Here is a 57671-nt window from a genome sequence, read left to right on the forward strand (position 1 = left end):
TGTGGAAACGCCGCCTGTGGAGACAAAACCGCCTGTTGCTGTCGCGCCGCCTGTGGAAACGCCGCCTGTGGAGACAAAACCGCCTGTTGCTGTCGCGCCGCCTGTGGAAACGCCGCCTGTGGAGACAACGCCACCTGTTGCTGTCGCGCCGCCTGTGGAAACGCCGCCTGTGGAGACAACGCCACCTGTGGAGACAAAACCACCTGTGGCTGTAGCGCCACCGATTGAGACAACGCCGCCTGTGGTAACGCTGCCTGTGGCAACGCCGCCTGTTGCGACAACGCCACCTGTAGCAACGCTGCCGATCGCCCCTCCAACACCACCCGTGCAACCGCCTACGATCGCCCCGGAACCGCCTATAGTTGGACTTGAGCCGATCGATGATATGCCGCAGCCGATCGACCCCGAACCGCCTATTGAACCCGATTTACCGATTAGTTCGCCGCCAGAAAATCGCGCCTTTATCGGCATCATCGATACTGGGTTTGCGCCGAACAATCCCGATTTGGATTACTCTAAAGTGACTATGGGGCGCGATCGCATTGACAAAGACAGCAATCCTTTGTTTACTGCTGGCACTGGTAACGAACACGGCACATTTAGCTGGGGTTTAGTGAGTGCAATTCAAGGCAACGATAAAGGTATTGATGGCTACAACGATAAGGCGAATGTTTATCTAAGTCGGGCAATTGGTTCTGGGGAATGGGATTTAGCTTTAACTGATTTTGTGGGTGAGGCTAAGGCACAAAAGAAGAAGAATGCGATCGCACTTCTTCCCCTCGATTTAACTCAGAAAAATGCTGATGGCAGCATTACCACTCGTTACGAATTTACGAACCGAGAACGTGCGGCTTTGGAAAATGCGCGTCAGAGTGGAGTGCTGTTAGTTGTGGCGGCTGGAAATGATGGCGGCGTGATGTCTGTTTTGGGTCAATCTTCCCAGGAGTTTGAGAATATTCTGACGGTTGGTTCGTCTGATGGATTTGGGCGATCGGATTATTCCAGCTACGGCTACGGTTTGGATATTTTAGTGCCCGGAGGTGCGATCGACAATCCGACTTTATCGACTGTTGGCGATGATTTAGGCACGATGGCGGGGACTTCTGTTGCAGCGGCAATTGCTGCGGGGATGGCGTCTAAAGTTTGGGAGAGTAATCCCGATTTGAATCCTACCCAAGTGATTGATGTTTTGACTGGAAGTGCGATCGATTTGAAGGAGCCCGGATGGGATAAGGAAACGGGTTTTGGGGTGGTGAATTTGAATAAAGCTGTGGTAATGGCGAAGGAAACAGCGCCGGAAACTTACACGCCTACTCCTTTCTTGAATCCGACAACTTGGGGCAAGGAAGGGTTGGTGACGCCATTAGAAAGGGCCACGGCCGATCAGTTTAATGGCAAATACTATGATTGGGAGTCTTACACCATTCAGGATGGAGATAATTTAAGTACAATTGCGCTCAATAGAATGGGCGACGGTTCTCCAGATACTTACAACTTCATTGCTCAACACAACAATATTCCCAATCCCGATTTGATTCCTGTGGGGGGTGTAATTGACATTCCCAAAGAGGTATCTGCACCTCTCACCCCAGATCCCAACCAAGAAGGAGGGGGAACGCCTGTACAACAGCCAGTTACCAACGGCTACGAATGGGAACTTTACACTGTTCAGGATGGAGATAATCTTTCGACAATCGCGCAATCAAGGACAGGAAATGCCTCTGATTACCAACTAATCGTCAATTATTCAGGTAATAATATTTCCAATCCTGATTTAATTCATCCAGGGGAGCAAATTTGGGTTCCTAAAGGAGGATCTGCACCTGTCAATACAGATCCAAACCAAGGTGGGGGAACGACTATAGAGCCCCCTGTAACATCTAATCCCGATCCCAATCAAGGGGGAGTAACAACTGTACAATCGACAATTAGCTCAGTGGCCCAACAAAATAACTTGGGAAATGCGACTTCTGATGTTATCCAGTATTCGGGTGATGTTAGCTATCAGCTATTTGAGAATGGATCGGTTGTTAGCAGCCAGTATGGAACTTTTCCGCTTTACGGTGGTATTCGTCAGGAATTCTTGAATACAGGTGGATTAAATGGCAGGTTGGGCGCTCCAACGAGTGAGGAAAAAGGATTGGGAGATGGGAATATCATCCAATACTTTGAACACGGTCACATTTACTGGAATGGCAGTAAGGCGATCGCATATGACGCTGAATCTAAGGAGACACTAACAGTTCAAAAACCTAGTAACATACCTGTACAATTTTCCGGCTTTAATGAACTAGGTGCTCTTTCTGAAAAGTATGAAACAGGAGGTAGAGGAGCTGATGTAATTGGCTACGATCCAGTTGGCGGTTGGTCTTATGGAACTTATCAGCTAGCAACTAACCCTGGAACCTTGGGTAGTTTTGTAAAATCAGCAATAGCTAGCAAATGGAGACAGGAACTTGAACCCCTAACTCCTGGTACTCAAGCCTTTAATGATAAATGGAAGGAAATTGCCTCTAGAGATTCTCAAGAGTTTAGTACAGCTCAACATGAATACATCAAGAGCACTCATTACGATCTTCTAGCAAGTAAGCTAATGAATACTCTCAACTTAGATGTTAATCAACACTCTAAGGCACTGAGAGATGTTATTTGGTCTATTGCTGTCCAGCATGGGCCGAACAACAATGTCGTGAATAATGCTTTGGGAGGCAAAAATATTTCACAAATGTCTGAAAGTGAAATAATCAACTCTATTTATGCTGAGCGAGGAAGGAAAAATAGCGCTGGAAATTTAGTGTACTTTTCAGATAGCCCTCTCAAGATTCAACAGAGTGTAGCCAATAGGTTTGTTAATGAACAAGCGGATGCTTTAGCTATGTTATAAAAATAGATCGAGAAGCGATCGCCCTTTCTCACCCAAATTCAGAAGGGCGATCGCCCATCATTCATCAATCATGGCGATCGCCCTTCTTGCCTCTGCGTTAATCTGCGTCCATCTGCGGTTAAAAAAGAGTGAGATCCCTCTCTCACCCAGATTCACAAAAGCGATCGCTCTTTATTGGAAATGAATTTGCGATCACCTTTTATTGGATAATTAAAAGTGCGATCGCTTCTACTTGTAGCATGGAATAACCGCTTGCATCTGGCAATTTCCATGACCAACCCCATCCAGCAAGAAGCCCGCCAAATTCTTGATAATCTTGCCTTTACCCCCTTCGATCGGTGCCATCCCCTCAGCCACGACTTCGACACAATTCCTGCTAGAGTTGGTTTGTACGCCTTTCGACATCGCATTCAAGGATTACTCTACATCGGCAAAGCCAAGAACCTCCGCGATCGACTGCGAGGCGGTCACAAAGCTTTCCTTTGGGGCTGGCTCGTAGGCGTAGCCAGCCGCAGGCATCGCTACGATCCAGATGATGTAAGGATCGCCTTTATTACCCTCTATCAATGGCAAAAACCAGGGTTATTCTATGAATTAGAAACCCTCATCCTTCAAGCTACAAATCCTCCCTACAACGTTAAAATCCCCAGAGAACAATGACTGATACCCTCAAGATAAAACACTTACCACCAGAAGCTATTCATTCGCGGATGACCCATTTGCCTGACTATGTGAAAGTCGCCCTGATCGAAAAAGCAACGCAGCTAGAATTTTCTCTGGAAGCTGCGATCGAAATGGCAATTGCTAGTTTTCTAGACTCAGAAGCTTTCAGCTTTGAAGATTGCCTATTATCGCAACGTCTTAAGGAATCAGAATTGGTAGAATTTCCCCAAAAGAAATAGGGTGCGATCGCCCGTTTTACAATCAAAAGAGCGATCGCCCTTGTTGCATCCGCGTTAATCAGCGTCCATCTGGGGTAAAAAAGAGCGATCGCCCTTTCTAATAATTCAGAAGGGCGATCGCCCGTTTTATGCTCAATCATGGCGATCGCCCGTTTTATAATCAAAATGGCGATCGCTCAAAATCTTTCCCATTCACAACCAATGAATCCAGCCGCACAAAAACTTCCAGATTTGACAGGACAAACCTTATCAGAAGCGATCGCCATACTGGAAAGTTACGGCTTCCAATTTCAAACTAGCACAAAAGGTGGCTATCAAACCTTTGAACATCCAGACGGCAGTATCATTCATATTAGACCAAATGGTGAAATAGTCCGTACAGGGCCAAAGATACGCGGGACGGAGGGCAAAACTTACCGTCGTAGATACAATAGAGATGGAAATCAAATAAAATTTGAACCAGGGGCTAAGACACATAATACCGGAGAAAAAGTGATTCTATGACAACCGCGATCGCACTCAACCTCAAAATCTTTTTAGAAGACTTAAAAAGTGCCGATTTAGTAGGAGTTTCACTCCGCCCTCAAAATCTTGGCTTGCGTTTAGACTTCACCTTTGGGCCCGAAGTGGGAGATGTAGCGATCGAGTTCGATCGCATTCTTCACCTAGTGATTTCTCGCCCCAGCAATTCCGATGATGAAAATTACTGTTTTTGGGTAGGAGAAGTCGAACTCAGAAAGCTTGAAAAAAATGCTGAAACTTTCTTATCTTCCCTGTCCTATCCTTTCAATTTTCCGGCTAATTTAGATTTATCTACTTTGAGTCATTTTCGGTTGGAAGGGGATATTTTTATTGAAATCATTTGCGAACACTATAAGATTTTTCAGGAAGTTAAAAATTAATGTCTATTTTTTAAGCTTTATGAATAAAAAGAGCGAGATCCCTTATCTTGAAGCCTTCCCAATTTTTTGAATATCTGTTTTTTTTCAATTGTCGTAATAACAGGCTTAATCATAGAAGCTTTTAAAAGCCCAGCCGATCGCCAATCTGTTATGACAATATCACCGACTTTTGGGCTACTGCTAACTTGGCTAGTTATACCCATAAGAATGCGATTGGGATATTCTGCATTATAAACGTCAGAACTAATCACAACTGCTGGACGTTTTTTATTGGTAGTTCTATCTGTAAAAGGAAACGGAACTAAAACCACATCACCAAAATTATAACTCGTCATACTCCGCGTCCTCTGGGTTATCCCAAATTTTAGCAAAAGCTGCTTCTGAGAGTTTAGTTGCAGTATAAACGAGAAGACGATCTTCACTTCGCGTTAAAATAAAATCGATAAAATCTTCTAATACCGTAATTTTATCGGGCGGTAAACTACGGATTTTTTCCATCAGCTTTGTTTCTGGGTTTTGGGCGACACTCATGTTATCTCTCACTTGTTAATTTTAACTTAGCATACATTGTAAAAATACTAGGAAACTTCAGGAAGTTATTTGGCTCACAAATTGTTTTTAGTAAGCCACTATTTATATAATAACATACATTGGTAAAAAGTGCCCAAAAACTAGCAAGTTATTAATAACACCATATTCACCCCAAAACTATGAAAAAAATCATCATTGGCATCATGGGCCCCGGCGAAAGTGCCACATCAACAGACTTAGAAAACGCCTATCAACTCGGACAACTCATCGCCGAAGCAGGATGGATATTGCTAACTGGCGGCAGAAATGTCGGCGTCATGGATGCCGCCAACAAAGGAGCAAAATCAGCTAACGGTTTAACAGTCGGCATCCTTCCGGGAAATGACACTCGCAGCATTTCTGAAGCTGTAGATATTGCCATTTTCACCGATATGGGAAACGCCAGAAATAACATTAACGTTCTTTCTTCAGATGTAATAATTGCCTGCGGTATGGGAACCGGCACTGCTTCGGAAATCGCCCTCGCCCTCAAAGCTAACAAACAAGTTATATTGTTAAATCACAGCGCCGAAAGTCAAGTTTTTTTTAAAGGTTTAGCACAATTTAACATCTTTGTGGTAAACAATGCTGTAGAGGCTATCAATCAAGCTCGCGAAATCCTAGCAAATCCAAGATGAAATCCAAGATGAGAGTAAGCAAATTCAACTTTTGTGCGATCGGCATTTTCCTGACTTTGGGGATTTTCGTCACTACCAAAGCAGACGGAAGAATTGCACAGTTCAGTTTCAGCAACAAATCCACTCAAAAATTAGCACAAACCCTCCCTCCTCCTCCCCCTTTCGCACAGCCTGTTACCGAACAAGAAGCGCCACCTATTCACAGCGAATCCGTACCCGATCAAATCGCTTTAGCAACCCATTTGCAGACCATCAAAGCTAGAATGTACGGTGCTTACTGGTGTCCTCACTGTCACACCCAACAAGAACTTTTCGGCAAAGAAGCATTTACCGCAATTACTTACATAGAGTGCGACCCCAGAGGCAAAGATGCTCAACCGGATTTGTGCAAAGCTGCCAATATCAAAGCTTATCCCACCTGGGAAATTCGGGGGAAATATTACACGGGTAGGCAATCTTTGGAAAAACTGGCTATTTTATCTGGTTATAAAGGCAGCAGCAATTTTCTGTCACCAGTTCCCTCTCCTTAAAAAAATTTAACTGACAAAGCCAACATTCTTAGCGACAGTACCGAAACTCACCTAAATCAAATGATTTCGGATTTTAGTCGTTTTACCTCGCAAATCGACCTATGAAGCTCAACAAAAAACTCATCTGTAACTGGTAATTAAGATAAATTAGTCAGGATAAAAGCTTCCAGATTGAGCTGTTACAGTAATTTTAAATAGAGCGAGCGCATGATAATTCTGCGAGAACATCTCTCATAATTATCATGCACTCGCTAACTATTCATATCAAACAGCATCACAAAACGTGGCGCTCGATTTATTGCAAATTTTAATTATTTAGCATAAAATTAAGGAGGGGTAGAATCAACTATGAGATATCAACTTTTTTCTCCTAATAAACCAAAAAATATTGAGTGAGTTGCTAGCGCGATAACATACTCAAAAACTCCATTTGTGAGTACCTCCATCATCTTTAATAGCACAAGATAATAGGAGTATAGAACTTTTAACATGAAACAGAATTTACTTACCCTAGCTTTAACTGCGATCGCCCTCGTAGGGCTGCCCAGTTGCAGTACGACGACCAGCACTGCCACCACGACAACAGCGCCCACGACTGCCGCAACGCAAACCCAAAGCTCGATTAAAGTTGGGGCGTCAAGCAGCACGTTGGGTCTTATGAAGGTGCTGCAAACGAACTACGAAGCTACCACAAAAAACGTCAAAATTACCAACCTAGAACCAGGGCAGTCCGAAAATATAATTGATGGGGTTAAACAGACATTAGTCGATGTAGGTGCAATATCGAGAACATTAAAGCCAGAAGAAAATGATGGCACTTTAGAGTCTCGTGATGTTGCCCACGATGCCCTTATAGTGGCCACTCATTCTAGCGTCACAGGGGTGAAAAACCTTACTACTGAAGACCTCAAAGGCATTTATAGTGGCACTATTACCAACTGGAAGGAACTCGGAGGAGCCGATGCTAAAATTGTACTGCTCGATCGCCCAGAAGATGAATCTGCCAAGCGGCTATTGCGGAAATATTACCTAGGAGCAGATTTAAAAAATTCATTAGAAGCAGTAGTCTTTCGGAAAGAAGGGGAATTGATCGACGCAATTCAAAGCACTCCTTACAGCATCGGTACCTTTTCCCTGGCTCACGCCATTTCCGAAAAACTACCTGTCAACCGGCTCAGCCTCAACGGGGTTGAACCAACACGAGAAAATGTCAAAGCGGGCAAGTATCCGATGGTTCGGACCATTTCAATTCTGTGGCACAAAAAACCTTCAGAGGCTACCCAAGCGCTAATTAAATACATCTCTAGTCCGCCCGGAATCAACGCGATGGAGGAGTCTGGCTTTATTTCCGTGAGCCAATCCGCCAAGGATTAAGAGCTATGGCCATCCAGTCCAGATACGCGCGGTTACCCGTTTCCGCCAAGTTGTTATCACCTCTGTTGTTGGCATTTCTGAGTCTATGGACTGTCGGAACCTTGGGTTTTGGTTATTTTGCTAGAAACAACTTAGAGCAAATGGGGCGAAGGGAGATCGTGGATCTGGCTAGTATGCTGCAGGAAACTCTAAAGCAAAGGCAAGAATCACTCCGTGTGAAAGCCCGTTCGGTGAGTGAAAATAATGATGTCATTACAGCAGTAATAAAGGGCGATCGCCCTTTATTACTGCGGACAGTATTACCAATCCAAGCTGGTTTTAAACTGGATTTGATCAGAATAGTTGACGCTGATGGTCAAGTCTTAGTGTCTTCACAGTTGGGAGCAATAAGACAGGCGAGATTGCAGGATGGCTCTGTGAACCGTGCCGCCCGAACCGGACTAGAGTTACCGGGAGTTCTCCTGGCAGAAAACTGGGCTCCGGCTTCCATGATTGGGTTAATATCAATCAAATCATCTCAAAAGATCCTAGCTGGTTTGGTTGCGGGATTAGCCATGGACGACACAGCGCTCCAGTCGCTTCGCGGTGACACATCCATACATTTGGTGGCTTTTGACGGCGAGAAGGTAACGGCTGCTACTTTGCCACTTAACCGCGATCGGTCTTGGCAATTTCCCCAGCCAGACGGGTTGCCCACTAAGATCGGGATTGCTGGTGAAGCATACCTGATCAAAACAATCAAGCTACAAGGTTTCGATGGGGCAACTCTCAAAATTGCTGTACTGCATTCTGCCAAGGACATCGAGGAAGCACAACAGCGGTTGTGGTTTGTGGTGGGTAGCTTTGGGCTATTGGGAAGTGTCCTGATCGCAGTCGTTACGATCGGAGGTTTCCGTCTGACCCAAGCTCTAAGCCATCGCATTCAAAGACTGACTAAGGCAACCCAGGAATTAGCCAGAGGCAATTTAGCTATTGCTATTCCGGTTGATAGTCAGGATGAAGTGGGGCTTTTAGCTGAGGGATTTAAGAGTATGGCAGAGCAACTGATGGCTCGCGATCTGCAACTGAACCAACAGGTGCAACAACTAGAGAGTACCCTTGAAGAACTGCACCGCACCCAGAGTCAGATGGTGCATAACGAAAAAATGTCGGCACTGGGGCAAATGGTGGCGGGGATAGCGCACGAAATCAACAACCCGGTCAGCTTTATCTACGGCAACCTGTCTCATCTCAACGATCACATCCATGACTTGCTGCGATTACTAGATGCCTATCAAAAGCACTATCCCAACCCGTCCCCATCACTTCAATATGACCTAGACGATGTGGATCTAAACTTCCTACAAGAGGATCTCACTAAGATTCTTAAGTCGATGAAAATCGGCACCAGTCGCATTCGGGACATTGTGGTTTCGTTGCGTAGCTTTTCTCGTCTGGATCACTCCGAATTCAAGGCTGTCGATATCCATGAAGGCATTGACAACACCTTGATGATTTTAGAACATCGCCTTCAAGCCCAGCCAGAACGCCCAACCATTGAAGTAGTCAGACAATATGGCGAGTTACCGTTGGTAGAATGCTATGCAGGTCAACTTAATCAGGTGTTTATGAACTTGCTATCAAATGCGATCGATGCTTTGGAAGAGAGCAATGAAGGACGTAGTTTTCAGGATATTGTTGACCAACCGAATCGGATTTCGATTAAGACTACCAAAACAAAAAAACAGTGGGTGCAGATTGCGATCGCCGATAACGGTACGGGCATTCCAGAGAAAGCGCGATCGCGCCTATTCGATCCCTTCTTCACTACTAAACCCGTAGGCAAGGGGACAGGATTAGGCTTATCCATTAGCTATCAGGTGGTGAAGGAAAAGCACGGAGGAAAACTGTGGTATAATTCTACCCGGGGCAAAGGCACGAAGTTTGTGATTGAGATTCCCATAGAGCGGACTCAGCCAATAAATACTTGAGAATCGGTTTTCAGTTTTTCGACTTCTTGTCAACCGTCAATTGTCAACTGTTTTCTCACTAAAATACTCTTCAACAATTTTCAAAATCCGCGACGCTGCCAAACCGTCACCAAAGGGATTAATTGCCATTGCCATTGCGTTGTATGCTTCGGAATTCCTGAGCAATTCTGCCGCTGCTGTGAAAATTGTATCAGAATTCGTACCTACAAGTTTAGCTGTGCCTGCGGAAATTGCTTCTGGTCTTTCTGTGGTTTCTCGCAATACTAAAACTGGCTTGCCCAAACTCGGTGCTTCCTCTTGCAAGCCGCCGGAATCTGTGAGGATTAAATGACATCTCTGAATCGCTCCTACTAATTCTGCGTAATCTAAAGGTTCTGTTAAAAATACTCTTGGATGGTCGCCCAAAAGAGCTTGCAAAGGTTCTCTAACAGTGGGATTCCGGTGCAGGGGTAGCAGTAAAGCTGTGTCGGGAAATTTATCTAAGATTTGGAGAAAGGCGAGAGCAATTCCTTGTAAGGGTTCGCCCCAATTTTCGCGGCGGTGAACTGTTGCTAAGATAATTCGATATTTGCTCCAATCTAAATTGGGAATGTTGCATTCTGGTTCGCGTTTGGCGACAGAAAGCAAAGCATCGATTACTGTGTTGCCTGTACGGTGAATTTCTCCCAAAACGCCCGATCGCCCTAAATTCTCTTGGGCCAGCTCTGTCGGGGCAAAATGCAGCCGTGTGAGCTGAGATATCAACCGTCGGTTAGCCTCTTCGGGGTAAGGATTGAATACGTCATCTGTTCGCAATCCGGCTTCTACGTGACCTACGGGTATTTTCTGGTAAAATGCAGCCAAAGTAGCGGCAAATGCAGTCGTTGTATCCCCCTGAACTAAGACGATGTGGGGCTGCAATTCTTTAAACAATGCTTCCAAACCCTGCAAACTCCGGGAAGTAATATCCGTCAAGGTTTGCTGGTGCTGCATAATTGCTAAATCCCGATCGGCTTTTAGATCGAACATTTGCATTACTTGTTCGACCATTTCTCGGTGCTGACCGGTTAAAATTACTTGGGTGTCAAAGGTGGGAGAACTTTTGAACAGTTGAATTACTGGGGCTAGTTTAATCGCTTCCGGGCGAGTTCCTAAAACGATGCAAACGCGGTGAGTGGCTTCGGGCATGGTAAAATTGGGTAGTTGAGATTTGTGCCGCCTTTAAAGGCTGAAGATTTTATAGGTTTGAATCGTTGGTTAACAAAATTTATTTTTTTAGGAACCGCAGAGGGCGCATAGCGCGCCATGAAGAGAGATAGAAGGTGTTTTGTGTTGGGAGTTATATCGTTTCTGCTGGCACTGTTGGTACATTTTTATTGTTTAATTGTCATGCGTTATCGTTACATTCTATTTTACAAACCCTACGACGTTTTAACTCAATTCACTGACAACTCCAGCGAAACTAAACGCAGTACACTCAAAGACTATATTCCTATTCCTGACATTTATGCAGTAGGAAGGCTCGATCGCGATAGTGAAGGTTTGTTGCTGCTAACCGATGATGGACAAATGCAGCACCGCCTCAGTGACCCGAAATTCGCTCATCCCCGCACTTACTGGGTGCAAGTTGAACGAATTCCCGATGCAAGTGCGATCGCAGCTTTGCAGACAGGTGTCACAATTCAAGATTATCGGACTCGATCGGCAAAAGTGCAATTATTGTTAGAAGAACCGCTATTGCCGCCCCGCGAACCGCCGATTAGATTTCGCAAAAACGTGCCCACAGCTTGGCTGGAAATGACTCTCACAGAAGGCCGCAACCGCCAAGTGCGCCGGATGACCGCAGCAGTAGGGTTTCCGACGCTGCGGCTGGTCAGGTGCGCGATCGGGCATTTGCGTCTCGAAGGCCTCAAACCCGGTGAATGGCGCGAACTAACTCAAGCCGATTTTAGATTTTAGATTTTAGATTGGGGAATTACTTTGCGATCGCAGTCAACAGTCAACCGTCAACAGTCAACCGTCAACAGTTAACTACTTTCGAGGTGGCAAAACAAAACTCTCCTTTCCATCCTTATCTTTTTGCACCTGAGCTCCCAACTTTACAAGAGCTTGCTTCGCCCTTTGACGCACCACCTTATCAGTTGTTTGAGCATAAACCGTACTCCAAGCAGTAAACCGCACCGGCACGCTATCGGGATCTCGGCGCAAATACTCAGCAGTTGCTCGAAACATCTGCGCCAATTTTTTCCCTTCCGGCGTTTTTTCCACCCAATCAGCGGCCATTTCGTGAGAGTTAATTGACTCTGGAATATCCCCCAACAGCAGCAACTCATCAAGACCTTTAGTTCGCCACACTATCCACGATTGGGAATGAAGTTGCGGCGAAACGGCAAGAGCCCTAGTACCGCGCTCTATAAAGTTAACAGCGGTTTCAGGCTTTCCTTGATAAAAAGAAATAGCTGTGGAAAGAAACAGGTAGATGTCAGCCCACCGCGGGTCGCGCTGCGTAACTATGTCAAAATAATCTTGGCTCAGATTGTAGCCCGTCACATCTCGGGCTTCGTCGTCGCCAAAATACTGCAAAAATTTTAGAAATGTCCAATCTGCAATTAAATTGTCAAATCCAAAACTAGGGATAGTTTTGACCATTTTTAGCCGCAGGGCTTCTTGCTGTGCTTCTTGCTGTGCGGCTTGCTTGAAACTGGCAGCAGACACTGCAGAGAGCGGCTTTTGCCCCTGAACGCGAACTGGGGACATTCCGCCCAACTCCCCGCTCGACTGCATGGCGACGACCCCCGCCAGCGCTGCTAGACCGATAGCTCCATTAACGAGCAGGCTCAACCACTTACGTGAAAATTGTTCGATTTTAGCTTCCACGGCACTTTATAAATCCAAGTTTTAAATTAAGTTTATTGAAAGAGAGTAATAATTGGTTGGCGATCGACTATGAATCTCGTTAAACTGTCCAAAGGGATAGTGGAGCCTCCACACAATAGTTTAAGTAGTAGTGTGAGATTTTTTAGCAATATAAAATCTCAAATCAAAAATCTAAAATCGAATTGAGCCAAATTCAATGAATCAAGCCCGCAGACGCTTTTCTAAATTACAGGCAGCCCTGTTCAGTGGGGCGATGGCAACAACCGCTTCGATATCTTTACTCGTTCCCGGCCTGAGTCAATCAGTCCGCGCCGAGCTTCAAGATAGCCCCAAAGCTGTCTTAGATGAAGCTTGGCAAATTGTGAACCGAGACTATGTTGATGGCAGCTTTAACAAGACTGACTGGCAATTGACCCGCCAAGAACTGTTGAGCAAAAACTATACCTCTCGCGAAGCAGCCTATACCGCTCTCCGTAAAGCTCTAGAGAAATTAAACGACCAGTACACGCGCTTCATGGACCCGAAGCAGTACGAAGCGCTGACGAATCAAACCTCTGGGGAACTGACAGGGGTGGGGATGAGGCTCGAAGAAGACGAGAAAACGAAAGTGATTACTGTAGTCGAGCCGATGGAAAATTCCCCCGCCCTGAAGGCCGGGATTTTAGCGGGCGATAGGATTTTGGTGATAGACGGCAAAACTACCAAAGGCATGACTGTCTCGGATGCGGCTCAGATAATTCGAGGCGATGAAGGCACAAAAGTCACGCTGCGGATTGCTCGTGAGGGTAAAAGCGAATTTGATGTAACTCTGACTAGGGCGAGAATAGAGGTAGCAGCGGTTCGCTACAGCCTCAAGAAAGAAGGCGGTCAGAATGTCGGTTACATCCGTTTGCAAGAGTTTAGCTCTCATGCCGGGGAACAAATGCAGGCGGCAATTAAAAAGCTCTCGGATCAGAAAGCTGATGCTTTTGTTTTAGATTTGCGGGGAAATCCCGGCGGGTTGCTGCGAGTGAGCATTGATATCGCTCGGATGTGGATGGATACAGGGGCGATCGTCCGTACAGTCGATCGCACGGGAGATTCTCAGGAAATGCGGGCCAACCGCACTGCAATCACTGACAAGCCTTTGGTGGTGCTCGTGGATGATAACTCGGCCAGCGCTAGCGAGATTTTGGCCGGTGCTCTGAAGGATAACAAGCGCGCAACTGTGATGGGCGGCCAAACTTTTGGCAAAGCTTTGGTGCAGTCGGTACATTCTTTGGCTGACGGTTCGGGATTGGCAGTGACGATCGCTCACTACTATACTCCCAACGGTACGGATATCAGCCACAAGGGGGTTACTCCCGATGTGAAAGTTGAAGTAACCGACGAACAAAAGCTGAAATTAGCTAACAAACCGATGTTGGTTGCGACTAAGGAGGATCCTTGCTACGCGCAGGCGATCGCTCTTTTGAAAACTACTGCTTCCTCGGCCCGTCCCGTTGCCGCTCATGAGGTTGTCGTTCCTCATAAGTAGTTGAAACCGTCAGTCCTTAAACAATTAGCTTTAAGATAAAACCCGCTCCGGCGGGTTTTGTTGTTGTAGTTTGATTGAGCCTCAGATTGCTAGAAAATGGTTTGTAATAACAGCCAACTATTTAATCCTACTATAATACTAGCCACTAACCAAGCTAAGGCTTTCAGCCAAAATGGATTTACAAAATCTCCCATTAAGTTGCGGTTTGAGGTAAACATTACCAAGGGAATTACTGCAAAGGGTAATTGCAAACTGAGAATCACTTGACTGAAAATCAGTAAATTAGTTGTACTACCTTCCCCAAACAAGATAATTACGCTCAAAGCCGGCACAATTGCAATCAGTCGAGTTAGCAAGCGCCGCAACCAAGGTCGCAGTCGAAAATTTAGAAACCCTTCCATCACAATCTGTCCTGCTAAAGTTGCTGTCAAGGTTGAGTTCTGCCCCGAAGCCAATAAAGCAAAGGCAAAAATTGCACTGGCAGAACCCACGCCCAGTACCGGAGAAAGCAGTTTGTAAGCATCTTGAATTTCTGCTACTGCTTGATAGCCGGAAAAATGAAAGCTGGCTGCAGACAAAATCAGAATAGCTGAATTAATAAACAAAGCTATTGACAGCGCTACTGTAGAATCAATTGTGCCAAATTTAATTGCTTCCCATTTTTTATCAGCCGTTTCTTCCCAAGAGCGAGTTTGCACGATCGACGAATGCAAGTAAAGATTGTGCGGCATCACAGTTGCCCCTAAAATACCAACCGCAATATAAAGCATTGCCTGATTTTGCAAACTCTCTAGGTTGGGAACATAACCGAGTAAAACTCCTCCGCCATCTGGTTTGGCAAAAATTATTTCTGCGATAAAGCAACCGCCAATAATTGCAATAATTGTAATCACTAAAGCTTCGATATAACGAAAGCCTTTTCCTTGTATAAATAACACCATTATCGCATCTAGTGCAGTGAGGCACACTCCCCAAACTAAGGGAATGCCAAATAGCAATTGCAGTCCGATCGCACTACCAACAAGTTCAGCTAAATCGCAAGCAGAAATAGCAATTTCACAAAGTATCCACAGAAAAAAACTGACTCGCGGACTGAAATAATCTCGACAAGCTTGTGCCAAATCTCGTCCCGTTGCCACTCCCAAACGCACGCAGAGTGATTGCAGCAAAATTGCCATCAAATTAGATAGCAAAATCACACTTAATAGCGCATAGCCAAACTTTGCTCCCCCTGTTAAGTCAGTCGCCCAGTTTCCGGGGTCCATGTAACCCACTGAAACCAAATATCCAGGCCCTGCGTATGCCAGCATTTTACGCCAGAAACCTTTGCTGTTGGGAATGGGGATGCTGCGGTGGACTTCAGGAAGGCTGGGCCTATTGTCCGAGTCAGTCATTGGTTTTACCGTTCAATATTTTTCATATTTTTTTCATAATATGATAAATTCCGCTAAATTTGATCGGTCGTATAGCTCAAAATCCGCCGGAGTCACCGTATATATTAAGTTGTGTATATTTTGAGGTTGAACTGAGGTGCGCGCGATCGACTATGATGAGGTCGATCGGCAAAAATCACTCTTATCTGCGAATACTCTATTTCAAAACTCTAGTCGCATTGAAAATAGCTGCTAAAGCCACCCCAACATCGGCAAAAACTGCTTCCCACATTGTCGCTAACCCAAAAGCACCCAAAGCAATAAATATGCCTTTGACTAACATGGCAAAAATGATATTTTGCCAAACAATATTGTGAGTTTTTCGGGCAATTTTCATGGCTTCAGCCACCTTTGACGGTGCATCTGACATAATTACAACATCGGCAGTTTCGATCGCCGCATCGGAGCCCAAACCCCCCATCGCTATGCCCACATCAGCTCTAGCAAGCACGGGTGCATCATTAATTCCATCCCCGACAAAGACAATTTTATCGCCTTTTTTAGATTGACCGATCAATTTTTCGATTGCCTCGACTTTTCCTTCTGGTAATAACTCAGCTAAATAGGAATCTAAACCGAGATTTTTCGCAACACTATCGGCTACAGCTTGATTATCTCCTGTGAGCATCACGATTCGCTCAACACCAAGTTTCTTGAGGTCGCGAATAGCCTGTACTGCGTCTTCCTTCAGCTCGTCAGCAATCAAAATATACCCAGCATAGCGGTTGTCTACGGCTAAATGCACGATCGTACCTTCAGCATTGCAGACATCGTGAGCAATGTTTTTTCGGTGCAGCAAACGGTCATTTCCCGCCAGCACAATTTGATTATTTAATTTTGCTCGGATGCCATGTCCCGCTATTTCTTCGTAATCTTTCACATCCGATGAATCTACTTTTCTGCCGTAAGCTTCCAGAATAGATTTCGCGACTGGGTGATTGGATTGAAATTCTACTTGAGCCGCTATTTCCATTAACTCTGTTTGGGAAAAACCATTCTGAGGCACAATTTGTGCTACTTGAAAAACTCCTTTTGTCAGAGTTCCTGTTTTGTCCAAAACAACAGTCTTGACTGCTGTCAGGGTATCTAGAAAAGTCGAGCCTTTAACCAAAATACCGCGCTTGGCTGCACCGCCAATTCCCCCAAAGTATCCCAGAGGAATGCTAATTACCAATCCGCAAGGACAGGAAATAACTAACAAGACAAGGGCGCGGTAAACCCATAAAAAGCGATCGGCATTAGTTGCTCCTGAAATGAACAAAGGCGGAATTAAAGCCACTGCTAGCGATGCAAATACGACAAAAGGCGTGTAATAACTGGCAAATTTGGTGATAAATTTCTCAGTTTCAGCTTTTTTGCTTCTGGCATTTTCTACTAATTCCAGAATTCGGGAGATTGAAGATTCGCCGAAGAGTTTGGTAACTTTGACAGTGAGAACTCCTGTCTGGTTAATTGTTCCTGCTAAAACTGTTTCTCCAACTTTCACCGTTCGAGGTACTGATTCTCCCGTGAGTGCAGATGTGTCAATCTGAGAGTTGCCGTCTATAATTTCACCGTCTAAAGGAATTTTTTCTCCCGGTTTGACAAGGATGATATCGCCGACGGCTACGGTTTCTGGCGAAACTTTTTTGATGTCGCCATTTGCCTTGAGGTTGGCGCTGTCTGGGCGAATTTCTAAAAGCGATTTGATCGATTGACGCGATCGCCCGATCGCAAATTCTTGAAAAAGTTCTCCGATTTTGAAAAACAACATCACCCCGACTGCTTCAGGGAGTTTGTGAATAGCGACAGCGCCGAGTGTTGCTATAGTCATTAAAAAATTTTCATCAAAAAATCGACCTCGCAGAATATTGCGACCCGCACTGGTTAAAACATTCCATCCGCTTAAAAGATAGGCTGGGAGGAAAACCAGATATTCACCTATAGAATAGGGCGTGTTGTGGAGTTGTTCTTCAAAAATTAAACCGCCGACAAATAGTACAACAACCAATATCACAGGAATCAATTCTTGATTGAGGTTGAAATCTCCGTTCCCGTGGTCGTGGTTGTGGTCGTGGCCGTGGCCGTGGTCGTCGTGGTTATGATTCTCATGACTGTGTTCGTGGTGGTCGTCGTAACTACAGCAGCCGGAATCGCTCGACTTGGCTTTTTGCATGGTTTTTCGTGGGTTTTGCTTATGCCTGATCGTATGAATAGATATTCATATTATAGGGTAAAAAATAAAATCTACTAGATTTTGAGTTAAAAATCTAGTAGATTTTATAAAAATATTGTTAAGTTGGTAGGAAACGTTATGAGGGATTAAGAGTAATAACTATTCTCAGTTTCCGATTGAGAAAGACAATGATTATCCATAGTCGTTAGTAATTAACTAATTAAGCCGCCGGATAAATTCTAAAGGCAAACCATCAGTATCGGCAATAAAAGCTACTTCGTAAACATTTTGCCCGATCGCCTGTTGAGTCGGTTCTAATAAAACTTTCAAAGCTTGAAACTGGTTTGGTTGGTCTTTAGCAGCTTCCTCAAACCGTTCTTTCAGAGACTGCAACCAACTAGGTAAGTCAGTTGTCGCGTCAGTTAAATCGAAAGATAAATGATAATATCCAACATAATGCTCGTCTCCAAAAGCATCCGGTGCGGGTTTTGGTTCCGGGATTTGAATTAGTTCGATGCGTCCGTTGAGACCTTCCATCCAACAGGCTAGGGTGTAACCTGTGGTAAAGCGATCGCTCACAGTAAATCCCAAATGTTCGTAAAAGGCGATCGCCCGGTGAATGTTAGCAGTGCGAATCGAGGCGTGGTGCATTCGATTTTAGATTTTAGATTTTAGATTTTAGATTTTAGAAGGGAAGTAGGAATTCCGGCTTGGGATTTTAGATTTTAGAGGGTAAATTCGTAATTCGGAATTAAAAACGGTCGCATCTTTAGCGCGAAAGCAATAGAGCCTTCTGCCCTCTTCCCTCTGCCCTCTTCCCTCTTCCTTCTTCCTTCTTCCTTCACTTATTCAAACAACCGAAAATAGGGATATCTAATCGGAACTCCCGGCTCTTTTTCCAAATCAAAATTAATCACTTCCCAGCAAGGGTCCTCTTGAGGATCGGGGCTAAAATCCACAGGCAAACCGTACAGCCTCGGCCGGGGCGATTCCGACTGACCGCGCCAAGGCGTGCTGCGTTCCAAATAAGCGCTGATTAAGTCTCGATAGCGTTGGGCAACGATCACGCGAGTTGCTCGGTAGCCTTGAGTATAAAGTCGATCGAGCGCCTCGTGAATTTCAAACCGAATCCCGTCCGGGTGGGTGTGCTGGCGATACCATTCACCCTCCCAGCGGCGCCAGTGCCGCCCAGACTGAAGGTGAACCAGTTCCCCCGTTTTTGGATCTGCCTCAAATGCCCCGTGACGCGGACACAAATAGGTATCCGTTAGCGTTAGAGCCGGAATTGTTTGGCGACAGTGGGGACACTGAATTTCCGGGCCAAACATCGGGTATTGCAAGGCAACTTCAATCATTTATTTGCGTCCCAGCATATTTTCTCTGCAAAAGTGCCAAATACTCTTATTATATCCCGTATCAACAACCAGCTAATCTGCTAGAAGTATAACGATCGACCAACAAATGAGCAATCTCAACGAACCTCTACCTGCACTTCCTTCCTATTGGCCCAGGCCAGATCTGTCCCAAGCGGCTTTTGTCGCTGAAGGCGCTGTTGTCATCGGCAGGGTAGAGGTGGCAGCGGGCGCTAGTATCTGGTACGGGGCGGTGGTGCGGGCGGATGTAGAGCGAATTGCGATCGGCTCAAGTACCAATATCCAAGATGGAGCAATTCTGCACGGCGATCCGGGGACGCCGACTGTTTTGGAAGATTTCGTGACAGTGGGGCACCGAGCCGTGATTCACTCAGCTTACATTGAACGGGGCTGCCTGATCGGGATTGGGGCGATCGTCCTCGATGGAGTCAGGGTGGGAACAGGCTCTATCGTCGGTGCAGGGGCTGTTGTCACCAAAGACGTTCCCCCTCACACGCTAGTTGCGGGAGTGCCTGCCAAACGCCTGCGGGATGTCTCTGAGGAAGAAGCTGCGGAGTTGGTGGAACACGCTAAGCGTTACGAAAAGTTGGCTTTGGTACACGCCGGGAAAGGTTCTGAGTTGGGATTTGGTTAGTTGATAGAATAAGATTTTTAGCAAAAAACTATTAGTTTCCAATGGCTTACACCGCGCCAAAAATCTTAACTTTTGCAACATTCCTCGATCGATATTGTGACAACTTCCGCTACGAACTCGCTGACGGAGAATTAGTTGACAGGGAACCCACAGGCCCGCACGAAACCGTCAGCGGTAAACTGGCAACTCAAATCGGCATCGCCATCGCAGCCGAAAAACTACCTTGGTTCATTCCGCGCGCTTGTTTTATCCGTCCATTTTCAGATGCAGCTACTGCCCGCCGTCCCGATATTGTCGTGTTAGATGAAACTGCTATTGTCAGCGAACCTCTTTGGGAAAGAGAACCTGTGATTACGCTGGGGCGATCTATTAAATTGGTGGTAGAAGTAGTCAGCACTAACTGGGAAACAGATTACGCCCGCAAAGTTGAAGAATATGCTCTTTTAGGAATTCCCGAATATTGGATCGTTGATTATCGCGGATTGGGAGGCATGGCTTTTATCGGTAAACCAAAACAACCTACTATCACCGTTTGCCAACAGATTGACGAAGAGTACGTGCAGCAACAATTTCGCCTGGGCGATCGGATTATTTCTCCTCTGCTAAAGAACTTGCAACTTCGGTTAGATGATATTCTGCCCCGTTAGGGGAATCGCCCAAGCGATTTTAGATTTTAGATGGGAGAATTGATGAAGCCTGCGAACCTGAAACCAATTGCTTTAGACCAACAATCAACAGTCAACAATATTCGGAAAAATCGGGATTTGTTCGAGCGATAAAAGTTGAAAATCAAATAAAAAAAATTGTAAAGCTCGATCGAGCGCTAAGATTAATCACATGAATAACGATCGCACATCCAATCCAAACATTCCCCCACAGGCCTGGAAACGTCCCATCGGCCTCGGTTGGGAAAATCCCTATACAGTCCGCTACGCAAGCAATCTAGACGACGGGCCCTGGCACGGAATGCCTTTGGGCGGATTCGGTGCCGGCTGCATAGGGCGATCGCCCCGCGGCGACTTCAACCTCTGGCACATTGACGGCGGCGAGCACATTTTTCGCAGTTTGCCCGCTTGTCAGTTCAGCGTTTTTGAAGAAACTCAAGGCAAGAAACAAGCTTTTGCACTGTCCACTGAACCGCCTACAGATGGCTGTTTATCTAGTTGGAAATGGTATCCTTGCGAAGGAAGAAGGAAGAAGGAAGAAGGAAGAAGGGAAGAAGAAGAAAGAACCGGGGAAGAGTCTAATTCTTCGGGGAGTTATCATGCTTTGTATCCGCGCAGTTGGTTTGTTTACGAAAATGTTTTTCAGGCTCAATTAAGCTGCGAGCAATTTTCGCCAATTTTGCCGAACAATTATCAGGAAAGCAGTTACCCAGTCGCCATGTTTGAATGGGTGGCACACAATCCTACAGATGCGCCGATCACTCTCAGCATCATGCTGACTTGGGAGAATATTGTTGGTTGGTTTACTAATGCCAATAAGTCGCCTAAAGTGATGGTGCGAGATGATGGTAGTCCATTTTATGACTATCAACCCCGGTGGGGAGAAAGTGCCGGAAATTTGAATTTGTTGGTGGAAGATTTTCACCGGATAGGTTGCGTCATGACCCGGTTGACTGCTGAGGACGAACCGCAAGAAGGGGATGGACAATGGGCGATCGCCACTATTACTAATCCGGCGGTAGAAGTATTCTATCAAACTCGCTGGAACCCGGCGGGGAATGGCGACGATATTTGGCGCAACTTTTCTGCTGAAGGTTTCTTGTTGGATGACAAAGACGAGACAGCCGCAGCAGCAGGAGAACAGTTGGCTTGTGCGATCGCAGTTCGCTTTACTCTTCGACCGGGAAAAACTCGCAAAATTCCCTTTATTATAGCTTGGGATTTGCCCGTTACTGAGTTTGCATCGGGAGTTTGGTATTACCGCCGCTATACAGATTTCTTCGGCCGTAACGGCAAAAATGCTTGGCCGATTATTCGCACTGCAATGAAGCATTCTGATACTTGGCGCGAAAATATTGAAGCTTGGCAAAAACCGATTTTAGAACGGAAAGATTTGTCAGATAGTTTTAAAATGGCGCTGTTTAACGAGTTATACGCCCTGACTGACGGCGGTACTCTTTGGAGTGCGGCTGACGAACGCGATCCAAAGGGTCAATTTGCAGTTTTGGAGTGCATTGATTACCGCTGGTACGAAAGTTTGGACGTGCGGCTTTACGGTTCTTTTGCTTTGTTGATGCTGTGGCCTGATTTGGAAAAGTCGGTGGTTTTAGCGTTTGCTAGGGCAATTTCTGCGGGAGACGATACGCCGAGAATTATTGGCTGGAATCAAGCTTCTGCTATTAGAAAAGCTGTCGGGGCGACGCCCCACGATTTGGGTGCTCCTAACGAACACCCTTGGGAAAAAACGAATTATACTAGCTATCAAGATTGCAATTTGTGGAAGGATTTGCCTTGCGATTTTGTGTTGCAGGTTTATCGTGACTTTTTATTGACTGGCGGCACAGATTGCGAGTTTTTGAAAGAGTGTTGGCCGGCAATTGTTGAGGCTTTGGCTTATCTGAAAACTTTTGATGAGGATGGGGACGGAATTCCCGAGAATTCTGGAGCACCCGATCAGACGTTTGATGATTGGCAAATGCGGGGGATAAGTGCGTATTGCGGCGGTTTGTGGTTGGCGGCGCTGGAGGCTGCGATCGCGATCGGCGAAATCTTGGAAGATGCAGCACCGGAGATAATTCCTAACCCTCAAGCAAAGATTGCATTATATCACAGTTGGCTGGTACAAGCAAGACCGAGCTATCAAGAAAAGCTGTGGAACGGTCAATATTACCGTTTGGACAGCGAGAGTAATTCCGAAGTGGTGATGGCTGACCAACTGTGCGGTCAATTTTACGCAAAACTGTTAGGATTGCCGGATATTGTGCCGCAGCAATGTGCAGTCAGCGCTTTAGAAACTGTGTACGATTCTTGCTTTTTGAAGTTCAACGATGGCGAGTTCGGTGCGGCAAATGGCGTGATGCTGAATGGTTCGCCGGAAAATCCGAATGCGACTCATCCTTTGGAAGTTTGGACGGGGATTAATTTTGGGCTGGCGGCTTTTTTGGTACAGATGGGGATGGAGGATAAAGCGTTTAAATTGACGGATGCAGTGGTGAAGCAGATTTATGAAAATGGCTTGCAGTTTCGCACGCCGGAAGCGATTACGGCGGGGGGGACTTTTCGGGCGAGTCACTATTTGCGGGCGATGGCAATTTGGGCAATTTACGGGGTGTTGACGAATTTTAAATAGGGAAAAAGGTATATTAGCTGGTGCATTCCACTAAACTTTTTAAAGTTTAATCCTTCCACCCAATTTTTAGCAAGGAAAACGGTTAATTTACCTATCAATAAAATTGACCGTAAAAATTTTTTGCGTTCGAGGAAGACATTAATGTTTCATGCTCAAATGTTAGCACAGCTAAAGTTTGAGCATGAAACAGCCGTGGGATGCGATGGAGAACGAACTCGGCTATAAATGAGGGAGACAAAGGGTATGAGGCAATTGTTGACACCAATGCAGTCCGCACCTTACCCGTATATAATTTGGAGCGATCGACAATTTCAAGATAAAATATAAAAATGTCAAATCCCTTACTTTCCCTCAACTACGAACCCGCCCTCGAATCTCTCGGTGGCGACTATTTTGATGAAGTCCCTGCTGCCGATTTTCCGCAGCACATTCTCCGCTTCCGCAATGACGAATTATTACGGAAATTGGGTTTAGACCCCGCACAAGTAACTGACCAACATTTTATCGAAGCGTTCGGCGAATTTCACTGCGTCCGTCCCTTTCTCGCACTCCGTTACCACGGCTATCAATTCAACGAATACAACCCGAATTTAGGCGACGGTAGAGGCTTTTTGTACGGCCAAGTTCGCGGCACTGACGGCAGACTTTACGACTTCGGCACTAAAGGTTCCGGCCGCACGCCCTACTCGCGGCACGCTGATGGTAGACTCACTCTCAAAGGGGGAGTTCGCGAAGTTTTAGCCGCCGAAGCTTTGCACCGGTTGGGAGTTCGGACATCTCGCTGTTTTAGTTTAGTTGAAACGGGCGAGGCTTTGTGGCGGGGTGATGAACCATCTCCGACGCGATCGTCCGTAATGGTGCGTTTTAGTCATTCTCACATTCGGTTTGGAACTTTTGAAAGATTGCACTATATCCGCCGCCCGGATTTAACTAAAAAACTTTTAGATTTTGTTATTGAATATTACTATCCAGAACTGCATTTAGAAGCAAGTAAAGCGGGTGTTTCGCCTGCTGAAAAATATGCGCTCTTCTATGCAGATTTAGTCAAGCGAGTAGCCGAATTAGTCGCTCAGTGGATGGCAGCAGGATTTTGCCACGCTGTGCTGAATACTGATAATATGTCGATTACTGGAGAAAGTTTCGATTACGGGCCTTTTGCTTTTATCCCAACGTACAAGCCGGAATTTACAGCAGCTTATTTTGACCATTACGGTCTGTATTGTTACGGCAATCAACCGTTTATTTGTAAGGGTAATTTAGAGAAGCTCCAGCAACCGCTAGCAGCCGCGATTTCTCAAGCTGATATGGATGCTGCTTTGGAAAAGTTTGGCGAGTATTATAATGCAGCTTATCGGCAGTTGATGCTAAATAGATTGGGATTTGAGGATTTGCCAGAGGCGGAAGGAGATGAGTTGTTGAAGGTGACAATTAAAATGCTGGCGGAGTCTCAAGTGGAGTATCACGATTTCTTTTTTGAACTGCGAAGGCAGTTCGATCGCACTTGGCGAGATGATGGTAGTCTAATTTTTGCTGAGGCGGAACCGGCAGACTTAATAGCACCTTGGCGGCAGTTTTATTATCACGTTTTGCAAAGTTTGTCGGCGGATGATATGGACCAAATGGCGGACAGGTTGCGGAAGCACAATCCCGAACAATCGCTGTTGAGGCCGACGATTGAGGCTGTGTGGGAGGCCATTGCTATTGAGGATAATTGGGAACCATTTTATGAGTTGGTGAAGAGACTTCAAAACTCTTAAAGGGAAGTGGGCATGGGGCGTGGGGCATTGTTGACTGTTGACTAATAACTAGCAACTAACAAGTGACAACTGACTAATGACTACTTGAGCTTTTCAATCTCAAATTGTGCATCTTTGTAACCGCCAGTAAGTCCTTGATCTAAAAACATTTTGCCGGCTTTTTCTAAATCGCTAATCGCTCCTGCTTTGTCTCCCAAGGAGCGGCGAACTATGCCTCTACCGTAGTAAGCAGCAGCATAATTCGGACTGATCCGAATAGCTTGCACGTAATCGGCGATCGCACTATTGTAATTCTTTAACTCCTGATAAATCTTAGCCCGATTGGCGTAAGCTTCAGCATTGTTGGGATTGAACCCGATTGCTGCTGTAAAATCTGCGATCGCCCCCTGGGCGTCACCCCCTGCGCTGCGAGCTAAAGCACGATTGTTATAAGCATTATAATCATTCGGATTCACTTTCAGCGCTTGAGTGCAATCGGCAATTGCTTTTGGATAATCCTTCAAATTTAAATAAGCAATACAGCGATTGTTGTAAGGAACCCCATCCTCATCGCTCAGCGAAATTGCCTGAGTGCAATCGTCAATTGCCGCTTGATGCGCTCCCAAATTCAACTGCGTACTGCAACGATTAGCGTAAGCATCTGCACTCTTCGGATCGATCGCAATTACCTGAGAATAATCCGCCAAAGATCCCTGATAATCTCCTAGGTGAAAGCGAGCTCTACCCCGACTGTAAAAAGCATCAACATTCTTAGCATCAAGTTTAATTGCCTCAGTATAATCTCCAATCCCGCCCTGCAAATCGCCGCTCCCAGCACGAGCCAACCCCCGCGAATGATAAGCTTTACCAAGGTTCGGCTGCAACCGAATTACTTCTGTAAAATCCTGAATAGCCATCTTGTAGTCTTGCAGTTCTAAATAAGTAACTCCTCTTTCATAATATGTATCAGCATCCTTGGGCTGGAGATTCAAAGCTTGAGTGTAATCCTCAATCGCCCCGCGCTTGTCGTTAAAATCGTGACGGGCTAGCCCGCGGTTAAAATAAGCAGGAACATATTTAGGATTGAGAGCGATAGCTTGAGAATAATCCGCAATTGCTTCTTGATATTTTTTTAAATCATAATTAGCATTACCGCGCTGGTAAAAACTTTCAGCATTTTTAGGATTCAATTGAATTGACTTATTAAAAGCCTGCAAAGCTGCCTCCGCATCTTTATTGCGAGACTTTTCTACTCCCTGTTCGTAATATTCCTTAGCTTTAATCGGATTCGGTCGGCTCCAATAACTAAATAGAAATATCAGAACTATTACCGCCCCTATGCCCGCCAAAATCAGCAACCAAAATCGACTTCCCAAACGTGAATAAAAACGATCGTCGGAAGACACTAAGCTGGGAGCAATACTTTTCTTGTGAGCGGTATTCACAGGCTCTTGGCGGTGTCTCAACTTGCTGAGAGCTACCAAAACTTCCTCGGCAGATTGATAGCGCTTGGCAAATTGGTGACAGACCATTTTGTCAATTATATTGGCTAATCCCACTGAACATTGAGATCGGTTTCGCCAAACAATTTCCCCCGTATGAGAAGGACTCGGATCTTGCAATTTTGGCAAATCCGTACCGGGTAAACCAGTGATAGCTTGGACTGCCATCATCCCGACTGCATAGAGGTCACTGCTAAATTGCGGGTTGCCTTGAAATTGTTCGATCGGCATATAAGCCGGAGTTCCCGTAGCAATGGTGCGCGGAAATTCTGTATCGTAGTCACTGACGTGACTTGCAACTTCTTTAACGGAGCCGAAGTCAATTAAAACTAATTTGCCGTCTGGTTTGCGGCGGATTAAGTTGGAGGGATTAACATCGCGGTGAATCACTCCCTGAGAGTGTACGAAGGCGAGAACTTGTAACACTTCTTGCAACAGATCCAGCACTCGTTCTTCTCGCCAAGGTTGACCGGCCACAATTTCCCTATTTAGGGCGTGTCCGGGTACAAACTCTTCGACGAGGTAGAACTGATTGGCTTCTTCAAAATAAGCTAGTAAAAATGGAATTTGATCGTGTTTTCCCAGCTTTTCTAATATTTCTGCTTCTTGTTTAAATAAGCGATAAGCTGTTTTGAGAACTGTGGAAGTGTTGCTCGGAGGGCGCAGTTGTTTGACTACACATTGAGGGTGGCCAGGGCGGCGAGTATCGACAGCTAAATAAGTTTGTCCGAAAGCTCCTGAACTGAGAATTTGCACTACGCGATAACGCCTGTCTAACAGTTGACCAACCATGTTCATATCTATAATTGAGAATTGGTAACGGGGATGGGGTAATTTGGAATTGGTGACGGGAAGTTGGTAACGGGAAGTTGGTAATTTGGAATTGGTAATTGGGTCTTCTTGTTTCTTCCTTTTTCCTTCTTCCTTCTGCCTTTTTTCTTCTTTTTTTAACATCTGAATGGTGACTAATAGTTTATTTAGGGTCGTTGATTTGTGATTGTGCGTTTTGGAAACCATCGGCTCTTCCTTGTTCTAGAAACAAGGTTGCAGCTTTCTGAAAATCCTCGATCGCCCCGGTACGGTCTTTGAGTTGGCGGCGGACGAGGCCTCGGCTGTAAAAAGCGCTAGCATTGTTGGGGTTGAGCCGCAGCGAGTGAGCGAAATCCTCAACGGCTAAGGGGTAATTTTTTAGTTCTGAGTAAATAGTACCGCGATTGCTGTAAGCTACTGCATCGCTGGGATTGAGCCGAATTGCTTGAGTAAAATCTTCTAAAGCTCCCTGCTTGTCTCCCGAAGCCGATCGAGCTAATCCTCGATTGCTGTAGGCTTTGGGATTGTTGCCGTTGAGTCCGATCGTCAAACTGCAATCTTCGCTGGCTTTTTGAAATTGTTTTAAATTCAGATAAGCAACGCAGCGGTTGTTGTAAGCTGCTTCATCTTTTGGATCGAGGCGAATTCCTTCGGTGCAATCTGCAATCGCTTTGTCGTAGGTGGCCAAATTCAAGTAAGCGCTGCACCGATTGGTATAAGCATCAGCGAGATCTGGTTGCAATTCGATCGCCTTAGTATAATCTTCCATCGCTCCTTGATAATCTGCCAGATTAAACCGTGCTCGACCGCGACTGTAGTATACGCCAGCTTGTTTGGGACTAATTTGAAGGGCTTGAGTAAAATCTGCCATTGCTCCTGTTTTGTCGCCTGCAGCCGATCGAGCTAAACCCCGATTGCTGTAAGCTGTAGCATCGTTGGGACTGAGCCGAATTGCTTGAGTGTAGTCTTCAATTGCCGTGCGGTAGTCGCCCAAATCGTAGTAGGCTAAACCCCGCTGAGAGTATGCCTCACCGTCGCTGGGATTGAGTCGCACTACTTGGGTGAAATCTTCCACTGCCCCCCGCTTGTCCCCGATGTCGAGGCGGGCCATACCTCGATTGTAGAGAGCTTTGGTGTGGTTAGGATTGACTTTAATTGCTTGCGTGTAATCCTGTATTGCTTGCTCGGTTGCGCCCATGTCGTAGCGAGCGTTTGCCCGCTTGTAGTAAGTTTCCGCGTCGCTGGCATTCAGGGCGATCGCTTGAGTATAATCGGCGATCGCGCCTGTTGTGTCACCTTGCTGCGCCTTGGTAACGCCGCGGGCTAACAATTCTTTTGCCCTCGCGGGACTTTGACTCTGCCACAAGTAAATTATCAGTGCCGTGAGGATGAAAGCTGCCGCTGTGGCAACCAAAAGCAGCAGTTTGGTTTGGCTTTGTCTTCGCGGTTGACTCATAGCGTGCGTGATGATAGTGGCTGGCGGCGGCTCAACCTCCAATTTTACGGCGATTTGTTGGAGGTCTGCTAAAACTTCGGCGGCCTCCTGATAGCGTTCCTCGCAGTCGGGGCGCACCATTCGATCGATAATATCTGCTAGGGCAGGTGAACAAGTTGCCCGGTTTCTCCAGGGAATTTGGTTTTTGTTGCTTTTTAAGGCACTCAATTCGTTGGGTGAGAGTCCCGTCACGGCAAGCTGAGCGATCGTACCTAGAGCGTAAAGGTCGCTATTGTACCGGGGGTTGCCGTTCAATTGCTCGATCGGCACGTATAACTCCTGGGCCCCCAAATCCTGCTTTTTTGCCTCATGCCGTTTAACAGAATTCGGTGAAGTTTGCGACAACAAATGACAGTTAGCAAGTTCCGGGTTAATTTCTTTGTCTAAGCTAAAGTCTACCAATACAAATTTGCCGTCTGACTCGCGCCGGATCGCTCTGTCTGGTTGAATTCTGCGGTGAATGAAACCTTTCTCGTGTATGAACACCAAAATTTCTAATATTTCTGATAGCAGACCAATTACTTGGTCTTCATCCCAAGGTTGACCGGGTATTAGTTCTTGACTTAAAGGTGAGCCGGCAATAAATTCTTCAATTAAGTATAAACTTTGATTTTCCTCAAAATATGCCAATAATTCGGGAATTTTGTCGTGTTTTCCCAATTTTTCAATTATTTCGGCGTTTCTTTGAAATATAACTTTGACTAATTCTGGAGTTTGCGAACTTGTGCCGGGTAGCCGCATTTCTCTAACCGTGCATTGCGGATACCCGGGACGGTGAGTATCTGCTGCTAGATAAGTTTTTCCCACCTCACTTGAGTCTGTGACTTTAATGATGCGGTAACGTCTGTCTAGAAGTTGACCAATCATGCTTTGCCCTCTACCCTGTCAATGTTCCATTATCGCATGAAATCAGAATAGCCAAAATATTTGGCTGAGTAATTTAAGTACGATCGAGCCGTGACTCCCACCCAAAAACGGATAGTTGCTTTCCCACAGGAGTCGTTAGCCTCCCCAAATTTTAGACCAGAGTTGAATATCCCCGATTGATCTGTGGAGTCAATCTAAAATCTCAAATCTCAAATCTCAAATCGACTGACTGAGCAAACGGGTGATGGGAATGGCGAGCCAAGTCCAGCGGTGTAGCCACGCTCTTCTAATATCTTAGAAAAAAAATGCTGAAATTGTTTATCCTCTCAATGAAAACTGTATAATTTAACAACCGGGGCAGAGGTGGCTCAAATGAACGTACAACTGGTTGAATCCCTAATTCAAGTTATCCTGTGTCTCGAAGCCTGCGAGCAATTAGCGATCGCAGGAAAAAGATTAAAAAATCTACCTTGGCTTTTGACTCAGAAACTCGTGCAGCTTGGCCAAAAGGGCGGGAATTTAATTTTTTTGAATGACGAACCAGAAATTTATATCCTCGAATACCGATAAGCAATTGCCTGATACTCAACAACAGGAGATTGAGAGAACTTTTAAATGTGTGAACAATAAAAATGTCTGAATCATTAACAAAAGGAGGAACGATCGCAGCGATCGCCACTGCCATAGTTCCCCAACAAGGCAGCGTCGGCATTGTGCGAGTTTCCGGTTCCGCAGCCTTAAAAATTGCCGAAACTCTGTTTTGCGCCCCAGGACGGCAAATATGGGAGTCTCACCGCATTCTTTACGGCCACATCCGCCGCCCCAAAACTCAAGAATTAGTCGATGAAGCTTTGCTGCTAATCATGAAAGCACCGCGTTCTTTTACTCGCGAAGATGTGGTGGAATTTCACTGTCACGGCGGCATTATGGCCGTGCAGCAAGTCTTGCAGTTATGTTTGGAAAATGGGGCGAGATTGGCCGCGCCGGGAGAGTTTTCGCTGCGGGCTTTTTTGAACGGGAGGCTGGATTTAACTCAAGCTGAAAGTATTGCAGATTTGGTGGGAGCAAAATCGCCCGCTGCTGCACAAAGTGCTGTGGCTGGTTTGCAAGGAAAATTAGCGCAGCCAATTCGCAAATTGAGAACAACTTGTTTGGACGTGCTGGCAGAAATTGAGGCGAGAATTGATTTTGAGGAAGATTTGCCGCCTTTAGATGAAGCTAAAACTTCTTTGGAAATAAATCATGTTTTGGAGGAATTGTCAACAATTTTGGCAACCGCAGATCGCGGAGAACTGTTGAGAACTGGTTTGAAAGTAGCGATTGTTGGGCGGCCGAATGTGGGAAAATCGAGTTTGTTGAATGCGTGGAGTAAGAGCGATCGCGCGATCGTCACGGATTTGCCAGGTACGACGCGGGATGTGGTAGAGTCGCAGCTAGTTGTGGGCGGCATTCCGGTGCAGGTGCTCGATACTGCCGGCATTCGAGAAACCGAAGACAAGGTAGAAAAAATTGGCGTTGAGCGATCGCGCGCAGCCGCAAAACAAGCCGATTTAGTGTTGTTGACAATTGACGCGGAATCTGGCTGGACAGAGGAAGATTTGGAAATTTACGAACAAGTAAAGCACCACCAGCTAATTATAATTATCAATAAAATCGACCTAGTAAACACCATGCCTGAACTACCTTTTTCCACTGAAATTTACCGTATAGTTACCACAGCCGCCGCCCTAGATCGAGGCATAGAAGACTTAGAAACCGCAATTTTAGATGCCATCAGCGGTGGGAATTTACAAGCAGCAAACTCAGATTTAGCAATCAACCAGCGGCAAGCAGCGGCGTTAACCAAAGCTAAAATTTCTCTGGAACAATGTACAGATACTATTAGCAACAAATTGCCTTTAGATTTCTGGACAATAGATTTGCGCGGGGCAATTCAAGCATTGGGGGAAGTTACGGGTGAAGAAGTGACAGAATCAGTGCTCGACAGAATATTTAGCAGGTTTTGCATTGGCAAATAGTCATAGGAAAAGAGTAAATTAAATAGGTAAGCTGTCTCGAATTTAAGTTGTATTTTTAGGGCGGGCGGGACGCCCACCCCACAATAATTTCACTCTTTGTGGAACAGGCATCTTGCCTGTTCTTGAGAATGGTGTAAGATGTTAATTTCATCAAACTTGACTGTAAAATTTAGATGCGCCTGGGCTTAGTGAAGCAATACTACTGACAAATAACAACTAAGTCATTCTTACGATCGAGGTCTTCCCAGACTTGTAATATAAAGCACAGCCTCACCCGCCGGAATACCTAGAACGTCATTGACGCGATCGTCAAAAAAGCCCGCGATACCGCTGACACCCAAACGCAGTTGCATAGCTGCTAAATTCAACCGCTGGCCCAAATGACCCGCGTCCATGTGCAAATAGCGGTAAACTCGATCGCCATATTTTGCTACAGCCCTGTTCAAATCCGCCGTGTGAAATAACAGCGCCCCTGCATCTCTGCCCAAGTCTTGCCCCAAACACAAAAAATGCAATTCCCGGCGGAAATTTTTAAACCGAATTTGCCGCAATTCTTGAGCTTTCGGAGCGTAATAGTAACAGCCTTCTTCTAACCCATTCACTCCCGAAACAGCAATAAAAGTCTCGATCAAACTTAGATCGAAATAGTCTGGAGAACCGTCTAACCCTTGGTCGATATAGTGCTGGGGCTGGTAAGTAAAATCGAGCATAGCTAGCAGTTCGCCCAAGCTCAAAGAAGCACCTGTATAAGCACGGGTAGAACGTCTTTTTAGCATAGTATTTTCTAAACTTTCCAGGTTCACTCCCCAAGGAATCGAAGGAGTGACCGTCGAAACTTTAGTACAAAATGGAAAGTTATATTTATCCTCTAATTCCCCTTCACTTTCATCAAGTTTCCAGCCGTCACATCCGGTAGGGTCTGCTTCTAAATGCGTGGCTTTGTGGAGGTATTTTAACAGTTGACCGTCGGAAATTTTAGGGTAATCGGTGGTGGTGTTTCCGGGCAAAGCTGTTTTAAATTTAGGCAAGTTTTGGTCAATATCTAGCAAGTCGGCTAAAGCAACTACACAAATAGCTCCTTCTTGCTCCGAGTCAATGTACAGTAATTCATTGACAGCTTCGTCGGCGAATCCTCCAATTAGGTGAGGTCGGTAATCGTTGACGGCGCAAGCTAACTCGATATTGCTCAATAAATGACCGGTGTCTAGAAAAATTCGCCGATAAGCTCGGTCTTCGTAACGCCAAGAAGAACGGAAAAAAACAGTGGTAATGGCGATCGCCAATTGGGTATTTTCTAGTGCTGGCGACTGGAAACAAGCTGCTTGCAATGCCGGCCAAACTTGACTGTCCCAAAAATGAACAAGTGAATGAGTTCTGCACTGATAGTTGTACAGTCCGGCCGGCAACTGGGCAGTGCCGCGGGAAATTAAATAAACCTCTGCTGGGTAGAGTCCACCCGCCGACGGTGCAGATCGCAAATACAGGTAGCTGTCGTCTACCGTCTGCACTTTCGCCGTCAACCCGTAGCTGCACAGCAACAAGCTGGATAACCGATGCCACCAAGCGGCATCGGACTCGGCATCGGCATCCTCCGAGGGGTCTTTTAGATAAGGCTTGAGGTCAAAATACGCTCCAATTTTATATTCTTTGAAAGGCACAGGTTGCTCTGTCCAATCTAGCTGTTTGCTTTTGGCGGCAATGGTTTCAGGGTCGTATTTTGTCCGTTCGTGGTAGTGCTGAGCAATGGAGAGAGGAAGTTCTGGCATATTTCAGTAGAGGATTCGCTTTGGTTTCTCGATCGATCTTGACATTACTAACCGCTTAGTGGTTGAGCAAGGCAGAAATTTACAAATATAAAAAAAATCTTAGAAAAAATGCGACTGTTGTTACACAAGCTTAACATAATAAGAGACATAAGTATAAATACGCAGAAAAAAAACCATTAATTACTGTTATGGATTGGCTGCAGTAGCTGTCGTCATGAGGAATGAAAATGCAAAAGCTAAGCGCTGAGGAATTGCTTGCTCAGTATGCTGAGGGCGAGCGAAACTTTAACGCCGTTGACTTAAGTGAACACAACTTGTTTCAAGCAGATTTAACAGAAATAAATCTTTCTGGTAGCATTCTGAGGCGAGCTTATTTGCCCTACGGAAATTTGACTCAAGCCAATCTTTATAAAACAGATTTGCAAGATGCTGAATTGGGCGACATTCAACTTTATCAAGCTAACTTGTCGGAAGCAACTTTATCAAGAGCAAACTTATCAAGAGCAAATTTGCGTCACGCCAATTTGCAAGGTGCTAATTTGCAGAAAGCCAATTTGCAAGGTGCGGATTTGTACAATGCAGATTTGACAAATGCCGATTTGAGATATGCGGATTTGAGCCGAGCTAATTTGGAGAAAGCAAAGTTAAGCAAAGCTCAATTAGCGGGATGCAACTTATTTCGATCGCGCTTGGTTGATTTGTCGGAAGCGGAGTGCGATCGCACGACTATCGGGCCCGAAGGGTATTGATGATTTGCAGCGGCTAGTCTAGGGCCTAGGGCGATCGGCTTAATTAGTCATGAAGCGTAGCTATCCCGTAGGGAATCGCCCTTTTTAAAATTTCTTAACATTTCTAGACACAGCGGAAAATGTGAGTTACAGTCATAGAGAACTTATCGCTCCCCAACATTGACAATAAATAACACATTTTTCTAGGGGAAAACAGGCTAAAATTTATGAATTCTCCCGACAAAAAAGCCAGAGAACTCCGGCACAAAGAACAAGAACTGCGGAAGCGAGAACAAGAACTTCGGCTCCGCGAACTAGAAGCCGAAATCGACCGCTCAGTGCCCGAACATATAACAAGCAAGTACCAAGAACCCGACAGCCAAGCTAAGGGCAAACTCAAACAGTGGCGCAGAAAAATTATAGCAGCAGCTCAATTTACAGGCATTGTCATTGCTGTTGTTGTTGCAGTTCGCATAGCATCTTGGCTGGCAGCCGCCCTGATAGTGGGAGGCATTGCTTTGATAGCTTACAAAATGTTTATTGAAGAAGACAGAAGTTGAAAAGCCCAAGCCGGGAAATATTAGGAAATACCCATGAACCTTAAAGTAGAAACTAGCAACTTTCTCAACGATTTAGAGCGCGTAGCCGCCGTCCGCCGAGAAATTGCCGCTCGCCTCAGCAACATCGCGACAGCCATCAACCTATCAGAATTAGCAGCAGGAGAAGCATCGGGAAAACTCGGTTTAGAAACAGAAAACGCTGACATCAATGTCGCCAGTAAAAACTTGCGCCAAGGAGTTTTTCGGCTGCTAGTGCTAGGCGACATGAAACGCGGAAAAAGCACTTTTCTCAATGCGTTAATCGGCGAAAACTTACTGCCCAGCGATGTAAATCCCTGTACAGCTTTGCTGACGATTTTGCGCTACGGTTCAGAAAAAAAAGTTACCGTTTATTTCAATGACGGCAAAAGCCCCAAACAGCTAGATTTTAAAAGTTTTAAACAGAACTACACAATTGACCCCGCTGAGGCAAAACGCTTAGAAGAAGAAAAGAAACCAGCATTTCCAGATATAGATTGTGCCGTAGTAGAATATCCCTTACCTTTGCTGGAAAAAGGCATAGAAATAGTAGACAGTCCCGGACTGAACGATACAGAAGCCCGCAACGAATTATCTCTCGGTTATATCAACAACTGCCACGCTATTTTGTTTGTACTCAGGGCAACTCAGCCTTGCACAATGGGTGAAAGACGCTATCTAGAAAATTACATCAAAAATCGCGGATTGAGCATTTTCTTTCTGATTAATGCTTGGGATCAAGTGCGAGAAAGTTTGATTGACCCGGATGATCCTGAAGAATTGGCAGAAGCCGAAGCGAAACTGCGGCGGGTTTTTCAAGCTAATTTGGCTGAATATTGTTTAACAGAAGGGCACGATATTTACGACGAGCGAGTGTTTGCAATTTCCTCAATTAAGGCACTCAGGTTGCGGATGAAAAACCCGGATGCTGATTTGGCAGGAACTGGTTTTCCCGAGTTTATGGCTGCACTGAATACGTTTTTAACCCAGGAAAGGGCGATTTCGGAATTGCGTCCGGCGAGGACTTTGGCGCGTCAAATTTCTGCTCGCGTCCGCGAAGCTGTTGGGCGCAGATTACCATTACTCGATCGCGATGTCAATGAGTTGAAGGAAAAGATTAATTCAGTTGAGCCGGAGTTTAAAAAGCTGACTCACATTCGCGATGAATTTCAACAAGAAATTATCGAAGTTAGAGATACTAAATCGCGGGCGATCGCAGATTCTTTCCGCGCCTACGTTCTCATCTTAGAAAATACCTTTGAAACAGATTTTTTGCGGTATCAACCGGATCTGAAATTTCTGGATTTCTTCAGCCAAGGCAAGCGAGAAGCCTGTGAAGCATCGCTAAAACGAGCATTAGAGCAGTACATCAACGACAAATTAGCAGCTTGGACTCTCACAGCAGAACAAGAGATGAATTCCGCATTTTCGCAGCTATCGAAAAGTGCGGCAAATTACGGAGCATCTTACACGAAAGTGACGGAAAAAATTACCGAAAAACTGACTGGGCAAAAAATACCCGCAGCAGTCAGCAACTCAAACGAAGATAACTCGCCCGCTTGGGCAAAATGGGCGATGGGATTGTTCTCCTTAACGACCGGAAATCTGGCGGGCGTAGCAATGGCAGGAGCGGGTTTTGATTGGAAAAATATCCTGCTTAATTTAATCACTGTGTTAAGCGTTAGTACAATTCTTGCTAGTTTGACGGGGATTGTTTTGGGACCGCTGTACTTGGCTTTATTGGGGATGGGTGTTGGGTTTTTGCAAGCAGACGGAGCTCGCAAAGAGTTGGTGAAAGCCGCGAAAAAAGAGCTGGTGAAATATCTGCCGCAGGTGGCTCAAGAGCAGTGGCAGCCGATTCACGATGCTGTGAAAGAGTGCTTTGATGTTTACGGGCGGGAAGTGGGCGATCGCATGAATGCTGATATTAATTCCCGGAAAGCTGAGTTAGATAATTTGCTGGAACAAAAGGAATCTCGCGAGATTAATTGTCAGGCTGAATCTGAGCGGTTGAAAAAATTGGAGGCTGATGTTTATGCTGAGTCGCAGAGTATTGAATCGCTATATCAAGCTTTCCTAGCATCCGCTAAATGAAATAAAACAGCAATATGCCACAACCCGAAATTTATCAAAACCTGACCGACTATCTCAAATCAGCACTCGGTATTCTCGAACTAGACAAAAACTCTCAACTGTATCGAGATACCACCTCAATTTGCGACTATCTCGCCAAACCAACTTTTCAAATTGCTGTCTTTGGCCCGTTTAATTACGGCAAGTCAACTTTGCTCAATGCAATGCTTGGAAATCGTGCTTTGCCGATCGACCTTGTGCCCACTACGGGTGCTGCCATTTATGTCAACTACGGCGAGGAATTGCGCGCAAAAATTACCCTGAAAGACGGTACGGAAGTTAGCGAACCGGGGACTGATGTGTTGAAACGCTATGCCATCCTTGACGACGCCAGACAAATGCGGGATGATGTGGCCGCCGTGAATGTTTACTGTCCCCATCCATTCCTGAAAACAGGTGTGGAATTGCTGGATTTACCGGGAACCAACGATCGGGAAGAACAGGATAATTTGGTTCGGGATAAATTGGTAACGGCTGATTTGGTTGTGCAGGTTTTAGATGCTCGCAAATTGATGACTTTAGGGGAACGAGAGAACTTGAGAGATTGGTTGAGCGATCGCAACATCAACACTGTAGTCTTTGTTGCCAATTTTCTCAATCTACTCGAACCCGACGACCAAAAACAAGTTTACAATCGCTTGTTGTTTGTTGCCGAAAGTTTTCGCTCCAACTTGCCGAACAATATCAGCAATATCTACCGCGTCGATGCTTTGCCGGCTTTGAGGGCGAGGCTGAAAGGAGATGTGGGGGCCGCCCAAACTACAGGAATTGCCGCGTTTGAATCGGCTTTGCAAAGTATTGTGGCAGCTCAACAGGAACAACTAGCAGTTAAGTTGCCCAGAATAGAAGCTATAGCTACTAAAATTTGCCAATCTCTCCGAGCCAAAGCTGAAGCTGTCAGCGCAGAAATAGCCGCAGCTCAAAAAAAGCACAAAGACAAAATTGAAATTAAACAAAAAGCTGAAAAATTGATATCAAAAGGCTTTCAAGCCAGCGTTTCCGACTTCGAGATTTGGCTTTACCAGCCCACTCTGTTGCAGCGGTATCAATCAGAGATGGCCCTGTCGCTCCAGGAAGGGAGTTTTGATGCGTGGAACCTAAAATTTCAGCGAGAGGTCTTACATCAGCAGCAAACGATCGCAGAATGGGTAAATAAAGCTTGTGAATTCTTTGAGAAAGAACAGCCGATCGCACTTTTGATTTCCTTTCCTCCAGCCCCGCAAGTCAGTTTACCGGAGCCGCCACCACCTCCAGCTCAAAAGTCGAACGACAGCGAAGTGGCTCCAGTGGCGATCGCCACCGGCTTAGGTTGGCTGTTGGGCGGGCCTGTGGGAGCCGCAGTAGTTGGCGGTGCTAGCTATATTTTGAATAAAAGAACTGGGTATGAAAAGCCGGCTGAATCGTCAGAAGCTTATCTAAATCAAGTAAAGGAAATTTGCAACGAGTCTGCTAAAAACTATCTCGCTCGCTTCAGCACCGATACTTTTTCCATGCTGCAACACTACAAGGAAATCGCCGGAAAAGTAATCTGTTTTCAAGACAGCAAAGAGCCCCTACAGACAAATATTCAGCAATACCAGATACAGTTAATCAATAATTTGTTAGAAAATATCGAATCCAGCCTTCAAATGACCAAATCTGTAATTAACGGCAAATGATCCGAACCGACCTGAGGGCTAGTATTAATTTTTAAAATACCAATTTCTTTGCAGAGTATAAAGCGATTGAATGGAATATCAATCAGAAGCATAAACGTCTGTCAAGTCGGTAAAAACTGAGATGTTAGACAAACCATTATTGCACTGGAGATATGACCATCGCTTTGGAAGCTATGTCGGGCTAACTTCCACACGGACTATACAACCACAAGTTACACAAGACATTGTGCAAAATTCTATATTTCTATGTGTTTTAAACACTTTGCATTAGGGCTTTTGTATTCCCGAACACATGGAGACTTAGCAGTGATTTATTCCTTTAGACAGTTGGATAACTCACGCACATCTGACAAAGGCTAGAGAAAAGATTCTTTCTAGCTCTTTAGGATTATTTCTGTGACCTATTTTGATAGAGGTTTTTTGCATCGATTCATCTAATACTGTGAGTAAGTCCTAGTTATTTCTTAAAGGAGACATTTATGAATATCAGCAGACGCAATTTGTTAAAAGTAACTTCTGCTTCGGGTTTAGTTGCAGCAGGGCTGGCAGCTTCCGAAGGGTTTTTCAAACCTTTGTTAGCTCAAGATGAACCGGCTCAAGTATACGCTGAAAGTGCAGTTGCCCAAGGTCAAACTCAAAGCGGCGAGATGAGTTACAGGACCCTGGGACGCACGGGAGAGCGAGTGTCTGCAATTGGCTTGGGGGGACACCATATCGGACGACTTCGAGAGGAGCAAGAAAGTATCAAGCTGATCCGCAGTGCGATCGACCGCGGCATCAATTTCATGGACAACTCCTGGGATTATCACAACGGACGCAGCCACCGATGGATGGGGCAAGCGCTCAAGGATGGCTACCGGCAAAAGGCTTTTCTGATGACAAAGATCGACGGTCGCACCAAGGGCGCTGCCATGATGCAGATTGATGAGTCGCTGAAGGCGTTGCAGACCGATCGCATCGACCTAATGCAGCATCACGAAATTATTCGGATGGAAGACCCCGATCGCATCTTTGCTCCCGGCGGGGCTATGGAGGCCGTAGTAGAAGCGCAGAAGGCGGGCAAGATTCGCTACATCGGGTTTACAGGACACAAAGACCCTTTGGTTCACCTGCGAGTGCTGGAAATTGCCGCCCAAAACAATTTCCGTTTTGACGCGGTACAGATGCCGCTGAACGTGATGGACGCTCATTTTAGAAGTTTTGAGCAACAAGTTCTACCAGTGCTGGTGAAGAACCAAATAGGTGTATTGGGGATGAAATCTATGGGCGACCCTTACGTTCTTAGAAGCAATACAGTAAGCCCGATCGAATGTCTCCACTATGCGATGAATCTACCTACTTCAGTCGTGATTACTGGCATTGATAGTATGCAGCTCCTCGATCAAGCCTTTGAGGCCGCTCGCACGTTTAAGCCGATGGATCGATCGCAAGTTGCAGCAATGCTGAATCGCACTCGCGAGGCGGCTGCAAAAGGGCAATACGAATTGTATAAAACTACCAACCAATTTGATAGTACCGCCATGAATCCATCGTGGCTAGGATAAGTGCTTTTGTATTCATCAGCACATCTAGACTTGAGTCCGAGCAAACGCAGCCTAATGACGAGCACTTGGGAAATTTCCTCCAAAATTTTTCGCATTTGGCTCCGCTCGGGGCTACCAAAAATTTAGATAAAGCACTACCAAGTTTATGAATAACCCCTCTATACAAGTGCAAAAAATCCGAGCCATTGGATTGACTGTGACAGATGCCGATCGCTCCAAGGATTTCTATACGAAAGCCCTCTCGTTTGAACCTGTTTCGGATATTACGGTTGAAGGTCAAAATTACAGAGATCTCGAAGGCGTTGATGGGGCAAAAATCCGCATTGTCACTTTGCAGCTTGGAAATGAACTGATTGAGCTGATGGAGTATCTTAACGTTGAGGGAAAACCCATCCCAAAAGATTCGCAAAGTAATGATTTGTGGTTTCAACACCTGGCAATTGTGGTCAATGACATCGATCGCGCCTATGCACACCTGTGCTCTTTTCCTATTGACCCCATCTCCACTCAACCGCAGACAATACCGCCTGAAAATAAAGAAGCTGCTGGCGTGCGAGCTTTTAAATTTAAAGACATTGACGGCCACAATTTAGAGCTAATTTGGTTTCCTCCCGACAAAGGACAAGAAAAGTGGCATCAAAAGAGCGATCACTCCTTTTTAGGAATCGATCACAGTGCGATCGCGATTAGCAACACCGAGCAAAGTCTCCAGTTTTACCGCGACTTACTGGGAATGCAAGTTGATGGAGGCAGCCTCAACCAAGGGGAAACGCAAGTTCACCTCGATAATTTGCCAGAAGCTAAAGTCAAGATTACCGCACTGCGGCCGATTCAAGGCGGTTTAGGAATTGAACTATTAGACTATCTAGTTACTCCAAAAGGGCGCCCCATACCGAGGGATTGGAAAAGTTGCGATATTGCCAATATGCAAGTGGAACTAATTGTTAACGATCTCGAGCAACTATTGGAAAAATTGCGACAAAATGGCGTTGAGTTTGTCTCCCCACGACTTGTGCATTTCTCAGATAATGCCAGTTCTTATCGCCAAAGTTGTCTGGTCAAAGATCCTAACGGACACGCAATCTTACTGACCTCCGAACTAGCTACTTATAGCGCTTATAATCACGGCTAACAAATTAATTTTTTCACAATTTTTCTCAACTTTAGCACTTAAGTATCAATCTTATCTTTGCTATCTCCTAACATTTGAATCAATTTTCGGGTGACGACAAGACCGACTACTGCACCGCCGACCCATTTAATAACCTCCCCAGTCTGAATCGGGTGCAAGTGCTGCTCAAAAATTTCATCTTTTAACCATTCCGTTGTTACTTTAAAATTATGAATTGGAGTAGGTAATAACTCTAAATAAGTACCTTGGCGGATTAAGTGGCCGACTTCTCCGGCAACTTCAATGCTATTGTAAATGTTAGCCACGCTTTCTTCTATCCCGAGTTTTAGCAGCGTTCCCCGCAGGTTAACTTCAGCAGGTTTTAGACTATTTCCTAAAGCGAGAGCTTTCAAATTGTGAGCAATTGCAGCTCCCTGCTGATAAGCAACTTGAGCGGTGGCAGGTAAAGAATTGCCTTGAACTGTTGCACAATCTCCGGCAGCAAAAACTTCTGGAAAATCTAGCAGTTGTAATGTAGGGTTCACTAAAGGATTGCCGTGTTTGTCTCGGCTTTTCTCAGAAATTGCTAAATCTTTAATAAGCGAGTTAATGTTAGTTCCTGTCGTCCAAATTACTGTAGATGTAGGTAAAGTTTCTATCTGTTCCTGGCGCTTATATTCAATTTCGTTGACGCGAATAGCAGTCGCTTTGGCCTCCATAATAAATTCTACGGGTACAGTGCGCTTTTGCAGAGCCTTTTTCGCAATTTCGCGCAGGTGACTATTAATATCGCTGTCAAGAATTTCCTTGCCGTGATTGAGTAAAACGACCCGTACTTCTGCTGGATTGCCACCCATTGCAGCAAACCAATTAGGTAGTAAATCGCCTAATGTACCTGCCATTTCCACACCGGAAGGTCCAGCACCTACTACGGTGACTGTCAGGAATTTGCGACGCTGTTCTGCATCTGGAATCTGAAGAGCTTGCTGGAAGCAATCGCGTAGGTGTTTATCAATGGCGATCGCATCTTCTCCGGTACGGAAAGGGAAAGCATTTTCTTGAGCTCCCTCTATACCAAAATATCCTGTAACGCTGCCTAAAGCTAAAACTAAATTGCTGTAATTGTAAGAATCCCCCGATGTTACTTTCACTTCGCGCCCGTGCAAATCAATGGATTGAACGGCATCTTTAACAAAGATTACACCGCTACCTTTTAGCAATTCATCATAGCGCGGCCAAACTTCTTCTGCACCCATCTCCCCGCTAAAATATTCATAAAGTAACGGCTTAAAGCAAAAGCGATCCTCTTTTTCTATCAAAATTACAGAACGGGGATAGTGTTGATGGCTCAAGTGCAAAGCTGTAAATAGCCCCGCAAAGCCGCCACCTACAATTACAGTTTGATAGATTGTGTTGTTCATAATACTGTTCGTTAATCTTGATAATTCTTGACATACCTAAGAAAATTGTTGTCTCGGTATGGACGGAGGATTTTATTAATCCATTCACTGCTTTTAAAACCAAACTTTTGCGCCTAACAAGCGGTTTTATTAAGTCGCATATAAACCGTTAGTTAACCAATTTTTTTATTCTAACACCCTTATTCTTTGCTCCTCAATTATATAAAAATACAACTACAGCGGTTCTCAAAAAAGTGAGGTATGCCCTATGCCCTATGCCCTATAGTAACTCCTATGAGATATCGAAAGGCTATAGATTATAACTAACTTCAAGTTAGAGGTAATGATTATTCAAAAGTATCTATCTTAAGAAAGAGATAAATTTAACAAATATAATTCTTAAGATAGAAATATATTTTTCTTCCCAATGACTAGACGCTAGAATTAGCAAGACTTTGAAGGAAATAAATCTCTAGTAGCTAGTTTGGTCACAACTTTGACACAAAATTGTTATCAATTTGACAAGTAAAATCTCTATAAGTGTAAAATAAAAAAATAACGGAGAAAAAATTATGAGCTTTTCCCCTGAGCTTCTGAAAAGCCAAAAAGCTCTTGTAACGGGCGCAAGTTCTGGTATCGGCGAAGCGATCGCCCGTTCTCTAGCTTCAGCGGGTGCATCTGTTGCAGTTAATTACCACTCGGAAGTTGAAGAAGCGCAGAAAATTGTGGCTGACATTAAAGCTGCGGGCACAGAAGCGATCGCTCTTGGTGCCGATGTCAGCAAAGAAGACGAAGTTAAGGCTATGTTCAGCCAGATGTTCAAGGAATTTGGTACGATCGACATTCTGGTTAATAACGCAGGTCTGCAAAAAGATTCGCCCCTCGTAGACATGACTATCGATCATTGGAACCTGGTGATTGGAGTCAATCTAACGGGACAGTTTTTATGTGCCCGCGAAGCTGCCAAAGAATTTATGCGGCGGGGCGTACAACCCCATATTTCATCGGCTGCTGGGAAAATTATTTGCATGAGTTCAGTACATGAGGTAATTCCTTGGGCCGGCCACGTCAACTATGCTGCTAGTAAAGGCGGTATTAATATGATGATGCGGAGTATGGCTCAAGAACTCGCACCCCATAGAATCCGAGTCAATAGTATTGCGCCAGGGGCCATCAAAACCCCCATCAATAAATCAGCATGGGAGACGCCAGAAGCCGAAGCAAAGTTATTAAAGCTGATTCCTTACGGTCGAGTAGGGGAAGTAGAAGATATCGCTAAAACTGCTGTTTGGCTGGCTTCTGATGACTCGGATTATGTTTGCGGTGCGACGTTGTTTGTGGATGGTGGAATGACGTTGTATCCAGGATTTGCCACAGGCGGCTAATCGAGATTCTGCAATCTGAAATATTCTCGGATAACTGCAATGGATGCTGAACAGAAACGAATTCAAGAAAATGCTGAAATGACAGCCCACTGGAACCGCTGGGGATCTTATTTAAGCGATCGCCAGTGGGGAACAGTCCGCGAAGATTATTCGCCCTACGGTACGGCTTGGGAGTATTTCCCTCACGATATGCCGCGATCGCGGGCTTATCGCTGGGGTGAAGACGGGTTAGGGGGATTTTGCGATCGCCACGGTCAAATTTGTTTCGCCCTCGCACTGTGGAACGGCAAAGATCCCATTTTGAAAGAGCGTTTTTTTGGGCTTACGAACAGTCAAGGAAATCACGGAGAGGATGTCAAAGAATACTACTTTTATTTAGACAACACGCCAACTCATTCTTATATGCGCTGGCTGTACAAATATCCGCAGCAAGAATATCCTTATACTTTGTTGGTTGAGGAAAATGCGAGGCGCAACAAATCTCAACCAGAATTTGAGTTGCTGGATACAGGAATTTTTGAGGGCGATCGCTACTTCGATATCGTTGCTGAATATGCCAAAGCCTCCCCAGAAGATATTTGCATTCGCATCAGCGCCACTAACCGAGGTTCGGAAACAGCAACCCTTGACTTATTGCCGACTTTATGGTTTCGCAATACTTGGTCCTGGACGGGTAGCGAAAAACAAGCGCAGGTTTCTCAAGCAGCCGATGGAATTATTAAAGCTCAACATCAAAAATATGGCGATCGCTGGCTATTTTGTCAAGGCAATCCCCCTCTGTTATTTACAGAAAATGAAACCAACCTACAGCGTCTCTACAGTGTCCCCAATACCTCACCTTACGTTAAAGATGCTTTCCACGAATTAATAGTTCACAATCGCAAAGATGCTGTAAATCCTGCTCAGATTGGCACGAAAGCTGCTGCCCACTATCACCTAGAAATCGGTCGAGGAGAAACGGCAGTTATCCAACTCAGATTTACTGATTCTTACACCGATACTCCTTTTAGCGAAGAGTTTGCGGAAACATTCATTCAAAGGGAAAAAGAAGCCGATGAATTTTATGACTCGCTGACTCCAAATCTTGATGAAGATGTCCGCAACGTACAGCGTCAAGCCTTTGCGGGATTATTGTGGAGTAAACAATTTTATGCCTACGATGTTCGCACTTGGTTGCAAGGCGATCGCGCAGAACCCACACCATCAGCTCAGCGTTTAAATAGTCGCAATGCTGACTGGCGAAATTTATATGCAGAAGAAGTCATTTCCATGCCCGATAAATGGGAATATCCTTGGTTTGCAGCCTGGGATTTGGCATTTCACTGCATTCCGCTCGCTTTAATTGATGCTGACTTTGCCAAGCGGCAATTGCTACTGCTAACTCGCGAGTGGTATATGCACCCAAATGGTCAAATTCCAGCTTATGAATGGGCATTTGGAGATGTCAATCCACCCGTGCAAGCTTGGGCGGCATGGCGAGTTTATAAAATTGAACAAAAGCGAGTAGGTAAAGGCGATCGCGACTTCCTCGAACGAATGTTTCACAGATTGCTGCTCAATTTTATTTGGTGGGTAAACCGCAAAGATCCTCAAGGTGCAAACCTTTTTCAAGGCGGCTTTTTAGGTTTAGATAATATTGGGGTATTTGACCGCAGCAAACCCTTGCCAACTGGCGGCTATTTAGAACAAGCAGACGGGACTGCTTGGATGGGAATGTTTGCACTGAATATGTTAGCGATCGCGTTAGAACTTGCCAGGGAAGATCGAGTTTACTCGGATATGGCGCTCAAATTTTTTGAACACTTCCTCTATATAGCTGATGCTGTTAACCATGTCGGCCCAGAACAAATTGCTTTATGGGACGAGGAAGATGGATTTTACTACGATGCTCTGTCCCAGCCTAACGGTCAATGTTGCTTGCTAAAAGTCCGTTCAATGGTGGGGATGACGCTGCTATTTGCTGTCGATACTCTGGAAGCTGACTTATTAGAAACAGTGCCGGGACTTAAAGAGCAAATCGATTGGTTTTTCAAGAACCGCCCGGAACTCGCCAAGAATATTGCTAGTATGGAAATTAAAGGAGTCGGTCAGCGGCGGCTGCTTTCAATTGTCACCCCCGAAGCATTGCAGCGCGTCCTCAAAAGGCTGTTTGATGAAAACGAATTTCTCTCGCCCTACGGCATCCGCTCCATCTCTCGCTATCACTTAGAACATCCATTTATTTTTGAGTGGGATGGCACTAAATATCAGGTAGACTATGAGCCGGCTGAGTCTACGACTGGGCAATTTGGTGGCAATTCTAACTGGCGCGGCCCGATCTGGTTTCCCTTAAATTTCTTATTAATTGAATCGTTGCAAAAATACTACCATTATTTCGGCGATGATTTCCAAGTAGAATTTCCTACAGGCTCTGGAGTTATGCTTAATTTATGGGAAGTTGCCTTGCAACTAGAGCAGCGGCTAAACAGCATTTTTATGAGGGGAAAAGATGGTAAAAGACCTGTTTATGGCAGTTTAGAGAAGTTTCACAATGATCCTCACTGGCGCGACATGATTTTGTTTCATGAATACTTTCACGGCGACAATGGTGCAGGATTGGGCGCGTCCCACCAGACGGGATGGACTGCACTGGTAGCAAAACTGATTCAGCAAGTTAGTAAAAAGCCATGAAACTGATACAATTTTGTTTTACATAGCACGTTTCAATGAGTTGTGTTCACTGTAGTGTGACCATCTTGTTCGCGGTACAATTGCATGAATGATTTAGACGCACTAAATCAATCTTTAGATAGATATCAAAGTGGTAATTATAAGGGAATAGTTATTAGCAAGACCAACTAAATTTGGGCGTTGCTATATAAAGTAACGGTAACGCCTTGATGCCGTAAGGATAAAGTAATGCCGGCTCTACCTCTCAATAGCGAAAATCTACCTTACCCCGATCCGATCCATCCGATTATTGTTCACTTTGTAATTGCGATGGTGTTTTTCTCGTTTTTCTGCGACGTTACTGGCTATTTTACCCGCAATCACCGCTTGTTTGAGGTGAGTTTTTGGAATTTGTTTGTCGCCGCGGTTTCCATCTTTCTAGCTGTCATTTTCGGTCAATTTGAAGCGGGTTTGGCGCAACCTTATGAGGTAGCTAAGCCTGTACTAGATTTGCACACAATTACTGGTTGGTTGCTGGCGGCAATCCTTGCAGCTATTGCAGGTTGGCGCTTCGTAATTCGCAGGCGCGACCCCTTGAAAGTACCGGCTGCTTATCTGGGTGCGGCAACATTTTTGAGCTGCTTGGTTTTCTTCCAAACATATTTGGGAACTCGGCTGGTTTGGGTGTACGGGTTGCACGTAGAACCGATCGTGGAAGCGACGAAAAGAGGAGTTTTGCAATGAACTCGCAACTTGTGCAGCAACTTGTCGATCAGTTGGGGTTCAAGCTAGGTGCAAATAGACTACCCTACGAAGTGCCAATTCATCCGAATTTTGTGCATTTCACGCTGGGTTTGTTTATCATTGCGCTCTTATTTGATATAGCAGGAAATCTTTTTCCCTTAGAAAGACCAATCTTTAAATTTTTGGCTCTCCCTGCAATCCGATCGAGCTTTTATGATGTGGGCTGGTACAATTTGGTCGCCAGTGCGATCGTCACATTTTTTACTGTAGCAGCGGGCTTTTTCGAGATTATGCTCGCAGATCCGGCAGCGAATGTCAAGAGCGCGTGGGGATTGGGAGCAGCTCCAACGATGATCTTGCACGGTTTGGGCGGAGTTTTGCTGTTGGGGGCGATCGTTGCCATGACTGTGTGGAGGGGGTTTCAGCGCTACCGCTGGCGCCCGGAAGCCACCAGGCAAGTACAGTGGAGCTATTTGCTAGCAGGCGTGGTCATGCTGGGTTTCCTATTCGTTCACGGGACGCTGGGAGCACATCTGGGAGACCAGTTTGGGATTCACAATACCGCTGCGGGTTTGCTCAGACAGGGGGGGAATCCTAGTTCTGCGCTCAAGTAAATAGGTAAACCAATTAACTGTTTTCCGTTAGAGTACGCATCTTTAAAGTTTCTACCCCTTTTTCTGATGAAAGTTTTTAAGGCCTTGCTATTAGCTATTGCGATCGCCGTGGATATGGTCGCCAGCCACTGGGTGGGACAGCAGGCCTATTCTTGGATGCCCAGTCAGGGAACAGCAGAAGCGAAACAAGTTGACAATCTGTTTAGCTTCCTGGTGTCGATCGGAGCGTTTATTTTTGTGGGAATTGTGGGCATTATCCTATATTCGATCCTCACTTGCCGAGCACCGAAAGGAGACTTCAGTCATGGGCATCCTGCGAGGGGAAATTGGAAAATTGAGATCCTTTGGACAGTACTTCCGGTGATGTTAGTATCTTGGATCGCCACTCAAAGCTACATCATTTATCAGCAAATCAACATCCAGGGTTTGACACCGATCGCACACTTGCACCTGCCTCTAGAACAACCTGTTTATGCCGCCAATAAACCCAGTGAAAACAACAACAATTCTAAACCAGTTACTGAAGAAATTGAGGTAATTTCTAAACAGTGGTCTTGGTCTTTCCGCTATCCGCGACGGAATGTTACCAGTACAGAATTGCACCTGCCAGTTAATCAAAATGTGCGGCTGACCTTGCAATCCCAGGATGTTATTCACGGTTTTTATGTTCCTGAGTTCCGCATCAAACAAGACATCATCCCTAACCGCACTCTTAACTTTGTGTTCGCGCCGATCCGAGAAGGCAAATATCGGTTGAGGGATTCTCAATTCAGCGGCACTTACTTTGCATTGATGCAGGCGGATGTGTACGTTGAATCCCCGGAAGCTTACGATCGCTGGCTGGCCCAAGCTGCGGCACAATCGCCGACTCCTGCAAGCAATCAGGCGGTTTCTGAACACACAAACCAAGTCCAGAAAGCCAGAGGTAGTTTCTGGCCGACTGTTTTGCCGGCTCCGCCTCCTGTTGTAAATCATCCCAACTGATCGAAGCATCGGCAAAAAACCAAATTTCCTGTTTATTAATAATTAACAACTCAAAGATGACAAATAACTCGATTGAAAACATTGCCGGTGGTAAGAATTCTGAAAGCGATCGCACTGAAAATCCGATTGGTTGGGGGCGCTACCTCAGATTCAGTAAAGATCACAAAGTTATCGGCATTCAATACCTAATCACTGCTTTTATCTTCTTCCTGATCGCGGGTTTATTCTCGATGATTATTCGCGCCGAACTGATCCAACCGCAATTAAATCTAGTCGATCGCCAGTTGTACAATGGCTTGTTCACGATGCACGGCACGATGATGATCTTCCTGTGGGTGTTCCCGTGTCTGGTGGGTCTAGCTAACTATCTAATACCGCTGATGATTGGGGCGCGGGACATGGCGTTTCCTCTTCTCAATGCCATCTCCTTCTGGATAGTTCCCCCGGCGGGCTTGTTACTGCTGTCGAGCTTTTTGCTGCCCAGCGGTACCGCCCAGGCTGGCTGGTGGTCTTACCCGCCGGTTAGTATCCAGAACCCGTCGGGTCATTTAATCAACGGGCAACTGATCTGGCTTTTGAGTATCGCGCTGCTGGGCATCTCGTCGATTATGGGGGGAGTTAACTTCGTGACGACGATACTCAGGATGCGGGCACCGGGCATGACGTGGTTTCGGATGCCCATCTTCGTCTGGACGGTTTTGAGTGCTCAGTTGCTGCAACTGTTTTGCCTGCCTGCCCTCACTGCGGCTGCGGTGCTGCTGTTTTTCGATTTGGCGCTGGGGACAACCTTTTTCGATCCCTTTAACGATGGCAGTCCGATTCTTTATCAGCACTTATTCTGGTTTTACTCACACCCAGCAGTTTACGTGATGGCGCTGCCTGCCTTTGGCATCTTCTCGGAGATACTGCCGGCTTTTTCCCGCAACCCTTTGTTTGGCTATAAATCAGTCGCGATCGCATCCTTTGCCATTTCTCTAGTCAGCATATTCGTCTGGGTACACCACCTGTTTGCCAGCGGCACCCCTGGCTGGATGCGGATGTTGTTCATGTTCTCCACGATGTTGGTGGCCGTACCGACTGGTGTCAAGGTATTCGCTTGGACTGCTACTGTCTGGGGCGGAAAGCTGCACCTACAAACGCCGATGTTGTTTGCCTTGGGAGGTGTGGTGATGTTTCTTTTCGGTGGCATCACTGGTGTCATGCTGGGGGCAGTGCCGTTTGACCTGCACGTAAATAACACATATTTCGTAGTCGGCCACTTCCACTACATTGTCTTCAACACCGTAACAATTGCGATTTTTGGAGCAATTTACTACTGGTTTCCCAAAATGACGGGGCGGATGTATGCCGAGGGTTGGGGGAAAATCCACTTCTGGCTGACTTTTATCGGGGCTAATCTCACTTTCTTTCCGATGCACCCGTTGGGCTTGCAGGGGATGGTGCGCCGAGTTGCCTCCTATGACCCGCAATACCAAGGGTTGAACGTTATTGCCAGTTTGGGGGGATTTCTGCTGGGGGTGGCGACGCTGCCTTTTATAGTCAATATGGTGGTTTCCGCGTTGCATGGCCCGAAAGCCACTAATAATCCTTGGCACGCTACGGGGTTGGAGTGGACGGTTTCTTCGCCGCCGCCTGTTGAGAATTTTGCCCAGATTCCGGTTGTGACTTTGCCACCTTACCACTACGTCGATTCTCCAGATCCGATCGCCCCGGCTTCTGCTCAAGAATAGCTGCTATTTCCATCCTGAAAGAGTTACTTATGGCAAATCCTACGCATTCAGGGCGATCGCGCCACTCCTCGCCCAAAGGAAGCAAGCAAAATTCTCAAGAACACGGAAACGCGATGTTTGGCTTTACCGCGTTCTTGCTTTCGGAGAGCATGGTCTTCCTCAGTTTTTTCGCGGCTTACATCATCTTGCGGCAGACAACTCCCAACTGGCTGCCTCCTGGTGTCCCGAAATTAGAGGTGCTTAAACCTGCGATTAGCACGGCGGTACTGGTTTCCAGCAGTTTTGTCATTTACTTTGCCGAACGCGCCCTCGATCGCCGGAAACTGGCGCAATTTCGCTTGCTTTGGCTGCTGGCATCCTTGATGGGAACTTACTTTTTAGTTAATCAGGCGATCGAGTGGAACCACCTATCTTTTGGGCTGACGACGGGGTTATTTGGCGCGACATTTTATCTGCTGACGGGGTTTCACGGTTTGCACGTTTTTGTCGGGATTATCTTGCAGCTAATTATGCTTGTGCGTTCTTTCATTCCGGGCAATTACAATGCCGGTCACTTCGGCGTGAGTGCAGCTTCTTTGTTTTGGCACTTTGTTGATGTGATTTGGATTGTTTTGTTCTCGCTGGTTTATCTGTGGTAGTTCTATTTCTTTGCCCAAACCCTACCCTTGCGGTTTTGAGAGTGCTTGTAATTCTTCCCAATTGTAATGTTTGGGCAATTCAACTGGCTTAGCATTAGCGCCTAAACCTAACCCGCTCGCAGGCTGAATTTCGGCGATCGCCTCTGAAGCAACATCAGCCACCGCATTGCCGGCAATACCACCCGCGATCGCTCCTGCAATGCTACCAATGGCAGCACCAACCTTTCCCCCAACAGAATTACCAATGGCCGCACCGGCAACACCGCCGCCGACTGCGCCCAATCCTGTGGCGATCGGATGATTATCGGGATTCTTTTGAGGATCGTTGAGATCTTTGTCGTCAGATTCAGATTGGTGTTTGTCATTCATCGTCGTAACCTCCTTAAAACTTGGAACTTTAGATTTGGGAAATCATGGGTCAGGTTTGCACCAACAGCGAGACTAAGATGTGCTGTAGCGAGCCAACACCCACAGAGTAAAGCGCTCCAATCCCACCAACAGGGCAGTAATGCCGACGGCTAAACCAAACAAAACTAAGTTGTTTTCGTTACTCGCCTTCAAAGCAAAACTTAGGGAAGTAGAGACGGCAGGGGGATGGACGACATCCAGCAGGATCATCAGGACGATTGTCACCACCATAGCTATGCCACCGGAGAGATATCCAGAACCAAAAATCATGTACGCAATCCAGCCAATTGTTGCTGCCATTATTTGAGCAAGGCTCAGCGTTCGCATAGTGTTCGTACCGTGCTGCGGATCTAGGTAAATTAGAAACGCACTAGAAGCCAGGGAGGCAAATAAAAGGCGTTGGCGACTTAGCACTTCGACCAAAGCGAATACGCCCAACACAATTGCAGTGGGTGCTACGGCCAATGCGAGCTCACCCTTGAGAGTTAACCTGCGCCTTATGGATCGATTTGCACCTTCTATTGGTTTTAAGCTGGAACGATTTCGGCTCATGCTTCCTTTGCGATGGCGCTCTTCTCGTTGATGCGGCGCTGCTCTCCCTGCCTGATCTCACGCTCTAAGAAGTAGTTCAACAGCGTTCGCAGCAGAACGATCGCCCCTAAATTCAAAATATCCTGGCGGGTTGGTGCAACTGCGGTACGCAGGATATCACTCGCTACGGTAAATTCCAGCCCCAATGCCAGCACTCGTCCCAGTTTCAGACGAATACCTTCAGTTGCATCTACATGGTATCTCGAACGCAATAACAACTGATGCAGATACTCCCAAATTCCCCGAATGATACCCAGGCCAATGACAATTGCAGCCGCAATTTCTGCTCCTGCTGCCAAATAGCCCACGATTAGCTTGAGCCAGGACTCCAAAGGAATAGCTGCACTTTCTTTTCTACTGGCGCCCCTGCTCCAACATTGAGGCTCAACAGAAGTACCAGCCCAAAAATCAGGCCCAGAGGCAATAACAGGTTGATGAGTGATTCGATGAAAAGCTCTTGTTTCATAGACTGTTAGTTATCTCACCACGAACAACGAATCTGCCCCTTGCTACTTCAGCTTTTGCGCTAGGCGATCGCCAACGCGCAGCGCATTTGCCATAATTGTCAGCGTCGGGTTAACGCCTGAATTGGAGGGGAAAAAACTGCCATCCACAACGTAGAGATTATCAACATCATGGGTACGGCAATTCAGGTCAAGGATTGAGGTTTTGGAGTCTGTGCCAAACCGACAAGTACCGCATTGATGACCAACTGATTGTACCGGCATCTGGGCACGGGGATACAGGCTAAAGGGAATGACGTGCTTGGCACAACAACGGTTGAGGGATTTGAGTACAGATGTCCACCGGTGAATTAGGCGATCGCCTGCTTCCGTATTGTTCGGCGTATAATCTAGGCTAATCTTGTCGCCCGCCACCCGAACGCGATTATTTGGATCTGGCAAATCTTCTGTCTGCAACCACCAACCAACAGAGCGCTCAGCAATCAAATGCCGCTCATATTCAGGAATCAATTTTACCAGCGGAGCCATAAGCCCAGGAGCTTCAGCCGGCAGCATATCAGCTAACACATTGCCAGTATTTTGTACCATGCCCATTGGGTAAGGAAAATCCGGCTCTCCCCAATAATAATCATTTACAGCAATTGTTTTTTGAAAGCTAGCTTGATTCACTTCTAGGTGCATGGAAACTAGAGCGGTTGCCAGATGTTTCATCAAATTCCGCCCCACCAGATCGGAACTATTTGCTAATCCATTGGGGTGATTCTCGTTTGCCGATTGCAATAACAACACAGCCGAATTAATTGCACCGCAGGAAACCACCACAATATCGCCTGTAAACTGCTGCCGCTCCCCTAAAATTTCTGTTTCTACCCCCGTCACCTCTCGCCCTGATTTGCTGGTATGCAGTCGCAGGACTTTTGCATTAGTTATTAGGGTAAAATTGGCATACCTTTCGCGGGTAGGACGAATTGCATTCACATCCGCATCGGCTTTCGCGCCTACTAAACAAGGATAGCCGTCAAATGTATCGCAGCGAATGCAAGGGCTTTTTGTGCGATCGCCTTCATTCAGCTTTAATCCTAATGGCAAATTAAACGGATTGTAGCCAAGTTCTCGAATCTCATTTGCGAGTACCTGCATATCAGGTTCGTGGCTGACAGCCGGATAAGGATAAGGTTGGCTGCACGGCGGTTCAGTTGGATCGGTTCCTCGCTCTCCATGAACGTCATAGAGTGCTTCTGCTTGCGTGTAATATGGCTCAAAATCTGCGTATTTGAGCGGCCATTCTGGAGAAATTCCTCCCTTATGAATTACGCGATCGAAATCTCGTTCTCGAAGCCGCAAAAGAGCCGCACCATAAACTTTTGTATTGCCGCCAACCCAATAGCCTGTCTGGGGTCTAAACTCCTTGCCTTCCCTGTCGTACCAGCGCTCGTCCGTGTGATAGCGCTCTTTTTGATAAACTTCTAGCGCACTCCAATTAGCTTTTTCCCTGGGCAAAAAGTCGCCTCGTTCTAGCACTAAAATCTTTTTACCAGTCGGTGCGAGACGGTGAGCCAGCGTACCTCCACCCGCACCTGTGCCAATAATGATGATATCGTAGTGATTCGCGGGATTTACCATTGCCAAGTTTTTGCCAAATTGTGCTGGTTTGAGAATAATTTTACCTTAGCTCACGGGTTCAATCTTACCCAGAGATTCAGGAATTAAAACAGTATCAATGATGTGAATTACACCGTTATCTGCTTCCACATCTGGCGTGACTACCTTAGCATCGTTTACCTTAACTCCATCAGAGGTATTAATCTTGAGCGTTGAACCTTCGGAGGTGGTGACAGAATCAGTTTTGCCAATTTCTGCTGCTGTGATTTTTTGGTCGGGAATGACATGATAGGTTAAAACTTTAATGAGAGCCGGGATATTTTCTAGCAAAGCTTCTACAGTGCCCGATGGCAGTTTAGAAAACGCTTCATCAGTTGGAGCAAAAACGGTAAACGGCCCTTCTGCTTTTAAACCCTCTGCTAAGCCAGCAACATTGAGAGCTGTTACTAAAGTAGCGAAAGTACCGGCATTGATTGCAGTATCTACAACGTCAGGCATTGTCAATCTCCTTAATATTTACAGGGGGTTTTACAGTTAAACTTGAAATTACCAACGCGATTTTAGTTGCGATCTAGCAAGACTTGCCCTGCATCAATTCGGATGCGAAATAGGCTGTAAGGTTTCTCGCGCAAGTCTTGCCCATTATGATAGCTGGGGTTCCTATTCCACTGATCTACAGTAAAGTAGAGATAGCCGTCTTGGGCAACAAAAAGGCAATTCGGCCACAGCATTCGCGCATCGTGTGCGACTGTTTCCAACGTACCATCCGGTAGGCGGCGCAAAATCGAATTGTTTTCGTAGTTCGTCACGTAAAGGCGATTTTTAGCATCGGAAACCATGCCACCGGAAGCGCCTTTTTCACCGTGATCTATGACTGTGGCCGCCACCTCTTCATCAGGTAGATTTTGATTAACTAATGCTTCAATGCTGGCGCTGTAAAGGTGCCGGCTTGCCAGGGGACAATAGAACAGTCTTTGACCGTCACCGCTGAGGGCAATGCCATCGCTACCGGTGTGAATGTGTTTGGGCGGTTGGCCTGGGTGGCGCACCATCATCGGTTGGCCTTCGACTACTGGCAAAAAGCCTGGAATTGGTTTAGTTGAAGGATGGTCATTGAGTTTGCGCCAACTTTTTCCAGAGGCTAAATCTACGACAACAATGCCGTTAGGCCCTTCTTCCGATGAGTCGGTAATAAAGGCAATTCCTTCTTCTCCCCAGCGCAGATCGACGCGCACATCATTGAGGGTAGAATTGGCAGAGGCGATGGATTCGGGAAAGAGAATTTTTTTGACAATGCGATCGCTTTCCAGGTCAATTCCCACCAGTTTCGGGCCGCCGGGAGGAACTGAATTTTGTTTAATTTTTGCGTGGTCTAACAGCCAAAGGCGATCGCGCGCGTCGATGGTCATGCCTTGTACGCAAAGCAACCGTTCTGAGGGCGAAGCTGAATCTAACTTGTGGATTTCTGCATTGGGATAGGGAACGGGATTGCCGTTTTTTTCTGGCGGCTGTTTGAGTTCCGCAACGGTGAATTCTACATCGTCAACCAGACGGGGGTAGCTGATGAAAATTCGCCCTTGCTTGGATACGGCAACACCGATGGGCATGGGACCATCGAATAGCGTTATTAGCTCTAGATTGCCAGCGGATTTGTCAGCAGGCAATGAAGGCATAGCGGCCAAAGGTTCGGTTGCGACCAAGTTCGCCATTGCACTAATCCTATTTAGATTATGAATGATTTAAAGAGGCAAAAATTTAGATGTTAATTATATCTAAAAAAGGTCTAGCCTGCTATTTAATTAACAAAGCACAACAACTTTTTTGGATATTTCGCTGCGGTTAAGTTAACATTATTGATAGAATTTTAATATCTATCTAATGGCTTAAGTGAGATTTATATCTAAAGACTGATTTGTATTTGAATAATCGTTGTTTCAGGATATAAATGACCTTGAAAATGGTAGAAAATACTAATGCTTGAAGGCATCAATATTTATGACGATCGCATGAAATCGCTCCTGCGTCCTGGTGCTTCACTCCAGAAGGTTGCCAGCGGTGCAGTCTGGAGCGAAGGCCCGGTTTATTTCCATGAAGATGATAGCGTGGTGTGGAGTGACGCTCACGGCAACCGCCTGCTGCGCTGGAGTCCCCGTGAGGGAGTGAGCGTTTTGCGCGATCCGTCCGACTATCAAAGTGGCAATTACCGCGATAGCGAAGGTCGCCTTGTCTCGTGTTCGTCGGGTTTGCGCGCGATCGTCCGCCGCGAACACAGCGGCGAATGGCAGGTGTTAGTCGATCGCTACCAAGGCAAGCGCCTCAACAGCCCGAATGACCTGGTAGTGAAGAGTGACGGCACGATCTGGTTTACTGACCCCCCCTACGGCCTCACGCAGCCAAACCAGGGATACGGCGGCGAACAGGAACAGCCTGGATGTTTTGTGTACCGCTTCGATCCGGCGACGGGTGCGATCGATGCGGTGGTGACGGATATGTTGCGCCCCAACGGTCTCGCCTTCAATCCAGACGAAAGCATCTTGTATGTGTCGGATAGTTCCGCTTTCAATATGCCCCAGGGGTATCACCACATCCGCGCCTATGATGTTGTAGGCGATCGCGATGCGGACAATGGCCGCGTGTTCGCAGTCATAGATCCTGGTGAACCCGACGGGTTGCGAACGGACGAACACGGCAATATTTTTACGAGTTCCAAAGATAGCGTGCAAGTGTACGCGCCCGACGGTACTCGCTTGGGGAAAATTCCGCTACCGGAGACGTGCGCTAACCTGACTTTTGGGGGAGCCCAGCGCGATCGCCTTTTGATTGCGGCTGGCACCTCTTTGTATGCGATCGATCTCAACACTCGCGGGGTGCAGTAAGTAGGAGAGAAAAGGCTGTATAGCCGACTATTTACGAATCTGTACTTGACGTTTCATCATGTCCAGTTTGGAATATCTCAATAGATTGGAAATGACAAAATGATTTATAAATTTGCTATTGGCGTGGCGATCGCGCTTCTGTTCGCTCAAGTTTCACCTCATCTGCCAGAACTAAGTTTCAAACTGCTTAGTTCACTCAATCCCGTCTTTCCGGCAGACCTTCCCGGCTGGGCACTTTTATTGTTGAGAGTGGGTGTCGGCGGCTTATTCCTGCTGCACGGCTACCCAAAAATAACACATCTTCGAGAGTGGTCTGATGCTCTGAAAATGCCGCTGTTTCTGTGCTTTCTCTCAGCAGCTTCCATGTTGGCTGGCGGAGTTTGCCTGATTCTGGGATTTCTCACACTCTTAGCAAGTCTGCCGATTCTCGGTTCAATGCTATTTGCTATCTATTTAGATATATCCAAACGGTTGCCTTTTGTTGCTAGCGATCCCTATTTAATTCCTGAAGGGCAGTATGAAGGGCCCAATGGCAAGGGCGAACCGCCAAGCTGGGAAAAAGCGTTTATGTACTGCTTGATGCTGATTGCGATCACCCTTTTAGGGCCT

General features: G+C 46.0%; 50 protein-coding genes (1 of these 50 running past the window's edge). 32 read left to right on the forward strand and 18 right to left on the reverse strand.

Features of this window, described 5'->3' with window-relative positions; genetic code table 11:
• The 5 genes from QUA53_RS10010 to QUA53_RS10030 form a co-directional block, all read left to right on the forward strand.
• Positions 1–2884, forward strand: a 2884-nt coding sequence (locus QUA53_RS10010) for a VgrG-related protein (RefSeq protein ID WP_333096631.1), incomplete at its 5' end; no start/stop codon positions are given.
• A gap of 216 nt (positions 2885–3100) precedes the next feature.
• Positions 3101–3544 carry a GIY-YIG nuclease family protein gene (locus tag QUA53_RS10015; protein ID WP_333096633.1) on the forward strand — a complete coding sequence of 148 codons (444 nt, stop codon included), beginning with the start codon at positions 3101–3103 and terminating at the stop codon, positions 3542–3544.
• The gene (locus QUA53_RS10020; RefSeq protein WP_333096634.1) at positions 3541–3786 is read left to right on the forward strand and encodes a hypothetical protein; all 246 of its coding nucleotides are present in this window, start codon (positions 3541–3543) and stop codon (positions 3784–3786) included. Before QUA53_RS10015 ends, QUA53_RS10020 begins: the two co-directional genes overlap by 4 nt.
• 201 nt (positions 3787–3987) lie before the next feature.
• Positions 3988–4290: a PASTA domain-containing protein gene (locus QUA53_RS10025; RefSeq protein ID WP_333248825.1), complete on the forward strand. Its 303-nt coding sequence runs from the start codon at positions 3988–3990 to the stop codon at positions 4288–4290.
• Entirely contained in the window at positions 4287–4688 is a 402-nt protein-coding gene (locus QUA53_RS10030) for a hypothetical protein (RefSeq protein WP_333096639.1), read from the forward strand. The genes QUA53_RS10025 and QUA53_RS10030 overlap by 4 nt, the downstream gene beginning before the upstream one ends.
• Positions 4689–4705: 17 nt before the next feature.
• Here QUA53_RS10030 and QUA53_RS10035 read toward each other — a convergent pair whose 3' ends face one another.
• Together QUA53_RS10035 and QUA53_RS10040 are read right to left on the reverse strand one after the other, a co-directional pair.
• A complete protein-coding gene (locus QUA53_RS10035) occupies positions 4706–5023 on the reverse strand; it encodes a type II toxin-antitoxin system PemK/MazF family toxin (RefSeq protein ID WP_333096641.1) in 318 nt (105 codons plus the stop codon).
• A complete protein-coding gene (locus tag QUA53_RS10040) occupies positions 5010–5219 on the reverse strand; it encodes a toxin-antitoxin system, antitoxin component, Xre family protein (RefSeq protein ID WP_333096643.1) in 210 nt (69 codons plus the stop codon). The genes QUA53_RS10035 and QUA53_RS10040 overlap by 14 nt, the downstream gene beginning before the upstream one ends.
• A gap of 179 nt (positions 5220–5398) precedes the next feature.
• Here QUA53_RS10040 and QUA53_RS10045 point away from each other — a divergent pair, with 179 nt between their 5' ends.
• The 4 genes from QUA53_RS10045 (at position 5399) to QUA53_RS10060 (ending at position 9770) form a co-directional block, all read left to right on the forward strand.
• A complete protein-coding gene (locus tag QUA53_RS10045) occupies positions 5399–5896 on the forward strand; it encodes a TIGR00725 family protein (RefSeq protein ID WP_333096644.1) in 498 nt (165 codons plus the stop codon).
• An 8-nt stretch (positions 5897–5904) separates the two neighbouring features.
• Positions 5905–6426, forward strand: coding sequence for a hypothetical protein (locus QUA53_RS10050; protein ID WP_333096645.1), 522 nt, complete (start codon positions 5905–5907; stop codon positions 6424–6426).
• Positions 6427–6915: 489 nt separating this feature from the next.
• The gene (locus QUA53_RS10055) at positions 6916–7800 is read left to right on the forward strand and encodes a substrate-binding domain-containing protein (RefSeq protein ID WP_333096647.1); all 885 of its coding nucleotides are present in this window, start codon (positions 6916–6918) and stop codon (positions 7798–7800) included.
• Between the two features lie 173 nt (positions 7801–7973).
• Positions 7974–9770: an ATP-binding protein gene (locus tag QUA53_RS10060; protein WP_333248828.1), complete on the forward strand. Its 1797-nt coding sequence runs from the start codon at positions 7974–7976 to the stop codon at positions 9768–9770.
• 36 nt (positions 9771–9806) lie between these two features.
• Here QUA53_RS10060 and wecB read toward each other — a convergent pair whose 3' ends face one another.
• Complete coding sequence (gene wecB, locus QUA53_RS10065) at positions 9807–10937, reverse strand: non-hydrolyzing UDP-N-acetylglucosamine 2-epimerase (RefSeq protein ID WP_333096649.1); 1131 nt, start codon at positions 10935–10937, stop codon at positions 9807–9809.
• Positions 10938–11138: 201 nt separating this feature from the next.
• On the opposite strand from wecB, the gene QUA53_RS10070 reads away from it, so the two are divergent.
• Positions 11139–11708 (forward strand): pseudouridine synthase, encoded by a 570-nt coding sequence (locus QUA53_RS10070; RefSeq protein ID WP_333096650.1) that lies wholly within the window; start codon positions 11139–11141, stop codon positions 11706–11708.
• 72 nt (positions 11709–11780) lie between these two features.
• On the opposite strand, the gene QUA53_RS10075 is transcribed toward QUA53_RS10070, so the two are convergent.
• The gene (locus QUA53_RS10075) at positions 11781–12626 is read right to left on the reverse strand and encodes a hypothetical protein (RefSeq protein ID WP_333096651.1); all 846 of its coding nucleotides are present in this window, start codon (positions 12624–12626) and stop codon (positions 11781–11783) included.
• Between the two features lie 196 nt (positions 12627–12822).
• Here QUA53_RS10075 and ctpB point away from each other — a divergent pair, with 196 nt between their 5' ends.
• On the forward strand, positions 12823–14142 hold the full coding sequence (ctpB, locus tag QUA53_RS10080; protein ID WP_333096653.1) for a carboxyl-terminal processing protease CtpB: 1320 nt from the start codon (positions 12823–12825) through the stop codon (positions 14140–14142).
• 89 nt (positions 14143–14231) lie between these two features.
• Here ctpB and QUA53_RS10085 read toward each other — a convergent pair whose 3' ends face one another.
• The 4 genes from QUA53_RS10085 to QUA53_RS10100 form a co-directional block, all read right to left on the reverse strand.
• Complete coding sequence (locus QUA53_RS10085) at positions 14232–15536, reverse strand: Nramp family divalent metal transporter (protein ID WP_333096655.1); 1305 nt, start codon at positions 15534–15536, stop codon at positions 14232–14234.
• A 196-nt stretch (positions 15537–15732) separates the two neighbouring features.
• Complete coding sequence (locus tag QUA53_RS10090) at positions 15733–17730, reverse strand: heavy metal translocating P-type ATPase (RefSeq protein ID WP_333096657.1); 1998 nt, start codon at positions 17728–17730, stop codon at positions 15733–15735.
• Positions 17731–17946: 216 nt separating this feature from the next.
• Entirely contained in the window at positions 17947–18381 is a 435-nt protein-coding gene (locus QUA53_RS10095) for a VOC family protein (protein ID WP_333096660.1), read from the reverse strand.
• Between the two features lie 194 nt (positions 18382–18575).
• Positions 18576–19085: a TIGR02652 family protein gene (locus QUA53_RS10100; protein ID WP_332957361.1), complete on the reverse strand. Its 510-nt coding sequence runs from the start codon at positions 19083–19085 to the stop codon at positions 18576–18578.
• 106 nt (positions 19086–19191) lie between these two features.
• Here QUA53_RS10100 and QUA53_RS10105 point away from each other — a divergent pair, with 106 nt between their 5' ends.
• The 4 genes from QUA53_RS10105 to QUA53_RS10120 all read left to right on the forward strand — a co-directional run bounded on the left by QUA53_RS10105 (position 19192) and on the right by QUA53_RS10120 (position 24788).
• Entirely contained in the window at positions 19192–19737 is a 546-nt protein-coding gene (locus QUA53_RS10105) for a gamma carbonic anhydrase family protein (protein WP_333096664.1), read from the forward strand.
• A gap of 41 nt (positions 19738–19778) precedes the next feature.
• Positions 19779–20384, forward strand: coding sequence for a Uma2 family endonuclease (locus QUA53_RS10110; protein WP_333096666.1), 606 nt, complete (start codon positions 19779–19781; stop codon positions 20382–20384).
• Between the two features lie 190 nt (positions 20385–20574).
• Positions 20575–23031 carry a GH116 family glycosyl hydrolase gene (locus QUA53_RS10115; RefSeq protein ID WP_333096668.1) on the forward strand — a complete coding sequence of 819 codons (2457 nt, stop codon included), beginning with the start codon at positions 20575–20577 and terminating at the stop codon, positions 23029–23031.
• A 329-nt stretch (positions 23032–23360) separates the two neighbouring features.
• The gene (locus QUA53_RS10120) at positions 23361–24788 is read left to right on the forward strand and encodes a protein adenylyltransferase SelO family protein (protein ID WP_333096671.1); all 1428 of its coding nucleotides are present in this window, start codon (positions 23361–23363) and stop codon (positions 24786–24788) included.
• Positions 24789–24868: 80 nt separating this feature from the next.
• Here the strand turns inward: QUA53_RS10120 and QUA53_RS10125 are convergent, their stop codons facing one another.
• Together QUA53_RS10125 and QUA53_RS10130 are read right to left on the reverse strand one after the other, a co-directional pair.
• The gene (locus QUA53_RS10125) at positions 24869–27286 is read right to left on the reverse strand and encodes a tetratricopeptide repeat protein (protein WP_333096673.1); all 2418 of its coding nucleotides are present in this window, start codon (positions 27284–27286) and stop codon (positions 24869–24871) included.
• Entirely contained in the window at positions 27243–29441 is a 2199-nt protein-coding gene (locus QUA53_RS10130; protein WP_333096674.1) for a tetratricopeptide repeat protein, read from the reverse strand. The genes QUA53_RS10125 and QUA53_RS10130 overlap by 44 nt, the downstream gene beginning before the upstream one ends.
• A gap of 372 nt (positions 29442–29813) precedes the next feature.
• On the opposite strand from QUA53_RS10130, the gene QUA53_RS10135 reads away from it, so the two are divergent.
• Both QUA53_RS10135 and mnmE read left to right on the forward strand, forming a co-directional pair.
• Entirely contained in the window at positions 29814–30011 is a 198-nt protein-coding gene (locus QUA53_RS10135) for a hypothetical protein (protein WP_333096677.1), read from the forward strand.
• A gap of 62 nt (positions 30012–30073) precedes the next feature.
• Complete coding sequence (mnmE, locus tag QUA53_RS10140; protein WP_333096679.1) at positions 30074–31459, forward strand: tRNA uridine-5-carboxymethylaminomethyl(34) synthesis GTPase MnmE; 1386 nt, start codon at positions 30074–30076, stop codon at positions 31457–31459.
• Positions 31460–31686: 227 nt separating this feature from the next.
• Here the strand turns inward: mnmE and QUA53_RS10145 are convergent, their stop codons facing one another.
• Positions 31687–33225, reverse strand: coding sequence for a SagB/ThcOx family dehydrogenase (locus QUA53_RS10145; protein WP_333096681.1), 1539 nt, complete (start codon positions 33223–33225; stop codon positions 31687–31689).
• 227 nt (positions 33226–33452) lie between these two features.
• Between QUA53_RS10145 and QUA53_RS10150 the strand changes: the two genes are divergently transcribed.
• The 6 genes from QUA53_RS10150 to QUA53_RS10175 all read left to right on the forward strand — a co-directional run bounded on the left by QUA53_RS10150 (position 33453) and on the right by QUA53_RS10175 (position 40998).
• On the forward strand, positions 33453–33974 hold the full coding sequence (locus QUA53_RS10150) for a pentapeptide repeat-containing protein (RefSeq protein WP_333096683.1): 522 nt from the start codon (positions 33453–33455) through the stop codon (positions 33972–33974).
• A gap of 206 nt (positions 33975–34180) precedes the next feature.
• Positions 34181–34513, forward strand: a complete 333-nt coding sequence (locus tag QUA53_RS10155) for a hypothetical protein (protein ID WP_333096685.1) — start codon at positions 34181–34183, stop codon at positions 34511–34513.
• Between the two features lie 33 nt (positions 34514–34546).
• The gene (locus QUA53_RS10160) at positions 34547–36625 is read left to right on the forward strand and encodes a dynamin family protein (protein WP_333096686.1); all 2079 of its coding nucleotides are present in this window, start codon (positions 34547–34549) and stop codon (positions 36623–36625) included.
• A gap of 14 nt (positions 36626–36639) precedes the next feature.
• Positions 36640–38322 (forward strand): dynamin family protein, encoded by a 1683-nt coding sequence (locus tag QUA53_RS10165; RefSeq protein ID WP_333096687.1) that lies wholly within the window; start codon positions 36640–36642, stop codon positions 38320–38322.
• 479 nt (positions 38323–38801) lie between these two features.
• On the forward strand, positions 38802–39866 hold the full coding sequence (locus QUA53_RS10170) for an aldo/keto reductase (protein WP_333096689.1): 1065 nt from the start codon (positions 38802–38804) through the stop codon (positions 39864–39866).
• A gap of 145 nt (positions 39867–40011) precedes the next feature.
• Positions 40012–40998, forward strand: a complete 987-nt coding sequence (locus QUA53_RS10175; RefSeq protein WP_333096691.1) for a VOC family protein — start codon at positions 40012–40014, stop codon at positions 40996–40998.
• Positions 40999–41036: 38 nt separating this feature from the next.
• On the opposite strand, the gene QUA53_RS10180 is transcribed toward QUA53_RS10175, so the two are convergent.
• Positions 41037–42398 carry an NAD(P)/FAD-dependent oxidoreductase gene (locus QUA53_RS10180; protein ID WP_333096693.1) on the reverse strand — a complete coding sequence of 454 codons (1362 nt, stop codon included), beginning with the start codon at positions 42396–42398 and terminating at the stop codon, positions 41037–41039.
• Between the two features lie 551 nt (positions 42399–42949).
• On the opposite strand from QUA53_RS10180, the gene QUA53_RS10185 reads away from it, so the two are divergent.
• From QUA53_RS10185 to QUA53_RS10215, 7 genes are all read left to right on the forward strand, one after another.
• Positions 42950–43762: an SDR family oxidoreductase gene (locus tag QUA53_RS10185; protein ID WP_333096695.1), complete on the forward strand. Its 813-nt coding sequence runs from the start codon at positions 42950–42952 to the stop codon at positions 43760–43762.
• A gap of 39 nt (positions 43763–43801) precedes the next feature.
• Positions 43802–46432: an MGH1-like glycoside hydrolase domain-containing protein gene (locus QUA53_RS10190; RefSeq protein WP_333096696.1), complete on the forward strand. Its 2631-nt coding sequence runs from the start codon at positions 43802–43804 to the stop codon at positions 46430–46432.
• A 228-nt stretch (positions 46433–46660) separates the two neighbouring features.
• Positions 46661–47155 (forward strand): DUF2231 domain-containing protein, encoded by a 495-nt coding sequence (locus QUA53_RS10195; protein WP_333096698.1) that lies wholly within the window; start codon positions 46661–46663, stop codon positions 47153–47155.
• Entirely contained in the window at positions 47152–47769 is a 618-nt protein-coding gene (locus tag QUA53_RS10200) for a DUF2231 domain-containing protein (protein WP_333096700.1), read from the forward strand. Before QUA53_RS10195 ends, QUA53_RS10200 begins: the two co-directional genes overlap by 4 nt.
• Before the next feature lie 66 nt (positions 47770–47835).
• Positions 47836–48753 (forward strand): cytochrome c oxidase subunit II, encoded by a 918-nt coding sequence (locus tag QUA53_RS10205; RefSeq protein WP_333096702.1) that lies wholly within the window; start codon positions 47836–47838, stop codon positions 48751–48753.
• Positions 48754–48809: 56 nt separating this feature from the next.
• The gene (ctaD, locus tag QUA53_RS10210) at positions 48810–50483 is read left to right on the forward strand and encodes a cytochrome c oxidase subunit I (protein ID WP_333096704.1); all 1674 of its coding nucleotides are present in this window, start codon (positions 48810–48812) and stop codon (positions 50481–50483) included.
• Positions 50484–50512: 29 nt separating this feature from the next.
• Positions 50513–51121: a heme-copper oxidase subunit III gene (locus tag QUA53_RS10215; protein WP_333096706.1), complete on the forward strand. Its 609-nt coding sequence runs from the start codon at positions 50513–50515 to the stop codon at positions 51119–51121.
• Positions 51122–51142: 21 nt separating this feature from the next.
• On the opposite strand, the gene QUA53_RS10220 is transcribed toward QUA53_RS10215, so the two are convergent.
• The 6 genes from QUA53_RS10220 to QUA53_RS10245 form a co-directional block, all read right to left on the reverse strand.
• On the reverse strand, positions 51143–51490 hold the full coding sequence (locus QUA53_RS10220; protein WP_333096707.1) for a colicin V family bacteriocin: 348 nt from the start codon (positions 51488–51490) through the stop codon (positions 51143–51145).
• A 72-nt stretch (positions 51491–51562) separates the two neighbouring features.
• Entirely contained in the window at positions 51563–51994 is a 432-nt protein-coding gene (locus QUA53_RS10225) for an HPP family protein (RefSeq protein WP_333096708.1), read from the reverse strand.
• A gap of 83 nt (positions 51995–52077) precedes the next feature.
• Positions 52078–52452: a DUF1622 domain-containing protein gene (locus tag QUA53_RS10230; RefSeq protein ID WP_333248832.1), complete on the reverse strand. Its 375-nt coding sequence runs from the start codon at positions 52450–52452 to the stop codon at positions 52078–52080.
• Between the two features lie 177 nt (positions 52453–52629).
• Positions 52630–54207 (reverse strand): GMC family oxidoreductase, encoded by a 1578-nt coding sequence (locus QUA53_RS10235; protein WP_333096714.1) that lies wholly within the window; start codon positions 54205–54207, stop codon positions 52630–52632.
• Positions 54208–54252: 45 nt separating this feature from the next.
• Positions 54253–54684 (reverse strand): fasciclin domain-containing protein, encoded by a 432-nt coding sequence (locus QUA53_RS10240; RefSeq protein WP_333096716.1) that lies wholly within the window; start codon positions 54682–54684, stop codon positions 54253–54255.
• 62 nt (positions 54685–54746) lie between these two features.
• Complete coding sequence (locus QUA53_RS10245) at positions 54747–55895, reverse strand: L-dopachrome tautomerase-related protein (RefSeq protein ID WP_333096718.1); 1149 nt, start codon at positions 55893–55895, stop codon at positions 54747–54749.
• A gap of 264 nt (positions 55896–56159) precedes the next feature.
• Between QUA53_RS10245 and QUA53_RS10250 the strand changes: the two genes are divergently transcribed.
• Both QUA53_RS10250 and QUA53_RS10255 read left to right on the forward strand, forming a co-directional pair.
• Positions 56160–57062: an SMP-30/gluconolactonase/LRE family protein gene (locus tag QUA53_RS10250; protein ID WP_333096720.1), complete on the forward strand. Its 903-nt coding sequence runs from the start codon at positions 56160–56162 to the stop codon at positions 57060–57062.
• 99 nt (positions 57063–57161) lie between these two features.
• On the forward strand, positions 57162–57671 hold the 5' portion of the coding sequence (locus tag QUA53_RS10255) for a DoxX family protein (RefSeq protein ID WP_333096722.1). Its footprint extends 39 nt past the window's final position; 510 of the gene's 549 nt are visible here — the first part of the coding sequence; its start codon is at positions 57162–57164; its stop codon lies off the right edge, out of view.

It is taken from the genome of Microcoleus sp. Pol12B3, from assembly GCF_036701355.1.
Lineage (GTDB): Bacteria > Cyanobacteriota > Cyanobacteriia > Cyanobacteriales > Microcoleaceae > Microcoleus.

Bases quoted from the DNA above. Each gene is read 5' to 3' on its own strand.
- QUA53_RS10170 (WP_333096689.1), top strand. From the start codon at position 38,802: ATGAATATCAGCAGACGCAATTTGTTAAAAGTAACTTCTGCTTCGGGT.
- QUA53_RS10120 (WP_333096671.1), top strand. From the start codon at position 23,361: ATGTCAAATCCCTTACTTTCCCTCAACTACGAACCCGCCCTCGAATCT.
- QUA53_RS10215 (WP_333096706.1), top strand. From the start codon at position 50,513: ATGGCAAATCCTACGCATTCAGGGCGATCGCGCCACTCCTCGCCCAAA.
- QUA53_RS10055 (WP_333096647.1), top strand. From the start codon at position 6,916: ATGAAACAGAATTTACTTACCCTAGCTTTAACTGCGATCGCCCTCGTA.
- QUA53_RS10110 (WP_333096666.1), top strand. From the start codon at position 19,779: ATGGCTTACACCGCGCCAAAAATCTTAACTTTTGCAACATTCCTCGAT.
- QUA53_RS10180 (WP_333096693.1), bottom strand. From the start codon at position 42,398: ATGAACAACACAATCTATCAAACTGTAATTGTAGGTGGCGGCTTTGCG.
- QUA53_RS10095 (WP_333096660.1), bottom strand. From the start codon at position 18,381: ATGCACCACGCCTCGATTCGCACTGCTAACATTCACCGGGCGATCGCC.
- QUA53_RS10235 (WP_333096714.1), bottom strand. From the start codon at position 54,207: ATGGTAAATCCCGCGAATCACTACGATATCATCATTATTGGCACAGGT.
- QUA53_RS10130 (WP_333096674.1), bottom strand. From the start codon at position 29,441: ATGATTGGTCAACTTCTAGACAGACGTTACCGCATCATTAAAGTCACA.
- QUA53_RS10185 (WP_333096695.1), top strand. From the start codon at position 42,950: ATGAGCTTTTCCCCTGAGCTTCTGAAAAGCCAAAAAGCTCTTGTAACG.
- QUA53_RS10060 (WP_333248828.1), top strand. From the start codon at position 7,974: ATGCTGCAGGAAACTCTAAAGCAAAGGCAAGAATCACTCCGTGTGAAA.
- QUA53_RS10175 (WP_333096691.1), top strand. From the start codon at position 40,012: ATGAATAACCCCTCTATACAAGTGCAAAAAATCCGAGCCATTGGATTG.
- QUA53_RS10035 (WP_333096641.1), bottom strand. From the start codon at position 5,023: ATGACGAGTTATAATTTTGGTGATGTGGTTTTAGTTCCGTTTCCTTTT.
- QUA53_RS10190 (WP_333096696.1), top strand. From the start codon at position 43,802: ATGGATGCTGAACAGAAACGAATTCAAGAAAATGCTGAAATGACAGCC.
- QUA53_RS10220 (WP_333096707.1), bottom strand. From the start codon at position 51,490: ATGAATGACAAACACCAATCTGAATCTGACGACAAAGATCTCAACGAT.
- QUA53_RS10040 (WP_333096643.1), bottom strand. From the start codon at position 5,219: ATGAGTGTCGCCCAAAACCCAGAAACAAAGCTGATGGAAAAAATCCGT.
- QUA53_RS10135 (WP_333096677.1), top strand. From the start codon at position 29,814: ATGAACGTACAACTGGTTGAATCCCTAATTCAAGTTATCCTGTGTCTC.
- QUA53_RS10105 (WP_333096664.1), top strand. From the start codon at position 19,192: ATGAGCAATCTCAACGAACCTCTACCTGCACTTCCTTCCTATTGGCCC.
- QUA53_RS10085 (WP_333096655.1), bottom strand. From the start codon at position 15,536: ATGACTGACTCGGACAATAGGCCCAGCCTTCCTGAAGTCCACCGCAGC.
- QUA53_RS10240 (WP_333096716.1), bottom strand. From the start codon at position 54,684: ATGCCTGACGTTGTAGATACTGCAATCAATGCCGGTACTTTCGCTACT.
- QUA53_RS10025 (WP_333248825.1), top strand. From the start codon at position 3,988: ATGAATCCAGCCGCACAAAAACTTCCAGATTTGACAGGACAAACCTTA.
- QUA53_RS10195 (WP_333096698.1), top strand. From the start codon at position 46,661: ATGCCGGCTCTACCTCTCAATAGCGAAAATCTACCTTACCCCGATCCG.
- QUA53_RS10050 (WP_333096645.1), top strand. From the start codon at position 5,905: ATGAGAGTAAGCAAATTCAACTTTTGTGCGATCGGCATTTTCCTGACT.
- wecB (WP_333096649.1), bottom strand. From the start codon at position 10,937: ATGCCCGAAGCCACTCACCGCGTTTGCATCGTTTTAGGAACTCGCCCG.
- QUA53_RS10250 (WP_333096720.1), top strand. From the start codon at position 56,160: ATGCTTGAAGGCATCAATATTTATGACGATCGCATGAAATCGCTCCTG.
- QUA53_RS10205 (WP_333096702.1), top strand. From the start codon at position 47,836: ATGAAAGTTTTTAAGGCCTTGCTATTAGCTATTGCGATCGCCGTGGAT.
- QUA53_RS10145 (WP_333096681.1), bottom strand. From the start codon at position 33,225: ATGCCAGAACTTCCTCTCTCCATTGCTCAGCACTACCACGAACGGACA.
- QUA53_RS10200 (WP_333096700.1), top strand. From the start codon at position 47,152: ATGAACTCGCAACTTGTGCAGCAACTTGTCGATCAGTTGGGGTTCAAG.
- mnmE (WP_333096679.1), top strand. From the start codon at position 30,074: ATGTCTGAATCATTAACAAAAGGAGGAACGATCGCAGCGATCGCCACT.
- QUA53_RS10070 (WP_333096650.1), top strand. From the start codon at position 11,139: ATGCGTTATCGTTACATTCTATTTTACAAACCCTACGACGTTTTAACT.
- QUA53_RS10245 (WP_333096718.1), bottom strand. From the start codon at position 55,895: ATGGCGAACTTGGTCGCAACCGAACCTTTGGCCGCTATGCCTTCATTG.
- QUA53_RS10150 (WP_333096683.1), top strand. From the start codon at position 33,453: ATGCAAAAGCTAAGCGCTGAGGAATTGCTTGCTCAGTATGCTGAGGGC.
- QUA53_RS10155 (WP_333096685.1), top strand. From the start codon at position 34,181: ATGAATTCTCCCGACAAAAAAGCCAGAGAACTCCGGCACAAAGAACAA.
- QUA53_RS10030 (WP_333096639.1), top strand. From the start codon at position 4,287: ATGACAACCGCGATCGCACTCAACCTCAAAATCTTTTTAGAAGACTTA.
- QUA53_RS10100 (WP_332957361.1), bottom strand. From the start codon at position 19,085: ATGATTGAAGTTGCCTTGCAATACCCGATGTTTGGCCCGGAAATTCAG.
- QUA53_RS10160 (WP_333096686.1), top strand. From the start codon at position 34,547: ATGAACCTTAAAGTAGAAACTAGCAACTTTCTCAACGATTTAGAGCGC.
- QUA53_RS10020 (WP_333096634.1), top strand. From the start codon at position 3,541: ATGACTGATACCCTCAAGATAAAACACTTACCACCAGAAGCTATTCAT.
- QUA53_RS10090 (WP_333096657.1), bottom strand. From the start codon at position 17,730: ATGCAAAAAGCCAAGTCGAGCGATTCCGGCTGCTGTAGTTACGACGAC.
- QUA53_RS10115 (WP_333096668.1), top strand. From the start codon at position 20,575: ATGAATAACGATCGCACATCCAATCCAAACATTCCCCCACAGGCCTGG.
- ctaD (WP_333096704.1), top strand. From the start codon at position 48,810: ATGACAAATAACTCGATTGAAAACATTGCCGGTGGTAAGAATTCTGAA.
- QUA53_RS10125 (WP_333096673.1), bottom strand. From the start codon at position 27,286: ATGGTTTCCAAAACGCACAATCACAAATCAACGACCCTAAATAAACTA.
- ctpB (WP_333096653.1), top strand. From the start codon at position 12,823: ATGAATCAAGCCCGCAGACGCTTTTCTAAATTACAGGCAGCCCTGTTC.
- QUA53_RS10165 (WP_333096687.1), top strand. From the start codon at position 36,640: ATGCCACAACCCGAAATTTATCAAAACCTGACCGACTATCTCAAATCA.
- QUA53_RS10045 (WP_333096644.1), top strand. From the start codon at position 5,399: ATGAAAAAAATCATCATTGGCATCATGGGCCCCGGCGAAAGTGCCACA.